The sequence below is a fragment of the Sphingopyxis sp. genome (assembly GCF_034380315.1).
Lineage (GTDB): Bacteria > Pseudomonadota > Alphaproteobacteria > Sphingomonadales > Sphingomonadaceae > Sphingopyxis.
The window spans coordinates 1-57,671 of record NZ_JAXMPB010000002.1 but is presented as its reverse complement, the minus strand read 5'-3'; the positions used below and the strand labels follow the sequence as shown (position 1 = coordinate 57,671).

Here is a 57,671-nt window from a genome sequence, read left to right as displayed (position 1 = left end):
GAATGGTTCGCCAGCGCTACCGACATCGCGCGGCTGATGCGCGACCTGCGCCGCCGCAACGCGCCCGCGGCGCTGGCGGCGATGGCGATCAACTCCGGGGTTGCGCCCGGCACGACCAGGAACTGGTCATGGGTCGGCTACAAGGGGGGCTCCGAAATCGGCGTTCTGTCGATGAGCTTGCTTGCGCAGCGCAAATCGGACGGCAAATGGTTCGTCGTCACGGCCAGTTGGAACAATGATCAGGCCGACGTCAGCGCCGAAACCCTCGTCGCGATGATCACGCGCCTGCTCGCGCTGACCGAAAGCTGGAAGCCATAAAGCTCATCGGCGAAAATTCTGCCGCGGGCCCCTCCTCATGATCTGATCCGCAACCGCCATATTGGCCTGCCGAAGCATGTCGGGAATCAGAAAGGCATCGACGATCCACCAAATGGACAGCACAATCCATCCAAGAAACAGGGGCAGCCATCCGAACAGGGCCAGCAACAGCTGGGCGATCCCGGTCCCCACCCGCCCGGCATAGAAACGGTGCGCGCCAAGCCCGCCTAGAAAGAACCAGAGCAAATAGGCCGCGCCTTGCGACTTTTTGTGCGCGTCATAGTAAAGCTGCGCGCGGACATCGTCTGTTACCATTGCCGCCCCCTTCTTCGGGAAAGGCTGAACCAACAAAAGAATGTCCGCAATATGAAAATCAGGCCATCAATGCGGCAACCAGCGCCTTGACCTTCGCCTGGCGCCATTGCGGCAGGGGAGCGACCAGCCAATAGCCCTGCTTTGCGGCAAATGGTTCGCCGACCTGTCGGACCCGCCCCGCCGCAAGGTCCGATTCGGCGAGCATCAGGGGAACACAGGCCCTGCCCAGCCCATTGGCGGCCGCCTCGATAGCGAGCCCGGCGTCGCCAAGGCGCAGCGCGGGTTCGTCCTTTTCGACCGGACAGCCGGGCCAGGCGATGCGCGTGTCCGCCGTTGCGGCCGGTCCGGTCACACTGACCATCAGCGCTTCCGCCAGCGGAACACCTTCATGTTCGCCGGCCCCTTCGGTCCAGAAGATCGCAAGGTCCAGATTGGCTTCGGTGAAATCGATCGCGCTATCCGCCGAAACCAGTGTGAAACGCACATCGGGCGCCTGCTGGCTATAGCGGGCGAGGCGTGGGGCCAGCCATTTGGCGGTAATGTCGCGCGGCGCCGCAATCGTCAGCGATTGCGACGATTGGCCTGCCTGCATCGCACGCACCGATTCCTCGAACTGCAAAAAGCCTTGGCGCAGGGCGTCGAGCCCGGCATCCGCCTCACCCGTCAATTCCAGTCCCTTGGGCGTGCGGCGGAACAGCACGACGCCCAACATATCCTCCAGCGCGCGAATCTGTTGCCCGACGGCGGCCGGTGTCACCGCCAGTTCGTCGGCGGCGCGCGTGAAGCTCAAATGCCGGGCCGCCGCGTCGAAAACGCGCAGCGCGTTGAGAGGCAGATGGGTCCGCTTCATGAGGCGGTCGCTGGTGCCACTAGGGGAAATTCGGGGATGGCGGCCAGCATCTGCGATCCGTCACCCATTTCCATCATGTAACTGCCCACCATGGCTCCTTCGGGTGTGGGAAGCGGGCAGCCCGAAACATAGTCGAATGCGCCGCCGGGTGCGATCAGCGGCTGTTCGCCGACGACGCCCTCGCCCTCAACTTCGCTCACCTGCCCGCGCGCGTCGGTGATCTGCCAATGCCGGCTGATCAACTGCGTCGCGACGGCGCCGTGATTTTCGATCCGGATGTGATAGGCCCAGAACCAGCGGCCCAGCGCCGGATGCGACTGTTCGGGAAGATAGCTGACCGACACCCGCACCGTGATCGGCCCGGTGGTCGCCGAGAAAGGGAAAAAGGAGTCGATCATCGAGCGGCCAGACTCGCTCAAAGCCCGACTTTGGTCAATGCCTGGTCAAGATCGGCGATCACGTCGCGGGGATCCTCCAGTCCGATATTGATCCGCAACATGCCCTCGACGACCCCCATGTCGGCACGGGCCTCGGCGCTCACCCCATAATGGGTGGTAGATGCCGGGTGACAGCACAGGCTGCGCGAATCGCCGATGTTGTTGGATATATCGACAAGTTCCAGTGCATTCAGGAAGGCCATGGCCTGTTCGCGTCCGCCGTCGAGCACGAACGAGAATATCGGCCCGCATGCCTCCATCTGGCTTTTCGCCAGATTGTGCTGGGGATGGCTGGCAAGGCCGGGGTGCAGGATGCGCGGAACCCGCCCCTCCAGGAACTGCCCTACCGCCAGCGCATTTTCGGATTGGCGCCGGGCGCGCAGATCCAGCGTCTCCAGTCCCTTCAGCACCACCCAGGCGTTGAACGGCGACAAATTGGGACCCGTATTGCGCTGAAACGGCAACAAAACGTCGTTAATGAACTTTTCGGTCCCGCAAACGGCTCCGGCCAGGACCCGCCCCTGCCCCTCCATCAGCTTGGTCGCCGAATAGGCTACGACGTCGGCGCCAAAGTCCATCGGGCGCTGTAACACACTGGTTGCAAAGGCATTATCGACGACGGTCGTGATGCCGTGTGCCTTCGCAAGCGCGCAGACATGGCGCATATCGACGATATCCATCGTCGGATTGGCGGGAGTCTCAAAGAAAAAAACCTTGGTATTCCCCCGGATCGCTACTTCCCACGCCGCATTGTCGCGCCCATCGATAACGGTGGTTTCGATGCCGAAACGCGGACACAGATGATCGACCAGCCAGCGGCATGATCCGAACGCCGCCTTCGCCGCGACGATATGATCGCCCGCCGACAATTGGCACAGCAGCGCCGTCGTCATCGCCGCCATACCGGTTGCCTGAACGCGGCACGCCTCGGCGCCTTCCATCAGCGCGATGCGTTCTTCCAGCATCGCGACGGTCGGGTTCTGCAGGCGCGAATAAGTCATGCCAGCTTCTTCGCCAGCAAAACGAGCAGCCACTTCCTCTGCGCTCTCATAGGTATAACCGGAAGTGAGAAACAGAGCCTCGGACGTTTCGCCATGCTCGCTACGCCATGTGCCGCCGCGTACAGCCTGCGTCGCTGGGAGCCACTTTCGCGTCCTGTTGCGGTCGAAACCCGTCGTCTTCTTCATCTGCCTTATCCGTTCAAAGCTGCCACAACCGCGTCGCCGAGCGCTGCCGTGCCCATATTTCCACCCAGATCGGCGCCCCGCGCACCCCCGGCGAGTATTTTCGCAACCGCCGTTTCGATCCGTACCGCGCTGACTTCATCGCCACCGGAATGGCGGAGCAGCATCGCTAGAGACAGGATCATTGCCAGCGGATTGGCGATGCCTTTGCCCGCAATGTCAGGCGCGCTGCCGTGGATCGGCTCGTAAAGCCCCCGAGCCCCCTCACTGAGCGACGCGGATGCGAGCAATCCGATGGAACCAACACACATCGACGCCTGGTCGGACAATATGTCGCCGAACAGATTGCCCGTGACGATCACGTCAAACTGCCCCGGGTTGCGCACCAGTTGCATCGCGGCATTGTCGACATACATATGGCTAAGAGCGACATCCGGGTACTCCGCAGCCACTTCGATAATTACATCGCGCCAAAGCTGCGACGTTTCGAGGACGTTCGCCTTGTCCACCGAGCAAAGTCGTCCTCGACGCCCCTGAGCCGCCCGAAACGCGACATGCGCGATGCGGCGTACTTCACCTTCGTTGTATGACATGACGTCATAACCTTCGCGTTCACCGGTCGCGCTGGCGCGCATGCCTTTTTCGCCGAAATAGACGTCGCCGTTGAGTTCACGAACGATCAACAGGTCGATTGCCCTCGCGACTTCCGGACGCAACGCCGAGCTATCCTCCAGCCCGGGAAAAAGCTTTGCGGGGCGCAGGTTAGCAAACAGGCCGAGCTCTGCGCGCAGTCCTAGGATCGCCTGTTCGGGTCGCAAGTGCCGTTCAACATTGTCAAAACGTGGATCGCCTACGGCACCGAACAGAAGGGCGTCCGCCGCCTTTGCTTTGAGCAGCGTTTCAGCGGGAAGCGGATGTCCAGTCGCTTCATAAGCCGCGCCACCTACCAGCGCCCGGTCCAGCGTGACCGGGAGAGCCAGTGCCCCGAGCACCTTTTCGGCCTCGGCCATGATTTCGGGACCAATGCCATCGCCGGCAAGCAACAGGATGTTCAAGCGTCTGCCCTTTCGTTTCTCGCCTGCCGCTTAGGCAGCGACAGCGAGTCACGCAACCGCCCTGTTGAGTCGCCCCGCCAATCTTTCCCTTACGGCCAGCAAGTCACGGTTGCGCCCGTCCAGGACATCGCGGCCCAGAAAATGGCCGGTGATTACCAAGGCGTCGAGGACATCCTCCATCGCCGGTTCGCCTTCGGCACCGCGCAGAAAGGGCGGCAGGCGTAGCAAGCGTGCCTCATAGCCAGCGGCGGCGGCGGCGCTGACCGCCCCTCCCGACCGGGGACTGACAAAGGCCAGATCGGCACGCGTCCCGGTTGCGACACATGCGTCGAGGTCGAGCCCAAAGCCGAGCTCGGCGAGCAACAGCAGCTCATAGCGCGCCAGCGCTGCCGCCCAATGCCGCGCCGCGGGCGCCACCGCGATCGCGTCGAGCACCGCCGCCAGCGCATCATAAAGCGCGGGATAAGGCTGGCCTTCGGGCAACGCCGCGGCGGTCAGGCTTGTGATCCAGTCAATCGCGGCAGCGGGCAGCGGTTCGGCGAGCAGCGGTGCCCGGCTCACCAGCAATTCGGCGCTCGCAGCCGCAAGCTGTTCCGCGGTCCGCGCCCGCAACTCGATCGCGACCAGATTGCCCGGCATCAGCACCGGGCGCTGCCGCCGCGACCGCCCGCCGCGTACATAGCCCGCAACCAGCCCCGCCTCGCGGGTCAGCACGCGCAGAATCGCGCCATGCTCGCCATGCGGCCGCACCGCGCAAACGATGGCTTCGGCGCTCAGGCTGGCCACAGCACCATCTGCGTCTGGGTAACAAGCGCCACCGCATCGCCCGCTTCGGTGCGGATATGCGTCTGCCAGACCGCCAGGCGCCTGCCGGTCTTCACCGGCGTCGCTTCGCCCACCAGCACCGACCCGACGGGTCCGGCGCTCAGAAAATTGGTCTTGCTCTCGATCGTTGTCGTGCCGCTGGCGCCCTCGGGAAGCGTCAGAAAGGCCCCCACCGCACCCAGGCAGTCGGCAAAGGCCATGATTGCGCCGCCGTGGACGATATTCCCTGCGGTGCAGATGGTGGGCCGCACGGGCAGCTTGCCCGCGACGCGCTCCTTGCCGGCCTCGTCGATCGTGACGCCCAGCGTTTTCGCCAGCGGCATGGCGGCGGCAAAGTCCATAACAGCTCCTCTCTTGTTAAGGCGCCTCGCCCGAAAAGGGCGGGCCAAATCATCACCCCCCCGGATTATAGAAATCATAGACCGCCTGTGCGACCCCGGCGCTGACCCCGGGCGCCTTTTGCAAATCCTCCAGGCTCGCGCCGCGCACCGCGCGGGCGGTGCCGAAATGCATCAGCAGCGCCTTTTTGCGCGCCGGGCCAATGCCCGGAACCTCGTCGAGCGGCGAGCTGCCCATCGCCTTCGCGCGCTTCTGCCGGTGGGCACCGATCGCAAAGCGGTGCGCCTCGTCGCGCAGCCGCTGGATATAGAAAAGCACCGCATTGTTCGGCGGCAGGGTGAATTCGCGCCCGTCGGGCAAATAGAAGGTCTCGCGCCCGGCGTTGCGGTCGGGGCCCTTCGCCACCCCAACATAGGGCAGATCGTCGATCCCCAGCTCGGCGAGCACCGCGCCGGCCGCCGACACCTGCCCCTTGCCGCCGTCGATCAGCACCAGATCGGGCCATTCGCCCTTGCTGCGCTCGGGGTCCTCCTCCAGCGCCCGCGCAAAGCGGCGCTGGAACACCTCGCGCATCATCGCGAAATCGTCTCCCGGCTGCGTTTCGGCGCGCTTGATGTTGAACTTGCGATAGGCGCCCTTGATCCAGCCCTCGGGCCCCGCGACGACCATCGCGCCCAGCGCATTGGTGCCCTGGATATGGCTGTTGTCATAAATCTCGATGCGCTGCGGCGGTTCATCAAGATCGAACAGCTCGGCCAGCTCGCGCCCCAGTTTGGCCTGGCTGCTGCTTTCGGCGAGCCGCCGGTCGAGTTCCTCCCCCGCGTTGCGCACCGCCTGCTCGATCAGCCGGCGGCGGTTGCCGCGCTGCGGCACGCTGATCTCAACCTTGCGCCCTCCGCTCTCGCCAAGCGCTTCGGCGAGCAGCGCGCTTTCTTCGGGCGCGCGATCGACCAGGATCAGCTTGGGCGGCGGCACGCCTTCGTAAAATTGCATGAGAAAACTGGCCATCACCTCCGCCTCGGGAACCCCCGCGACATGGGCGGGAAAAAAGCTGCGGTGCCCCCAATTCTGGCCGCCGCGGATGAAAAAGCCCGCGATGCACAGCTGCCCGCCCTTCGCCGCCAGCGCAAAAACGTCGGCATCGCCCAGCCCGTCGGCATGGACCGACTGGCTGCCCTGGATGAAGGTCAGCGCCTTCAACCGGTCGCGGATCACCGCCGCCAGCTCATAATCCATCGCTTCGGCGGCCCTGGTCATCGCGCCGCCGAGCCGCTTTTGCACCGCGGTCGAACGCCCTTCGAGGAAATCCTGCGCGTCGCCGACCAGCTCGGCATAATCCGCCTTGCCGATCCGCCCGACGCACGGCGCCGAACAGCGGCGGATCTGGTAAAGCAGGCATGGCCGCGACCGGTTGGCAAAGAAACTGTCGGTGCAGCTGCGCAGCAGAAAGGTTTTCTGCAGCGCGTTGAGCGTGCGGTTCACCGACCCCGCGCTTGCAAAGGGACCATAATAGCGCCCCTTGGCGCGCCGCGCGCCGCGATGCTTCTGGACCCGCGGATAATCATGGTCGCCGCGCAGCAGGATGAAGGGAAAGCTTTTGTCGTCGCGCAGCAGGACGTTGTACGGCGGGCGATAGCGTTTGATCAGCTGGGCCTCGAGCAGCAGCGCCTCGGCCTCGCTGTTCGTGGTGACGATCTCCATCGCGCGCGTCTGCGCGACCATGCGCTGCAACCGCTGCGGCAACCGCGCGACCTGGGTGTAATTGGTGACGCGGTTCTTCAGCGCGCGCGCCTTGCCGACATACAGCACGTCGCCGCGTGCATCGAGCATGCGATAAACGCCCGGACGACCGGGAAGTTTTCGTACAACGCCTCTAATTGTTTCTGCGCCACGCTCCAAATCCGGCATGTCAGCCCCATCACCCTCGCCTCGGATGACATAAGTGGCCTTCTCTTCATTGAAGCGATCGGGAGCATTGGGACGAACCATGATTTCCCATGTAGTCGAAGCGCATCCCGCCCGCCATAGTGTCCCGAGCAAGCATAATGAGGGGAATATCAATGAACCTGCAAGGGAAGTGCGCACTCGTCACAGGAGGCAGCGACGGCATCGGTCGGGAGATCGCACTGCAACTGCAGGCTTCGGGCGCCCAGGTAATCGTTACCGGTCGGTCGCAGGAAAAGCTGCGCAAGATGGCTGGGCTCGGGTTCGCAACGCTGGCCGGCGACCTTTCAACCGCAGCCGGCATTGATACCATCGTCGATGGCATCGCCGGAAAGCCGCTAGCACTGCTCGTGAACAACGCCGGGGTCAGCAGCGACTACGATCCTGAAAATCCCGAGACGCTCGACTCCGCCACCCATTGCATCCGCACCAATCTCGATGCACCCATCGCTTTGTGTACCCGACTTTTACCATTGCTGCGAGCGCAGCCACAGGCAGTGATCGTCAACGTCACATCAGGTCTTGCGATCGCGCCCCGTAGCGGAGGATCCATTTACTGCGCAACCAAGTCAGCGCTGCGCGCCTATACCCAAGCGATACGTCACCTGCTCCGCGACAGCAATGTGCGCGTCATCGAGGCGCTACCGCCGATCGTTGACACAAACATGACGACAGCGCGACAGGGCCGGAAAATGAGCCCGCACGATTGCGCGGCGGAGATCGTTCATGGCATCCGGACCGGACGCCATGAGATAAACGTCGGCATGGTCAAGCTACTGCAATTCGTCCACAGTATCTCCCCCGCGCTGGCCCGGCGTGTCATGATCAAATTTTAGGGGCCAAGGCGCCTGTCTCTTAAACCAAAACGACGCCTTTCAGAGTCCCTTGGCTCCGCGCGCCAACTAGGCTAGCCTTCAGTTGACGTTTACGTAAATGGGAGCCTCGACATGAACGGCACGCGGGATCACGACATTATCGTTTATGGTGCCACGGGATTCACCGGCCGCCTCGTCGCCGAATATTTGGCGCATCATTACAAAGGCTGTTCTGACGCGCCCAAATGGGCGATGGCCGGCCGCAGTCTTTCCAAGCTTGCCGAGGTCCGAGATATAATCGGCGCCAACGAAGAAACGCCTTTGATCGTCGCCGACGCCAGCAACCCTTCCAGCCTCGACGCGATGGCAGCCTGCACGCGTGTCGTGCTGAGTACGGTCGGTCCTTATCAACTTTATGGCAGCGAACTGGTTGCCGCCTGCGTCCGCGCGGGCACTGCCTATGCCGATCTGTGCGGCGAACCAGGCTGGATGCGCGAAATGATCGACACGCATCACGAGGCAGCAGAGGCATCGGGCGCGCGTATCACTTTTAGCTGTGGCTTTGATTCGATCCCGTTCGATCTTGGCGTGTTGTTTTTGCAAGCCGAAGCAGTCAAGCGCCACGGGAAGCCTGCGCCCCGGGTGAAAGGCCGAGTCCGAAAAATGCAGGGTGGAGCGTCCGGCGGAACCATCGCCAGCCTGACCGAAACGCTGAAGGCAGTAGCAAAACGGCCGTCGCTTGCCTTGCTTCTAAAGTCGAGCTTCGCGCTGACCCCGGGATTTGAGGGACCTTCGCAACCGATCGGGCTCGTTCCCGAATATGACAGCGCGACCGGCACTTGGACAGCGCCCTTCATCATGGCGCCGATCAACACGAAGAACGTCCACCGCACCAATTACCTGCTCGACCACCCATGGGGCGCCGATCTGGTCTATGACGAAATGGTGATGACGACCATCGGCGACGCTGGAAAGGCGATGGCCGAAGCGATGACAAAGGCCAATCCTTTCGGCGAGTCCAAGCTGAAGCCTGGTGAAGGGCCAAGCCGAGAAGAGCGTGAGAACGGCTATTACGACCTTCTCTTCATAGGCGAGTATCCCGGCGGCGCGACCATTCGCGCCTGCGTCCAGGGCGATCGCGACCCCGGCTATGGCTCGACCTCAAAAATGCTCGCAGAAACCGGCATGGCGATGCTCGACAACAACGGAAATGGTGGTGTCTGGACGCCGGGCGCGCTGCTCGGCGAAAAGCTGATCGATCGCCTGACCGAGCATGCAGGTTTGACTTTCCGGATTGAGGGCTGAAACGCGCATGACGACCTCCCCAAGCGCGCTCGACGCGTTGCTTTCAACGATTAGTTTACGTGATGGCTCCGCTACCGCACATATCGACGAAGGCTGGATGCAGGGCCGCACCGCCTATGGCGGCATCAGTTCGGCGGTGGCGCTCGCTGCAACAATGGCGCTGCACCCCACCGAGACACCGCTACGCTACGCCCAGATCAGCTTTGTGGGGCCGGTCAGTGGCGATTGCACTGTGACCACGCGTGAATTACGCAGGTCAAAATCAAGCCTGTTTATCGATGCCGGGGTAACAAGCCACCAAGGGTTCGGAACAGCGGCCCTTTTCGCTTTTTCAGCGGACCGTCAAAGTCACCTCGATCACGACCGCCTGGCCATGCCCGATGCTCCCGATCCGGACATGCTGCAACCAGTGCCTGAACATCGGGCGCGCCCTCCCTTCACGCGTCATTTCGACATGCGGCCTACCACGGCCCCCCGGTTCGGCTGGAAAGAGGAAACCGGCGAGTATCTGACATGGGTGCGCTTTGTCGAGGAACCTGCCTGCCATCCCATGGTAGCCTTGTTGGCAATGGGCGACGCTCTACCACCCGCTGCCTTGGCGCTGTGCCACGAATTTGGCCCGATCAGCTCGATGAACTGGACAGTCAACATGCTTACCGGAGCACCGCAAACCGATAATGGCTGGTGGCTGCTGTCGGCAAAAACAGGCTATGCGCGCGGTGGCTTTTCGGTTCAGGACATGATGCTGTGGAACCGTGCCGGCGAACCTGTACTCAGCGGCAGCCAAGGGATCGCAATCTACGCTTAGCTTTCTATGGATACCGGTAGTACAATTACCGCATCGAGCCCCCCGCCCGCACGATTGGAAAGGGTCAGCAACCCGCCCTCCCCTACGGCAATGTCCCGCGCAATCGACAGACCCAGCCCTGCACCACCCGTAGCGCGATTGCGCGATTGTTCGCCACGCGCAAAGGGCTCAATCAGCGTGGCTAACTGCTCCTCAGTCATGCCGGGGCCTTCATCGGAAACGACGATGCGGACTCTACCTTCCGCCGTGACGACGGATAGCCGCGCCCGCACGCCATACGCCAGCGCATTTTCGATCAGATTGCGCAAGGCTCGACGCAACAGCATCGCGCGGGCTCGCACCGTGACATCGGCGACCTCAGCCATCGACACGTCCTTGCCCCGTTCGCGATAGTCCGCGGCCAACTCGCTTATGATCGCGGGAAGTTCCAACTGCTCTTGCCTGTCAGCACCGGCACCGGCACGAGCGAGCGCCAATATGTCAGTCAGCATCGCCGTCATTTCCTCAATCGACGCGATCATCTTGTCACGCAGTCGCTCGTCATCAACTTGTTCGACGCGGACACGAAGACTGGCGAGCGGGGTTCGAAGATCGTGCCCAACAGCGCCCAGCATACGATCCTTGTCCGACAGCATTGTCGCGATCCGCGCCCGATAGGCGTTGAAAGCACCGATAAGATCGCGGACGTCCGATGGTCCGGCCTCAGGAAGCGGCTCAGTATCCCGCAGAGCCGGATTTGCTCGCGCCGCACGCGTCAGATCACGCAGCGGGGCGGCCGCCCGCCACGCAATCAGCATAATCGGCACCAAGAGCAACAGATAAAGGGAGAGAGTCTGCCAGAACAAAAATCCCTGCAGTCTGAATCCTTCCATGCCGAGGCGACTGCGCACCGCGTAAAACTGCCCATCGACCCGTGCAATCACGACCACTGTGCGTCCGGGAAGCCGCGTTCGACCAATGCGCGGCGGCTGTGGCAAGGCCCAGGCGGACACTTGTTGGGCGGGAATGTCGGCTTCCGCCAGCAAGCTTCGGACATACTTCGCCAACGATGGCAAGGCGACCACGCCATCAGGCAACGGGGGCGGCAGCGGCCCGACCTTGACCCTTGGGTTCTGGCGCATTCTGTGCGACCCGTCAGGCGTTTCGAGCAGTTCGCGCTGGCGTCGATCCATGGCGTCAATGATCCGTGCAACCGCCATGCCTCCGCCATGCGCGAGCAACTGTTGTTTCTGACCGCGGACCAGCAAGGCAAAGTTGATGGCCTGCGCGACGAACAGCATCACCGCGACGGCGAAAACCAGCTGCCCAACGAGACTGCGCGGCCACAAACGAAACCTCATACCGGAGCCCCCAAGCGTCGGACCTCGCAGGCAAGGGTATAACCGCCACCCCATACGGTCTTCACGATCTGCGGGTGAGCTGGGTCATCCTCTATCTTCTTGCGCAGACGGCTGACCAGATTGTCGATCGCTCGATCGAATATGTCGGCTTCACGCCCGCGGACGAGATCGAGCAATCGATCACGGCTCATCACCTGTCGCGGGTGACGGAGCAGCGCATGAAGCAAATGATACTCGCCCGATGACAGAGCGACTTCCTGACCAGTTTCATCGACCAATATGCGCTCAATCTCCCGAAGGACCCAACGACCAAAAGCATAGCTAGTCCCGCCAGGATCGAGCGCTCGACCATTCGCCTGGGTTCGACGGAGAACAGTTCGGATGCGCGCAACCAGCTCGCGTGGATTGAAGGGTTTGACGATATAATCGTCGGCTCCGATCTCCAGCCCAACAATCCGTTCCGTATCCTCCGCCCGTGCGGTCAGCAGGATCACGGGAATAGGCCCGGACTCGCGCAAATGCCGGGTCAGCGACAGCCCATCCTCCCCCGGCATCATGATATCACTGACGACCAGGTCTACCCCCTGTGCGCGCAGTATCGAACGCGCCTCCGCGGCATCGGCAGCAGCAGACACAGCAAAACCTTGCGCCTCCAGATACTCCAACAGCGGTTCACGAATGGATGGTTCATCATCGACCAGCAATATCCGCGCAGCGCAATGATCGGTCATCAGTCATCCCTCTGAAACAGGTTCGCCCACCGATCACCGGACCGGTGGGCGATAGCTGGCAGGGGGCAACGGCAAAGGCAATGCCAGGGAGGGGGGTATACCAAAGCCTCGCCGCAGCCCGCCTGCCAATCAGTTTGTTCGCGGCGGCGCCATACGTTTGTCCCGCATTGATTGTCGCGCAGCAGCACGTTCTTCGGCCGTGACCTGGCCATCCTTGTTGGTGTCCATCCGATCGAAACGCGCAATCGCGGCCGCTTGAAACTCAGCCGGGCTGATTGCCTTGTCGCCGTCGGTATCGGCCATCGTCATCATCCGACTGCCCATGTCGCGGCGCTCGTTACCCTTGCCGTGATGGCCGCGCATGACATGGCGCTTACCGCCATCCATGTCGCGATCCATCGCCCGTGTAGCGCCTCGCTTCGCACTGCGGTCGGCGGCATGCTGATCCCATTCGGCCTTGCTGATATTCCCGTCTTTGTTGGCATCAAGCCGTTCGAACATCTTGGCGTGCATCGCTTCCCGTTTCGCGGCGCGGTCGGCAGCATCAAGCTTTCCGTCTCCATTGACGTCCATCTTCGCAAACATCCGTGATGCATGCACCTGAACCTCGGCTCGCGTGACCACGCCGTTGCCATCTGCATCCCCGTGATCGCGCTCACTGCCAGGTGCTGCGAGCACTGGCGGGGGGAGGAGTAGGGTTAGGAGGAGGATATTTTTGTACACTTTAACGCTCCTGTCCGGTCGACCGTCGGAAATCCGGCCTCTGTGACCCCCTTTTTGTATGGTATTTGTCCCACGCCATTGCCGTTTTACCGGAAAATTGTCGCAAAATGTCGCGAAAAACGCGGTTCGTTCATAGCCGGGCAAGCCGATCAGGCCGCCCGATCAGCCGGCGCGCGCGCGTCTGGCGTAGGGACGCAGCGCGGCGGCGAGCGCGGCGAGCCGGAGCGGTTTTGCGACATGCGCCTGCATCCCCGCCGCATGGCAGCGTTCGGCATCCTCCTCGAACGCCCCCGCCGTCACCGCGATGATCGGCAGCCGCTCCGCCGAAAGGCCGAGCGCGCGGATCGCCCGCGCCGCGTCGAAGCCGTCGCACCCCGGCATCTGGATATCCATGAGAATGAGGTCGAAGGGCGCCCCGTCACCGGCCGCCCGCCGCACCATGTCGATCGCCTCCTGCCCATCACGGGCGAGCTGGTAAGCATGGCCGAGCCGGTCGAGCATTCCCGCAACGATGATCTGGTTGGTCCGATTATCCTCGGCCACCAGAATATGAAGCCCCTGCCCCGTCGGCGCTGGCGCCGGCGCCGGCACCGGATCGGTTCCGGCAACATCGCCTTCGCCGCCGTCCGCAAAATCGGCGGGCAGGTCGAGCTCGATGCGCGTTCCCCCGGTATCCGCCGGTCCATCGGCGAGCGACAGGGTGCCCCCCATCGCCTCTGCAAGCCGCCGCGAAATCGGAAGGCCAAGCCCCGTTCCCCCGAATTTCGAGGTGATATCCTGTCCGGCCTGGACGAATTCCTCGAACACATGTTCGCGATAATCCTTCGCAATGCCGATGCCCGTATCGGTCACGGCAATAAGCAGCCGGTCGCCCGCCCGCTCCGCCGACAGCTCGACACGCCCCCTGTCGGTGAACTTCACCGCATTGCCGATCAGGTTGGAGAGGATCTGGTTGATCCGTAGCCGGTCGCCGATGAAGCGGCGCGGGACATCGGGAGCGATGGTCAGGACCATCGCGAGCTGTTTCTGCGCCGCCCGCGCGGTCATGAGCTGCATCGCATTTTTCAGGCTGGCGTGCAGGTCGAATTCCTCGCGCACGATATGCAGCTGTCCCGCCTCTATCTTCGCGAGGTCGAGAACATCGTTGAGCAGCGCGATCATCGCTTCGCCCGAGTCGCGGATGAGCGCGGCATAATCGCGCCCGGTCGCGTCGAGGTCGCGTTGCAGCAGCAATTCGGTGAGGCCGATCACGCCGTTCATCGGGGTACGGATTTCGTGGCTGATATTGGCAAGAAACGCGCTTTTCGCCTGGTCCGCCGCCTCCGCCCGCCGCCGGGCCTCGACCAGTTCGATTTCCAGTTGCTTGCGCGAGCTGATGTCACGAAGCGCGGCGATGATCTCTTGCGGCGCGCCATCGGCATCGCGCAGCAACCGGCAGCTTGCCTCGAGCCAGATATATCCCCGCGCCTCGTCGGCGGGCAGCGAACGATAGGATATCGAAAAATCGTCGCGGTCGCCGCGCGCCAGTTCGTCAAAGGCGGCACGCACCGCGTCGACATCATCGGGATGGACGCGGTTCAGCACGCTATGCCCGACGACATGTTCGGGCCGGAAACCCAGCACGGCGCGAATCGACGGCGTGACGTACAGGCAATTGCTGTCGAGCCCGACGCGAAACACCATGTCGTTGATATTGCTGGCGAGCTGGCTGAGGTCGCGGGTGGTGCGTTCGAGTGCCGCCTCGGTATGCTTGCGATGCGTGATATCGGCGATGGCGGCGATATAGCCGACGAGCCGCGCCTCCGTATCGAATTCGCCGGTGATGACGACGTTGATCCACCGCATCTGCTGCGATGCGTCCCGGATCGCCAGTTCGCGCTCGACCATGGCGCCCGGAACGCCAAGATCGCGGTCGATGGCATCGCGCAGCGCATCGACCCCGCCCGGCATCAGGTCGCGCCACGAACGCCCGACCAGCCGATCCTGCGGTGTCAGCAGGATCAGTTCGAGCAGCTGATTGGCATAGTTGATCAGCCCGTCGGGCCCGGTACGCATGATGCCGATCGGCGCGGTATCGCACAATTCGCGAAACTTTTGTTCGCTATGGCGGAGCCCCTGGAGATAGAGTTGCCGTTCGGTGACGTCGCGAATGCTGCCCGCAGTGCCGCCGAATTTTCCGTCGGGCGAACGCAGCGCGCGGACGTTCACCTCGATATCGCGCACTTGCCCGTCGCGGCGGACGAAACGCTGTTCGAGGACGAGTTCCTTGACCCTTCCGCTGACCAGATCGGGATAGAGCGCCACCGACTGGTCGAGCGATTCCGGGGTCAACATGCGCGTGGTTTCCCAGCCCAGCGATTCTTCGGGCGTGTACCCCGTCACGCCTTCCCAGGCGGGGTTCAGAAAGGTCCAGCGCCCGGTGGCATCGGTTCGAAAAACCACCTCGCGCATGTTGCGCAAAATGCGGTCGGTAAACCGCAGGTTGGTCGCCAGTTCCTGTTCGAGCGCGCGGCGAATTTCGAGCGTCGCCGCAACCGGCAGCAGGCTGGCATATCCACACAGGAACAGCAGTTGCAGGAAGAACAGCCGGTGCAGCGGATCGGTTTCGATCAATATGACCGGACCATGCCCCTGCGCCGTCGCGATACCCCCGACGACCTGCGCGACGAACAGCACCTCCGCGGTTCCGCGAACCCCCAGCCGGATCGCGGCCATGACCAGCATCGGGGCGATCGCGAACAGCAACGCATGGCCGTCGGTGAAAAAGACGACGAGGCAGATGAGCAAATTGGCGGCGTGGATGATCAGGCGTTCGCGATTGTTCGGCCCGGCCGGGGATGACGGGGCATCGATCAGAAAGTGAAAGGCGATCGGGGCGGTCAGGACGATCCCCAGCGCCTGTGGCAGAACCAGATGCGCGACAAGTTCGGCGCTGTCCCGTCCCACCGCGACGTCGTGGAACGGCGATTGATAGGCGACCCCCAGCCAGGTTTCAGCGACATGCATCGCGATACCGAGCACGGGTACGACGAGGAAGGCGACCAGCGCGAGCGACAAGATCGCCCGCACCCGTGTCAGGTCGAGCCCGTCGGGGCTGATCCGCCGCAACAGAAAGGCGGCGGCGGCCGCTTCGGCAAGAATTTCGGCCGACGTCCATGCCGCCGCCGACGGCGCGCTGCCCGCCGCCAACAGCGCCAGGGCCTGGGCAATGAAGGCGCAAGCCGCGAACCGCACGCGCCAGTGGCGTTCCAGCACATATAGCGCCGCGATGATCAGCCCTGGCGCAAACTGGATCACGGGCAGGATTGCACGCTGGCGAACCAGCCAGGCCTCGAGCGCCGCGGCCACCGCCAGCACGACGAGCAACATCCCCGCCCGGGTCGTCATCGGGTCGAAACGCGGTGCGGCAGGGGGCGCCCGCGGCGTCATGATTCCGCGGCCGTCATCCACCGTTCGCGTTTACGATACAGCGTCGAGGGGCTGACCCCCAGCGCCCGCGCGGCAGCGGGTATGCTGCCCCTGGCCGTGGCAATCGCCCCTTCGACCGCGAGGCGTTCTATCTCGTCGAGCGTCAGCCCCTTCAATGCCCGCGCAAGGTCGGGCGCGAGCGATGCCGACGGTACCCCGCCCGGTCCCGACGGAATGGGCGGGATAGCTGGCGCCGCCGCCGCTGCGCCGAGCGGCGCGCCCTGCGACGCCGGAGGAAAGGCGCTGACGGGCAAATCCGGCCCTTCGTGCAGCACGGTAGCGCGCCGCAATATATTCTGGAGTTCGCGGACATTTCCCGGCCAGTGATAGGCAAGCAACGCCGCCTGGTGCCCGGCATCGAGCGGATGGAAGGTCTTTCTCTCTTCGCGCGCGAAACGCTGGAGAAAGGCTTCGGCCAGTTCGGGGATATCGCCGTCGCGTTCGCGCAGCGGCGGCAGATGGATCGGCACCACCGCCAGCCGATAGTAAAGATCCTCGCGAAACCGGCCCTCCGCCGCCTCGCGCGCCGGATCGCGATTGGTTGCGCAAACGATGCGGACATCAACCTCTTCGACGCGGTTCGACCCGACCCGCTGGACCGTCCCGGTTTGCAGGAAGCGCAGCAGCTTGACCTGAAGCGGCAGCGCCATTTCGCAGATTTCATCGAGGAACAAAGTGCCCTTGTGCGCCGCCTGCGCGGCGCCAATGCGATCGTTAACGGCACCGGTGAACGAGCCCTTGAGGTGCCCGAACAATTCGGATTCGAGCAGGTTTTCGGGGATGGCGCCGCAGTTGATCGCGACGAAGGGGCCGTTGGCACGGCCGCTTTCGCGGTGGATCGCCTCTGCGCAAACCTCCTTGCCCGTGCCGCTTTCGCCAGTGACGAAGACCGTTGCCCGGCTGCTCGCCACGCATTGCAACTGGCGATAGATTTCGCGCATCTGGGGCGAACGCCCAATGAACGTGCCGGGATTCCGGCCCGCTTCGCCGCGGGGTTGCGGTGCCGCCGTCCGCGCCGCCGCATCAGGCACACGGCCAAGTTCAACCGCGCTGGCGACGACCGATACCAGCCGCGTGCTCGCGATCGGTTTGACCAGAAAGTCGAAAGCGCCGAGCCGCATCGCCTCTATCGCGCGGGCGAGCGAGGCATCGGCCGTCGCGACGATCACCGGAAAATTGCGGAGCAGTTCGGGATGATCGCGCAGCAATTGCAGCCCGTCGGCATCGGGAAGTTGCAGGTCGAGCAGCATCGCCCCGAAATCGGCATCCTCGGCGACCGCGTTCAGCGCGGCCCGCGCGGTATCGGCCACGACCGGCTGATAGCCCGCCTTTTCGAGCTGGGCCGCATAGGCAATGGCCAGCGACGACAAGTCTTCGACGATCAATATGCGTGTGCGGGGCATGATAAAACCACTTCTCCATTGACCCTATCCCGCCAAACGCAGGAACCGTGCCAACTCCTCCAGTGGTCCAGCCCAGAGGTTTCCTTGTCACCCTTTGCATTTTGCTACGACAATTCTTAGCAAATCGCAAATATCCAGCGTTGCATTGTGCAAAAATGGATGAAATTTCCGGGCTTACTGCTTGCCCGATACAGCATTAGCGGGCAAGTTCGTCCGATAATTTGCGAATTGGCACAATCATTGCCGTGTGTGGTGGCGAAACCGGAGTTTGCCATGAAGATCACACCAAGCATAGCGCTGATGACCGGAACCTGTCTGATCGCGGGATGCGCGACCATGCCGACGCCGCGCAACCTGCCTGCCGCGCAATATCAGGCCGAACAGCAATTGTCGGGCGCGGTCCCCGCGCCGTGCGCCCTGCCCCCGGTTCCCGCCCCCCTGTCGGCCCTCGCCCGCGTGGAGGCCGGAACGCTGGCCGAGGCGCCCGACCTGCTGGGGCCCGGCGACCGGCTCCGGCTGGCGGTGAGCGGCGACAAGAACATCCTGTCCGGCAGCTATGTGGTCGGCGCCAACGGGCGGCTGACGATCGACGGCGTTGCGGACATCGCCGCCGCCGGGCGCCCGCTTCGCCGTGTCGAGCGCGACCTGCGCAGCGCGCTGCTGGCCAATGGGTTGATCCGCGACATCGCCGCCAATGTCCAGCTCAGCGCCGTCGAGGCTGCGGGGGTGCAGGTGTCGGTTTCGGGCGCGGTGTTCGAACCGGGGCTGGTGCGCGCGGGCGAGCGCTCCGCCGACGCGCGCGCGACCACGGTCGATCATCCGGCGGCGGGCGATTTCAACGCGGGGCGCGCGCTGTCCTCTGCCCTGCGCGCGGCGGGCGGCATCCGCCCCGACGCCGCAGCGGGCAGCATCTATCTGATCCGCGGCGACCATTATGCGGTGATCGACGTCACCGCGGCCTTTAGCGGCGGGGTGCCCGCCGATCCGCAACTCGCCGCGGGCGACCGCATCATCGTGCCCAGCGCGGGCTGTTTCCAGCCGCAGTTCGTCCGCCCGAGCAGCGTCACGGCGCCGGGGGTGCGGGTCTATCTGTCCAATCTGTCGCGCCCGGCGGCGAGCAACGCGGCCTCCGCCATCGGGCGCGATTCGACGAGCTTTCCCTATGGCGCCCGGATGCTGGAGGGGCTGGTGTCGGCCAATTGCGTGGGCGGATCGGCGCTGAACGCGGCGCGGCGCGCGGTGCTGATCTCGCGCAATCCGACCAACGGCCATTCGGTCGTCATCGCCCGCCATGTCGAGGAACTGGTCCGGGACGCCAGCCGTGACGGCATGAACCCCTTTCTGATGCCCGGCGACGCCATCGCCTGTTACGACAGCAGCGCCATGACGCTGGTCGACGCGGTCGGGGTGGTCGGCAGCCTGCTCGGCCCCGCCGCGCTCGCCCATGGATTGACGAAAAATTGAACGCGATGCGCGACATCGTCGCCGAGCGGCGCCTCGTCCGCTTCTGGGGCGTCGTGCGGCGCGGGATGCCCCCGGTCGGGCGGTACAAACGCTATGCCGTCAGCATCGCGCCGGTGCTGGGCGCGATCTGGCTGTCGACCGCCGCCTATCTGTTGCTCGTGCCCAAAAGCTATAGCAGCGAGTTCGCGCTGATCCTACCCGGATCGGGGGTCGGCAGCACGCTGAACGTCGAATCGATCGGCCAGGCGCAATCGTCGGCGAGCTCGGCCTTTTCCAGCCCGACGCTCAGCCCCACCGAAAATTACAAGCAGCTGCTGACCGCCGACGTCACGCTGCGCGCCGCCGCGGCGATCGCGCGCGAGGATGGCGACCGCTTTCCCAGTCCGGCGGTCAAGCTGGTCGACCAGACGAACCTGATCCGCGTCACCATCTCCGCCGGCGATGCGGGCCAGGCGAAACGGCGCGCCGAGGCGGTGCGAACCGCCTTTCTGCGCCAGCTCGACACGCTGCGCGCCGACGAGGCGGACATGCGCGAACGGTCGGACCTGCGCCATCTGCAGCAATTGTCGGACAAGGTGCGCGCGGCGCAGCGGCGGCTGATCGCTTTCCAGGCAAGCCACGGGCTGGCGACGCTCGACCAGTTCAACAACCGTATCGCGGCGGTCGACACGCTGAAGGACAAGGAACGCGAACTGCGCCTGCAACGGCGCCAGGCGGCGGGAAGCGCGGGGCGGCTGGCAGCCAGCCTGCACAGTTCACCGGGGGGCGCCGATATCGCGATGCGGCTGCGCGGCGATCCGGTCTTTCAGCAGCTTGCCGAGCGATATGCGGCGAGCAACGCGCAGGCGAGCGAGCTGGCGGGAACGCTGGGGCCGCAACATGCGACGATGGCGCAGGCCGAGGCCGAACGGACCGAACTGCGCGCGGCGCTGGTCCGGCGTGGGCGCGAGCTGACCGGCCTTGGCGAAAAGGCGATCCTGTCGCGCGTCGATATCCAGCTGGCCGACGGGCGGTCGAACCTGATGCAGGCGATGTCGGTCCAGGACGCCGAGGCCGCCGGAACCGACCGCGCGCTCGCCGAAATCCGCGGCGACCTGGCCCGCGCACAGGCGCAGTCGCCGCGTCTGATCGAGGAGGCGTCGGAGCTGGCCGACCTGCAGCGCGACCACCGCGTCGCCGAGGCGGTCTTTTCATCGGCGCTGGCGCGGGTCGACACCAACAAGCAGGACCCGTTCGCATCCTATCCGCTGGTCCAGACGCTGGCCGCGCCGTCGCTGCCCAAGGCGCCGTCGAGCCCGTCGCTGACGATCGCGATCCTGGGCGCGATCGCCGCATCCATCCTTACCCTATTGGCCTTTGGACTGCTATGGCTGCGGCAGCCGATCCTCGACAAACTGCTGCCGAAAGGCTGATCGCCGGAGCGATCGGCGCGACCTGGCTGCTGTGGCTGGTCGGGGGGCTGTATATCGCCGGGCCGCTGCTCGGCTGGACCCTCGCCTTCATGGTCGCCCGATCCTATTATCTGAGCCCCATTCTGCCGCCCGGGGAACGCCCCGCCCCGCCCTCCCTCGCGATCTGGGCCTGGCTGATCGGCATGGCGGCGATGCTGCCGATCCTGTTGATCGGCCACATCAATTTCGGCCTTGGCGCGGCACAGACGCTGAAGTCGGCGGTCGGCTGGGCCAAGGGCTGGGCGCTGCTCGCGCTGTTCCCGCTCGCCGGATTTGCCCTGCCGATCCGGCTGGAGGTGCTGGCCCGCGCGATATGCCGCCTTGGCCGCCAGACATTGTTCCTGCTGCCGCTGTTCCTGGTCGCCCCCCTGCTCCACCTGCCGCAGCATCTGTGGGTATCGCCGCTGCACGTTCTGGGCGGATCGGGCGACGAATATTTCACGGTGACGCTTTATACGATCGAGCCCGGCGCAGGGACAGCGCGCTGGCAGTTTTTCGCGCCATGGTCGCCCGCAGCCGGAATGGTGGCGGTGATCCATTTCCTGATCGCGCGCGAGGAGCGCCATGCCGGATGGCGCTGGACCGGCTATGCCGCGGCGCTGTCGGTCGCGCTGTTGTCACAGTCGCGGCTGGCGCTGGTGGCGCTGGCGATCACCATCCCGCTGGTCATCGCCGCTGGCCGGATCAAGCGCCCCGCGACCTGGTTCGCCGCCGTTCCGGCGGTGCTGGTCGCAGGCTGGTTCGCGCCGCAGATCGGCGCGCTGATCGAGCGGCTGACGAGCGATTTCGCCGGAGCACGCGCCGATTCCTCGCGGGTCCGCGCGGCGCTGGGCCGGATCGCGGTCGAGCGATGGCAGAACGAAGCCTATTGGTTCGGACACGGCATCGTGGAACGCGGCCCGCACCTGGTCGAATATATGCCGATCGGGAGCCATCACAGCTGGTACGGCCTGTTGTTCGTCAAAGGCCTGCTGGGCGTCATCGCGCTGGCGGTTCCGATGGTCTGGATGCTGATCGCCTGCCTGATCGCCGCGACCCGCAGCGCGATCGGCCGCCTTGGCCTGGCGATGGCGCTGACCTATTGGCTGTACAGTTTCGGCGAAAATCTGGAAGTCCTGACCTATATCGGCTGGCCCGCGCTGTTGGTCGTCGGAATGGCGCTGAAGCCCGCGGCTTTTGCGCAAAGAAATGACCGCCCGTAATCAACGAGCGGCCATTCCCTCCCCCACACAAACCCGTCAAACGGTCCATCAGCGGGCCGGACCCGCGATGGGGCGGAAACTGCCGGTGTGCCCCCAACCACGGGCACACCGGCAGCCCCCCTCACGCGGCGCTTGCGAGCACCGCGCCCAGGCCAGTCGCGGGGACGGAGTCCGCGCCCGGCCGATCCAAAAGTTTCTGCATGATCGCGCGCACGTCGGCGGCAAGGTCCGCGCGTTCGAGCGCGAGCGTCAAGGTCGCTTCGACGAAGCCGGCCTTGCTGCCGCAATCGAAACGGCGCCCGGCGAAGGTGACGGCATGAAAGGGCTGGTCGCCGACCATGCGCGCCATCGCGTCGGTCAATTGTATCTCTCCGCCCGCGCCCTTTTCCTGGGTTTCGAGCGTCCGCATCACTTCGGGTTGCAGGATGTAGCGCCCGGAGATGATCAGGTTCGACGGCGCATCCTCACGCCGCGGCTTTTCGACCAGACCCTTCACCTCGGTCAGCGCCCCGTCGCGCCAGCCCGGCGCTATGACGCCATAGCTCGACACCTCTTCCTCCGGCACTTCGAGGACCGAGACGAGATTTCCGCCCAGCATGTCATAGGCATCGACCATCTGGCGGAGGCAGCCGGGCGCCCCGATCATCAGCTCGTCGGGCAGCAGGACGGCAAAGGGTTCGTCGCCGACAACCGCCCGCGCGCACCAGATCGCATGTCCCAGCCCCAGTGGCACCTGTTGGCGCACGGTGAGCAGATTGCCGGGCTGGATCCGCGTCGGTTCGAGGATTTCGAGCGCCTTTGCGCGATCCTTCATCGTCGCTTCCAACTCGAATGCCGTGTCGAAATGTTCGACGATCGCAGTCTTGCCGCGACCGGTGATGAAGATCAGTTCTTCGATCCCTGCCTCGCGCGCCTCGTCCACCGCATATTGGATCAGCGGTCGGTCGATGATCGGCAGCATTTCCTTTGGCACCGCCTTGGTCGCGGGCAGAAAGCGGGTGCCGAGACCGGCAACAGGAAAAACCGCCTTGCGAACGCGCTTGCGGGCCGGGCCGGGTGTGGCGGACGGTATCTTGAAGTGCATGGACATGATGTCATTCCCCTGGTTGGCAATCAGCGATGGGTGAGTTGGGGTGTTGCCGCGACGGCGCGGGCCGCCGCGCGGCGACAGGGCGCGGTCAAGCGCGACAGCAAGCGCGCCCATTCGCGTTGACGGATCGGTCCCGCAACGGCGGTGGCCCGCCGCGCTTCGCGCGCCATGACGGCAAGACGCAGCGGGTCGAGCGACGCAAAGGCGCGTTCCACGGCGCCCAGCGATGCGAAATCGACCACCATGCCGGCGGAACCGACCTGTTCGGGCAGACCATCGACCGGCGCGACCAATATGGGGCGTCCCGCCTGCCGCGCCTCGGTCGCGACCTGGCCGAACGCCTCCCACCGCGACGGGACCGCGACAATGTCGCATTGGGCAAGAAATGCGGGAACGTCGTCGATGCGTCCGACAAAGCGGATACCGGGCACCGACGCGGCGAGTGCGCGCAATTCGCTTTCCTGCGGCCCGAAGCCACCGATCAGCAGTTCGGTGCCCGGCATCGCACCGTCACGCCACGCCCGGATAAGGCGATCGAACCCCTTTGCTTCGTGGAACCGGCCATAGGCGCCGACGCGAAGCGGGGCCGCGCGCTGGAAATCGGGCAGCGCGAGATCGTCGATCCCGCGATTCTCGGCGAACGGATAAATCACCTCTATCCGGCGCGGATCGAGCCTTGCCGCCTGTTCAAGCCAACGGGCCTGTGCCTGCGACACGCAGACGATTTGATCGACCATGCGGCACGACAGCCCCAGCATCAGGCGGAAGCGTCGCCGTGCGGGAACCTTTGCCGCTTCCCACGCGCGGGTATAGCTGTGTTCGACATGGATGATGCGCGCCTGGGGGTTGCGCAAACCGAGGCTGACGAGGAAGGCCAGCCGCCTCCAGCTGGGCGGAAAATGGGTGACGATGATGTCGGCGTCGAGCCGCGGCGCGACGATCGCATCGGGCCGGATGGCGACGACCGAAGGATGAACCACCGCACGCACCGCCGCCGAGTCGAAGATGCCGAGCCCGCGCGACACGCCGCCGAGGGCGAAGTCGTCGAGCAGATTGACGAGCCGGGGCCGGGTCATGCCACCAGCCTCCCCCCCGCCGCCGCGCCCGACAGGCGAGCGAAACGCGCGGGGCCAAGGAGCCGGGCGGCGATGGCCGCCGCAGCCGTTGCCAGCGATTTCAAGGGTTCTTCAACCAGCGGGCGCTTGCTGGACGCCAGGCTTTCGCGCAGCAGCGTCATGGCCATGCCGGCGTCGCCGAGCTGAACCGCGCGGCGCGCGAGGTAGCGCAGTTGATAGGCGCGGGCGCGGTCGAAATGCTCCTCCGCGAAATCGGGGGCATAGGCATCGAGCCGCTGGACGACGCCCAGCCAGGAATCGAACTGGCGGACGATCTGGGCCGACAGGCCGCCGCCGCCGACACGATATTCGGTGAGCGCGGGTGCAATGCCAGCAAAGCGGACATCACCGACCAGCGCGAGGCGCAGCCACAATTCAATATCTTCCGATTGGCGGAGCGATTCATCGAAGTAGCAGGTGCGCATCGCCTCTGTCGGGTGACGGAAGGCCACGGTTTCGAGCGCGCTGCGCCGCAGCACCGGCGCCGATCCATTGCCCACCGGATTGCGGCGAAAAATATCGCCGGGGGTGATGCCGTCGAGCTTTGGCCGCTGTTTCAGCCGCAGCGGCTTGCCGTCCTGGTCGATAAAGCGCGACGCCGAAAAGCTGACCCCGACGTCGGGGTTGTTGTCGAGATGGATGACGTGCAGCGCCAGTTTTTCGGGAAGCCAGCGGTCGTCGGAATCGAGCAGCGCGATGTAGCGCCCGCGCGCCTCGTTGATCCCGGTGTTGCGCGCCCCGGCAAGGCCGCGGTTCGGCTGGCTGATGATCCGGATGCGCGAGTCGGTGTAGGAGCGGCAGATATCGATGCTGCGGTCCGACCCGCCGTCATCGACGATCAGCAGTTCGAAATAAGCGAAGCTTTGCGCAAGGACGGAGTCGATCGCCTCGGCCACATAGGCCTCGACATTATAGACGGGCATGATCACGGAAACGGTCGGTTGCATGGTTTTCACTCCCTTGTCGTTCGGGCCGGTGAGTCAGGCGAAAAGGCGAAGGCGCAGCGGCGCCGGGATCAGCGGTGCGGCGAGCGCCGCGATGAGGGTGGACAGGCCGCGGCGCCCCTCGCGCATGAAACTGAGCGCATCGAGCCGCAGCCCCGCGAAGACATAGAGCAGCGCCTCTGCCGGGCGGCCACCGCCGCGCAGGGCGCGCCGGGCGAGATAGCGGCAATAGAGCGCCTCCATCTCCGGCAACTCGTCGGCCGCCAGATGACGCCGGGCGACCTTGCGCCAGCCCGCGTACATGCGCCGCAGGTTCATCGACAGGCCGTTCCGGCTGAAGCGATAGCCGGTGAGGATCGCGTCGATCCCCTCGATCCGGGCGCCGCGCGCGATCAGATGCGCGACCAGTTCCTGATCCTCCGCATAGGAAAGATGCGCGTCGAAACCGCCGCCGAAAAGAAACCAGTCGCGGCGCAGCACCAGATTGGACGCGGTGCAGATCGGGTTTTCGCCCAGCACATCCTGCAATTGCGGCGTGCGGCGGCAGAGGCGCGACACCGTCTTCGCTTCGGTCAGCGACCGCGCCTCTTCGGGCAGGAAGGCGATGCGCGCATAGCTTCCCGCCGCGGCCGGGTCGCTCTTGTGAAAGGCGATGTGGCGCGCCAGCTTGTCGCGATCCCAGATATCGTCGGCGTCGATGAAGGCGATCAGCGGCGCCTTGCCAAGATCGGCGCCCAGATTGCGCGCCGCCGACACCCCCGAATTGCCGTGGGTGATGACATGGATGCGATCGTCGGCCGCCGCATGGGCGAGCAGCCGCGACAGGCTGTCGTCGGTCGATCCGTCGTCGATCGCGATCAGTTCGAAATCGGCCGCGCTTTGCGCAAGGATCGAGGCGATGGTGGCATCGAGCGTGGCCGCGGCGTTGAAGACGGGCATCACGACCGTTACGTGGGGCTTGGTCATGCGATTTGCTCCTTCAGCAGGGTTGGATTTTCGCGCGTGAACAGGACGGGCCAGAGGATGCGGCCCGCATAGAAAGCCGATGCGAGGGCCTGGCCCGCGACCAGCCCGACGACCGCCGCCTGCAACGAGCCGAAGCTCGCACCGATGGCGAGGCCGCCAAGCGCGGCGGCGCAGGCCCCCATGCTGGCAATCGCATCGGTCCCGACCCGGCCATGGGCGCGCAGCCAGGTGGCGGTAAGCATCGATGCGGCGAGCGGCAGCCCGGCGAGGCAGAGGGTGGCGATCAGCGGCGCGGCAAATGCCCAATGCGCGCCAAAGACGAGCGGCACATAGAGGGGGGCAAGCAGGGCCTGGGCACCGACCAACGGTACAAAGACCAGCGCCGCGCCAGCCCCGATGCGGCGCATGGCGGCGCGGCGCTCGTCCCCTTCCGATGCGGCGCAAAGCGTCGGGAAGGCGATGGTGCAATAGGCACCGACCAGCGAGGTGACGATGCCGAGGCCGGCGTTGAAGGCGAAATAATAAGTGCCCAGCGCCGTCGTGCCCATCGTCGCCGCAACGATCAGATTGTCGCCATAGGTGCGGACCGCGGCGAACCCGTCGGCCAGCAGATAGCGGGAGGCGTTGCGCAGGATCGCCGCGAACGGCAGGCAGCCCGCGGCGGGATCAAAGCGCCACGGCGCGGCGCGGCGGGCCATGGCGAGCCACAGCGGCGCGGTCAGCAATTTGGGGAGCACGATCGACCAGGGGCTGGGCCAGGCGAGCAGCAGCGCGGCGGTCAGCAACTGATCGGCGATCACCTGGCTCGCGTTGATCGATGCGACGCGCCCGGCGCGGCGGTCGCGCAGGATCAGGAAATAGGAGACATGACCCATCGCCATGAACGGCCAGACGAAGGCCAGCGCCGCGAGCATCAGCGCCGCGGTGCGATGGCCAAATAGTGCGCCCAGCGCGGCAGCGACCAGAAGCTGGAGCAGCATCAGCGCGCCGCTCCACGCGACATAGAATTGCCGCACGCCGTTGCAGGTACGCGCCAGATCTTCGGGTGCGGCGCGGATGATCTCCTGGCCCGTTCCGGTGCGTTCGAGCACGCGGACCAGTTCGAACAGGGTCAGCGCCAGCGCGGCCTGTCCGACAATTTCGGGGGCGAGCTGGCGCGCGATGACCACGGTCGTCGCCAGGCGGACGAGGCGGCTCACCATCTCTGCGCTTCCCATGGCGCCGAACCCGCGAGCGAGCGGCCCCAGAGGGAACGCCCGCCCGCGAGCCGGGAGGCGCGCCGCGATGGACAGGAAAGGCGAGGACAGTCGGGTCATGCCCTTCCCGTTCCAAAAAGCGTGCCAAGCCGGAGGAACACGCATTTTTGCCGATTTTTCGCGATGTTGCGCCGCCGTCCAGGGCGCTGTTTCGCGAAATGCGATGCAAAATGCGAAAAATGACCGGCGCGCGTTTCATGCTGCGAAACCCGGGCCGCGGCGCATGGGCTCCGCGACAGGGGCTCCGCGACAGGGGCTCCGCGACAGGGGCTCCGCGACAGGGGCGCGGCGGCCGGGCTGGTGACAGAAGCTGTCGGGTGGTGCGGCGTCCGGTGGATGCCAAACGGGGGCTCACCCTGCCCCAGCGTCCCGCTCCCGCGCGGCGATGATTGACGATGCGGCGGCCCGATAGCGAGCCGCGCGCGGGGGCGTCGCCTTTTGCAATTCATATTGCAAAATTAACCGCCTTTCCTTTGCCTTTCGCAAGGCCGCCGCGCGCGCACTTTCAATGCAATGCACTGAATTAAAGCCATTTTCTGGATTGGCACGGCGTTTGCCGAGTGAAGATCATTGTAAGGAGATCTATCATGCTCAAACGATTTGCCATCGACACCCTTATCGATCCCACCTCGGTTTCGACCTGGACGCGGAGCTGGTCGGCGCGGCGCGATACGCTGGCGACGGCACCGACGAGCCGGCTGTTCGGGCTCGATCTGGTGTGCGCGACCCGCGCCCATGCGGCCGAAGAAATCGTTGCCATGGCCGCCGCGGGCGAGCGCGCGACGATCCAGTTCGTCAACGCCCATTGCGTGAATAGGGCGCGGCGCGACGCCGCCTATCGGCGCACGCTGGCGCGCAGCGACCTGTTGCTGCCCGACGGCAGCGGCATCGCGATCGCCGCGCGGCTGGCGGGCGTGCCGCTGGGCGACAATCTGAACGGCACCGACCTGTTCCCCGACATCTGCCGCAACGCGGCGCAGCGCGGCCAGTCGATTTTCCTGCTGGGCGGACGTCCCGGCATCGCCGCGCGCGCCGCGCAGACGATGCGCACGCGCCAGCCCGGCCTGCACATCGCGGGCACCTATCACGGTTTCTGGCGCGCCGATGAGGAGGAAATGCTGATCGACGAGATCAACGCATCGGGCGCGACCATCGTGATGGTCGGCCTTGGCGTGCCGTTGCAGGAAAAATGGATCGACCGCGTCCGGCCCTGCCTTGCCGCGCCGATCGTCATGGGAGTCGGCGGCCTGTTCGATTATTATTCGGGCGCGATCCCGCGTGCCCCCGCCGCGCTGCGCGCGATCGGATGCGAATGGGCCTGGCGGCTGTTGCAAGAACCCCGGCGCATGGCGGGCCGCTATCTGCTCGGCAATCCGCTGTTCCTGCTCGGCGCCGTCGGCGAAGCGTGGAAAACGCGCGCGATGGCGCAGCGTTTGTCCGCCGGTGGAAAGCGATTGTTCGACGCCGCCGCAAGCATCGCCGCGCTGTTGATCGCCCTGCCGCTGTTCCTGGCGGTCGCGGCAGCGATCAAGCTGGAGGATGGCGGCCCGGTCTTTTTCCGCCAGACGCGGATCGGCGCGCGCGGCCGTCCGTTCCGGATGTGGAAATTCCGGTCGATGGTCATCGACGCCGAGGCGCGGCTTGCCGCGATCCGTGCCCAGTCCGAACGCGACGGCACCTGTTTCAAGATGAAGCGCGATCCGCGCATTACCCGCGTCGGCGCACTGCTGCGCCGCCTGTCGCTCGACGAACTGCCGCAATTGTTCAACATCGCGGCGGGCGACATGTCGGTCGTCGGCCCGCGCCCTGCGCTGCCCGGCGAAGTACTGCGCTATGCCCCCGAACAGCGCGAGCGGCTGGCGGGCCTGCCTGGCCTTACCTGCACCTGGCAGGTCAGCGGCCGCGCCGACATCCCCTTTGAACAGCAGGCCCTGCTCGACATCGCCTATCTGCGCGGACGGTCCTTCCTTCAGGATCTGGCGCTGATCTTTCGCACTATCCCGGCGGTGCTGACCGCGCGGGGCGCCTATTGACGGCGTCTATCGAGCAGGGCCGGCGATCCGTTCGATCGCAGCGATCGTTTCCTCTACCCCCTGACCGAGCCGGACCCGTTCCGGCTCGGTTTCAAGCGTTCCAGCGGCCAGCGCGTCGATACCCGTGGCACCGAAATTTCCGCACAATCCCTTGAGCGCATGGCGCGCCCGGCTGATTCCTTCAGCATCCGCCGCCGCCCACGCCGCGCACAGGCGCCCGGCCCACAACCGCAGGTCCGCGGCAATCGCATCGCGGAGTTCCGCCGTCGTGGCGGGATCGAGCGCGTCGAACTGTTCGCGCACCAGCGCTTCGTCGATCAAGTCCATGTCGGGGATAGAAACCCAGTCCCCGCCCAAATGCAAGCAGCCGAAATTTTCCGAGCGATCGGTTTTCGGTGCGATGGAAGGAGCGGGATCAGGGGATCAGGGCATCAGCGCGATGCGTCGAGGACTTCGGCCATGACCGCGCGCAGTTCATCGGCGACGATCGGCTTGGCCGCATGGCCATTGGCCCCCGCGGCGAAGATTGGCGCCAGTTCCTCTGCCCGGGCGAAGGCGGTCAGCGCGATAATCGGGACGCGGGCGGAGCCGCCCGACAATGCGCGGATACAGCGGGTTGCCTCTGTACCGTCCATGACCGGCATCGCCATGTCCATCAGGACGAGATCGAAACCGCCCTTTGCGACCGCCTGTACCGCCTGAAGCCCATCAGGCACCAGCGTCACATCGCAGCCAAGGCGCCGCAAATGGCCCTGAACGACGATCCGGTTGGTCGCCAGATCCTCTGCAACCAGGACGCGCAGCGGCCGTCCGTCGCGCCCCGCGAGCGTGACCGTCGCAGGACCGACAACGCGCGGCGGACCGGAAATCGGCGTACAGGGAATTTCGAACCAGAAGGCCGCCCCCCGCGCGACCGGCGTAACCCCGATCCGTCCGCCCATCACGTCGATGATGCGGCGGCAGATGGCGAGGCCGAGCCCGGCCCCGCCCGGTTCGGCGCCATGCAGATGGAGTTGGCCGAAATCTTCGAACAATTCAGCCATGCGCCCTTCCGGAATGCCGATTCCGGTATCGCTCACCTCGACGCGCAACCGCGCATTGTCGATATAATCGACCGCAAAGAGAATCGAACCGGCGCGGGTATATTTCACCGCATTGCTGAGCAGATTATCGACAAGCTGGCGCAAGCGTACGGCGTCGATCGCGATCCAGCCGGGAATGCGGGGCGACAATTCGACACGCAGTTCGAGATCCTTTTGATCGGCGAGATGGCGCCAGAAGCTGCCGCGTTCCTCGAGCACGACGGCGGGCTGGCAAGGGGCGGGATCGAGTTTCAGCCGCCCCGCCTCCGCCCGTGCCAGGTCGATGATGTCGTTGAGCAGGACGCGCAGCTGTTCGCCGCTGGAACGCACCAGATCGAGCGCCCGGCGCTGGCCGGGACGCAGCCCATCCTCTTCGAGCAAATCGAGAAGGCCGATGATGCCGTTGAGCGGCGTGCGGATATCGTGGCTCATCATCGCCAGAAAGCGCGATTTGGCGGCATTGGCGCTCTCGGCATTTTCCCGCGCGACCGACAATTGGGCGTTGAGCTGTTCCAGTTCCTTCAATCGGCGCTGTTCGCGGCGCTGCGATGCTTCGGCATCGGCGCGCGCGGCCATTTGCCGCGTCACGTCCTGGACCGTGACGAACAGCAGCGAGGCGCGGCAACGTGCGTCATATTCAAGCTGCGCCATCACGCTCAACCACACGATGTCCGGCCCGCCATCGCCGCTGCGGCAGCGAATCTTGATCCGCAGATCGGGGCTTTGACACGCATCCACGCGCTGATCGGCGGCGCAGGTCCGGCACGACAGGCTGGCAAACAACCGGTCACGGATCCAGCGCAGCAATTTGGAGCGGTCGGCCGCGACGACGCGCCGCACGAGGGGACGAAAACTGTGGATGTCGCGATCGGCATCGAGCCCGCACAGCAGGCGAAGATTGGGCGACAATTCCATGCGATGGCCGCGAATGTCCCAGATCATCGTGCCGAAGCCGGCAACGCGCTGGGCGTCGAGAAGCTGGCGTGTCCGGCGTTCGAGACTGGCACTGAGATCCTGCTTGCGGGCTTCCAGTTCGGCATTGGCGGCGGCGAGAATGCGGCTCTTCTGTTCGAGCAGATTTTCGGCCGCGGCGCGGGCAGCTTCCGACCGGGCGAGGCGGCGTTCGAGAAGCGCGAGCCGCGCCGCGGGAGTCGTGGGCTCGACGCTGCGGGGGCCCCCTTTCGTGCCAGACGCGCCAGGCTTTTCCATGGCGCTCGTCAGCCGTCCGCCGGCAGCGGCCGCAGGACGAAGCGCGCGGCATGGGGCCCCTGGGCCGTTTCGTCGCGCACGACTTCCAGCGCGGCATCGAAATGATGGATATAGCCGCGGATCAGGCCATGGGCGACATCGGCGAACGGACGATGCGAGGCATAGCTGACGACCAGTTCCTGCCCGTCGACGACGGCGACGACACTGGGGGTGCGGGCGTCGGGATAGAGTTTTTTCACCTCGCGGTGGTGGTTGGCATCGACGTCGCGCAGAAAGGAAATCGCATCGGTGTAGCCATCGAACATTTCGGGATAAAGCGCGACGAAGCGGGCCGACAGCCAATAGCCATAGCTGTGCGCAAGGTCGGGCACCGGTTTTTGCGTGAGTTCGGACAGGGCGCCGATCAGCGCCAGCGCCTCCTCATGCGGATAGCTGCCGACATTGGTATAGACCCCGTCGCTGGCGACGGCGGCCCCGACGATCATCGCGTCGGCGACGGCGGGGGAGAACGCCTCCTCCACCCATCGGACGAGTTCGCTGAAAATCACACCCTTCATGGCACGGTCCTTTGCTGCCGGTCACGAAGCAAGGGGCGTGCCAAGGGTCCGCTTTGCGGCGATGCTTCGAAAATGGCACCAAAGAGGCGTGAAAGAGGCGCCGGTTTTTGCATTTTGCGACGTGACGCTTCCCATTTTGCAACGCCAGGGTTGCAATCTGCGGTCGCGCCGCGCGCGAGGCGGGATTCAGCCCTGCCCCAGCGTCTCCCGCCGCGGCCCCAGATAGCCGAACAGATAGGCCGCGACCTTGCGCATCTGAATTTCCTCGGCGCCTTCGGTGATGCGATAGCGGCGGTGGTGGCGATAAATATGTTCAAAGGGCTTGTGGCGCGAATAGCCGATGCCGCCATGCACCTGCATCGCGCGGTCGGCCGCCTCGCAGCACAGGCGGTTCGCCCAATAATTGCACATGCTGACCTTATCCGACAGGCGATGCTCGACCTCGCGGTGCGGCATATTGTCCATGTCCCAGGCGGTCTTGCGGATCAGAAGGCGCAGCATTTCGGCCTGGGTCGCGAGTTCGACGAGCGGGAACTGGATCGCCTGATTCCGGGCGAGCGCCGCGCCAAAGGGTTTGCGGGTCCGGGCATAGCGGACGCTTTCCTCGATGCAATAAACCGCCGCGCCCAGCGAGGACGCCGCCTGGCGGATGCGGTTCTGGTGGACAAAGCTTTGCGCGATCGACAGGCCGCCCCCTTCGGGGCCGAGGCGAGCGCTGTCGGGGACCCACACGTCGGTAAAGCTGACCCGCGGATGATCGGTCGGCATGTTGAAGGTCCACAGATACTCCTCAATCACCAGGCCGGGCGACGGATTGGGAACCAGCAGGCAGGTGATCCCCTTCGCCTCTCCATCCGCGCCAGCGGTGCGGCAAAAGGTCGCGCAGTGTGTCGCAACATGCATCCCCGTCGTCCACATCTTGGCGCCATTGATGCGCCATCCGTCGATGCCGTCGCGCGCCTCACGCGCCGCGCGCGTTTCCATATGGGTCGCGTCGCTGCCATGGTCGGGTTCGGTCAGGCCGAAGGCGGTGCGGCGGCGGCCTTCAAAGCCGCCGAGGATGAACTCCTGTTTCTGCGCCTCGCTGGTCCCGAACTGTTCGAACATTTCGACAAAGGGGAAATTGCCGACGATGCTGTGTTCATTCTGCAGATCATTGTGCAGCCCCAGTCCCTTGGCCGCAAAATGTTCGCGGATCACCGCCATCCAGAGGTTGCTGCCATCCTGGCCGCCATATTTCTTCGGCGCCGAAAAACGCCAGTGCCCCGCCGCATCGGCGCGCCGCGTCGCCTCGCGCAGCAACTGTTCCCAATCGCGGCGGGGCAGCCCCTGATTGTTCCAGTCGGTGCGCGCATGTTCGCGGCGATGGTCGAAGAAGCGGATATTGTCGTCGGCGTCCTCGAGCGGCTTGATCTCCGCCGCAATGAAGGCGTCAAGCTCATCGAGATAGGCCTGCAACGCGGCGGGCAGCGCAAAATCCATCTTGTCCCTCCCTTTTTCTAGACGCCCCACGCCGCGCGGGCGGCGGCCAGCGCGGTATATTTGGGGCTGTCGACCGCGCATTTGTCGAGCACCGCACGGCGCAGCCGCGCGAGCACGCCGGGATCGCCCAGGCGGACTTCGCCGGCCAGCGCCGCTTCTGCCAGCGCCTTGTCCTCAGCCCGCACGCCGGCGCCGAGATCGCGGATGACGATGCCCAGCGCATTCATCGCGACCGCGACCTCAAACTTGCCATGCCCCTCGGCCCCCGGCTTGATCGCCGTGCCCAGCCAGTCGCGCACCGCCTGCACCATCTCGCGGTTCGTCGGTTCGCCATAGGCAAGCGCGGCTTCGGGCGGCGGCGGCGGTAGCGGGCGCGCGCGCTCGGCCTCCGGCACCTCTGTTTCGAGGAGCAGGAGCAGGTCGAGTTCCTGCTCGGCGGTCCGCCGCCCGACCACGACCCGCTCGACCGCCGTGTCGGCGCCGCTCCGCCAGGCCTGCCCCATCTGGAGGCAGCCAAGCGCCCACCAGAGCGTCCGGTAGATCAGCCAGAAACGGAAGCGGGCGGGATCGACCACCGCGCCGCCCGCCGCCTGATAGGCGGCGAAATACTCGTCGAGACTTCCAATCCCGAACGCCGGACGGTCGAGCGCGCCGAAACGCCAGGCGGTCATGCAGCCAAAGGCCAGATCCTCATGCGCATCGCCGAGATGCGCCAATTCCCAGTCGAGCACCGCGGCAAGGCCGTCCGCATCGACCATGATATTGCCCATCCGGTAATCGCCATGCACCAGCACCGGATCGGCCGCGGCGGGGCGATGCTCCTCGCACCATTGGATCGCCAGCGCGATCACCGGCCGGCCGCCGCCATAGGACAGGAAACGCGCCTTCAGTTCGGCGAGCGCCGCCGCGGTGTCCATCAGCGGGATCGCCGCCGGAATCGCGCACCGCGGAATCGCATGTATGTGCGCCAGCTCGCGCGCCAGATCGGCGAGCAGCGACGGCGGCGGCGCCGCCACGATGCGCGCCGGGCGGACCTCTGCCGCAACGCGCCGCATGACATAGCCGGTGCCCAGCCCGTCGGCTTCCTCCAGCACGCCCACCACCTGCGGCGCCTTCACCCCCGCGGCGGCGGCGGCCATCACCAGCGCCGCTTCGTCGGCATGACCAAAGGGGCGCCCCGCCATATAGTCCGCCGACGGTGCTCGCCGCAGCACATAGGGCTGGCCAGCCCAGTCGAACGCCCAGCTTTCCATATTGGCGCCGCCCGACAGGCGTTCCAGCGCCGAGAGCCCTTCCGCGCACGCGCCCGGCTCCGTCCCCCGCCCCGCGATGCGTGCCATGAGGGCGGGCAGCAGGGACGCGATGTCGGTCATCGCCTATCGATGCCCCACCCGATCGGCGAACAGCGCTTTCAGGTCCTTTTTCAGTATCTTGCCATTGGCATTGCGCGGCAGCGTGTCGGCGGCGAAGCGGATCGCCACTGGAACCTTGAAGGCCGCGAGGCGGTCGCGCACCCATTGCTGCAACTCTGCCTCGCTGGCGTGGCTTCCGGGCGCGAGATGAACGACGGCGGCGGGTTCCTCCCCCAGCGTGCGATGCTCGATCCCGATGACCGCGCAGTCGGTGACGGCGGGATGCGCGTAAAGGGCGTTTTCGACCTCGGACGAATAGATATTCTCGCCGCCGCGCAGCACCATGTCCTTGGCCCGGTCGACGATATAGACGAAGCCTTCCTCGTCCAGCCGGGCGAGGTCGCCGGTTCGAACCCAGCCTTCGACAAAGGTTTCGGCCGTCGCCTCGGGCTTGTTCCAATAGCCCTTCACGATCATGGGGCCGCGCGCCCACAATTCACCCACCGTGCCGACCGGCAAAACCGTGCGGCCGTCGTCGGCGCGGATTTCGAGATCGGCGACCGCGACCGGCGGGCCCGCGCTGGTCGGGCGGTTCAGATAATCTTCGGACGAGTGACTCGTCACCGTCGCCATGGTTTCGGTCATGCCCCACCCATTGCCGGGCAGCGCGCCGAATTCCTGATATATACGTTTCACTAGTTCCGGCGCCGAGGGCGCGCCGCCATAGGCAATCGCCTCCAGCGACGAGAGATCGTATTGCGCGCGGTCGGGATGCTCGATCAACTGCCAGGCGATTGTCGGGACGCCGCCGGTCATATGGACCTTTTCGCGTTCGATGATCTCCATCGCCCGCACCGCGTCCCATTTGCGCATGAAGATGCTGGTGTGCCCGGCGGCGAGGCTTCCCATCAGGCTGGCCGAACAGGCGGTCACGTGAAACAACGGAATGACGGTGAGAGCGGTGCGGGGGACAGGATCGGGAATCGCCTCTCCCCGCCGCAGAAAGCTGCGCGCCGCTGAAAAGCCGCTCGACAATATGTTGGTCGTCAGGTTGCGGTGCGACCCCAGCGCCCCCTTGGGATGGCCGGTCGTCCCGCTGGTGTAGAAGATCGTCGCGGCATCGTCGCTGGCGAGGGCAACCGCCGGGCGCGCCATGTCGGGCAAGCCGGCCCAGTCGCCCGGCGCGCCGATCAGCTGGTCCAGCATCGCCGCACCATCGACGGGCGCCGCCGCGCGTGTGACGATCAACCGTTCGACCCCCGTAAGGTCGGGAAGCAGATCACGGACCCGGTCGTAACGCTCGCCATCGACGATCAGCATCCGCGCACCGGAATCGCGGATCGCATAACCCAGCTCCGCCCCGGTCCACCAGGCGTTCAGCGGCACCGCGATCCCGCCGATCGTCGTGATGGCCAGGAATATCACCGGCCATTCGGGAAGGTTGCGCATCGCAAAGGCGACCCGGTCGCCCTTTTTGATCCCCTGGTCGTGCAACGCGCGGGCGAGCGCCGCGACGGCGCGCCAGTTCGCCTCGAAACTCACCCGCTCATCGTCCAATATGGTGAACAGCCGATCGCCGTGCAGACGCGACAGGTCGAGCAAGGCGCCAAGGTCGCGCGGCGCATTTTTCCACGTCCGCGTCGGAATGCCGTCGATCGCGACCGTCTCCATCTCGAAACGCATCCCCGGCGCGGTCAACGCAGCGGTCGCATCGGCCAGCGTCATCCTTGGCCACGCCGCGTCCGGTACCGGAAGGGCTTGATCGTTCGGAACGGTCGCCATGGGCACTCTCCACCAGTCTTGCTGTCCGCCACGCTAGGATCGAGCCGCGGGTTCGACAAGCATTCAGTTGACGTTTCCGTCAACGGAATGTTGATCCTGCTGCATCGCGACGATCCGAAACACCAGTTTCCAATTCTGATTCAGATCGATGGATCGGCCAAGGTTCCAACTTTCCCGGACAAGGGCGGACACAAAAAGTCACGAAACGCATCGGGGGCAGGCCAGAAATGAGCGCCTTGACCGGCACGCGGCCCAGAAAGGACCGCTACAATTTGCGCGATTGTTGCGCCCCCCGCCCGGTTGCTATCCCTAGGGCGAGAGAAAGTGGCAGGGGGAGATCAGCATGACGGGACCGCAGGCGCTGTGGCGTTGGACCGCGATATTCGCGGTTCTGACCGCCATCATCATGGCCGGCTTTGGCCAGATCGACGGCATGAAGGCATGTGGCGGCGGCGACCCGATCTTCGCCTTTGAAATGGTTCGGTCCCCGGCCGATGTCGCGGCGCTGTTCCCCGAACCGTGTCGGGCGTCGCACGCCGCCGCGCAGCGCACCGGCCTGTGGGTCGATATCGCCCTGTTCATCTGGGTCTATTCCGCCTTTCTGATCTTCGGATTGCTGGCGCTGCGCCGCGAAGCAGGTCAGGGCGCCAACCGGATCGTGCGCCTTGCCATGCTGTGCGCCGCCATCGCAGCGGCAGCGGACCAGTTCGAGAATCTCCAGCTTTTGCGTTTGCTGGATACACTGCCCGGCGATCAATCGACGATCGACGCGCTGTTCGCCGCCCCGCGCGTCAAATTCGCCTTGCTCGGCGTCGTTACCATGGTCGCCGGCCTGCTCCATTTCCGGCAGCCGGGATGGCGCAAGATCGTGGGCGCGGCGGCGCTGGCGGGCGGCCTGCTGGCCGCGATCGGCGTCGTCGCCGCGCATCACTGGGTCCTGCCGGGCCTTTTCCTGGGCTGGTCGCCCCTGCTCGTCGCGGCGCTGATCCTGTCCTTTCGCCGCGCACCCGGCGCCCCTTTACCGGCATGACCCGTAGCCGGGCGGCCGCACCAGCCCCCTTCCCCGTTTGAGGTGCCGCCGGACCGACCGGCCATCGATGATAAGCGCAGCAAAGAGCGCGCGCCGGGGCCCAACCACCTCGAACGGATAAAAAAGACGCGCCATATCCTCCATCTGGAGGATGAACCGGACGAACGGTTCGGCTTTGATTGCCAGCGCTGACGGTGATCCGCAACCCACGGTCGTCAGCCGGCGGTGCTTCTGTCCCATCGGGACCGGTGCACCGCCGCCAGAAATTCATTCGGCCCATGCGCAAGCTTCGGTTTCCGCGCGAGGAAGGCGGCATCCCGCCACCCAACCCTTGCGGCGCCGAAATATTCAGGAGGAAGCCCGATCGTTGGCGGGCGTTTTGAACGAACCGTGGCTGACACGACAACATCATGGCTGAAGGCAATTTTCGGGCACGCCAAGGGTCTTGCGCTGCGGCGCCCCATGGCGTGGCCGTTCGCCGTCGCCGCGCTGATCGTTTCGGGCCCGATGACGGCGGCGGGGGCGACCGAACCGGCGCCCGATCCGTTCGCGCTGTTTCACGCCGCCCTGTCGGCCGAGCAGCGGGGCGAAATACCCGTTGCCATCGATGGCTTTGTTCGGGCCTGCGCTCAAGGCCTGGCGCCGTCCTGTACGATGGCCGGGCTCGCCAAGCGCGAGCGGGCGGTCGATACGGCGGCGCTGATGGACGCGGCGCACGACCTTGCCGCCGGATGTCTTGCAGGCAGCGATTTTGCCTGCGCGGCAATGGGCCGCACGCTGGGCACGGTATCCACGCGGCCCAAATCGACCGAGGGTTTTGCAGCGATCGCCCTGTTGCAAATGGGCGAGGAATGCCGCGCGGCCCCGAAGGGCAGCGCATGTCACGACGCCGCCGCCCTGATGCGGGCAGAGGAACGTGGCGGCGCCGACATTGCCGCGGTCCAGCGCTATGCGGCGAGGGCCTGTGCGCGTGAAGCTCGTCCGGGTTGTTTGCCGGTGGCGATGCCATCCGCGGACGAGTGGGATAGCGCCGAACGCGCCGCGGTGCACTGCCTTGCCGCGCGCGCCGATGGCTGCCTTTTGTTGCTGGAGATCTTGCTGAAGGACCAGGACCAGCGGCAGATACACGGCGCAGCGAGCGCGCTTCGCGAGGCCTGCGCCGCACAGATCGGCATCGCCTGCGCCAATCTGGGGCTTTTCCACGCGAACGGCCCGCCAGCCGCAAGGGATGATGCCGCAGCGCGCCGTTTCATGCGCGCCGGCTGTGACGGCGCGGTCGCTCAGGCCTGTTTCGCCTTTGCCGTCATGCACAGGAAGGGCATCGGCGGCCCGGTCGATCCGGCGCGTTCGGTCGCGCTTGTCGGCCATGCCTGTGACCTGGGCTGGGCCAAGGCGTGCGAAACGCTGGCGACGATCATCGAAGACGGACTGGCGCCGCCGCGCGCCGACCAAAGCCCCGGCTGGCTGCGCGAGCGCGCCTGCCGGTTTGGCAGCGACGAAGCCTGCCGCGCAGGCGCCCCAACCTCCCCTCCACCGGTTTGAAAGGCGGGTCGATCAAATACATGAAGATTCGGGAAAATCTTGCAAGCATGGCGGCCGCGATGGTCGTGGTGGCGGCCCTTGCACCGGCGACGGCGGCGCAAGCGCAATCGAACGAGGAAAAGCTGCGTTCGATGGCGCAATTCTATGGCGTCGCGACCTATGCGCTGGGCGCCAACGAGCGATGCGACCTGCTCGACGCGGGCGAGTATCGGGCCTTGATGGCGCTGCGCGATACGCTCAGCGGTGATCTGTCGCGGGCGACGACGAAAGAGGTCTTCGCCTCGCTTGACCACGCCGCCCGGGCACAAGCCGAATGGAAAGCCTGTCTGTCGCCGCGGGCGCATCGTCAGTCATGGACGCACATCGAGAACGCCCGGCTGATCGCCCATGCGATACAGGCTGCACCCGCGACGATGAGCGGCGATCCGGGCGAATGCCAAATCGGAATGATCGACAAGCTTTCGCGTTCCGACTGGACGATCGTCGCCGACATCGCCGCGCGCCGTCACGCCGGACCAAATCGCGCGTCGTTCGACGCGATGCAGAAAATGTTCGCTGGCCTGGTCGACACGGAATGCGCGCGCGCGGGCAAGGAATCCCGGCTTATGCAGGCCGGTTTCGACCTTTTGTGGCACGCGGAGGATAATGCGCGGGCCGACGGCGGCGATGGTACGGGCAAAAGCCCCGGTTCGACGCTGGCCGGAAAATATCGCCCCATCATCATCGCCAGCGAAATGGGGCCATGGCGGCTCCGGCGCGGCGGCTTTACCGGTTCGCTTGGCCGCGACGGGATCAACACCTATCGCCTTGTCGAACGCGGCGACGCCGATACGGCCTTTATCACCCTGACCAACCCCGGGCTTTTCCGCGATCCGAACGGCCGCCTTCTGTTCAGCCAGAAAGGCCGCTGGACGATCCGGTTGAAAGGCAATGCACCGGGGGTTCAGTTGCGCCTGGGCGATGGCACCATCATCCCCTTTTCGAAACGGAGCGGCAGTGGATCGCCAGGTCTTGGCTCGTCGCTGTTCGACATGCCCAAGGCAGCGCTGGCGCCCCTTAGCGGCAAGGCCGACGCCACCGACGTCCAGGTCGCGTGGCAAGATGACGCTGGCAAATGGGCGCTTTTCCAAGGCGTCGGACGAAATCCAAAACCGGTGACATTCACGCTGGGCCAGCTTCGCGAGGCAATCGCCTGGTCCACGGTTCCGCGCCCCGAATGAAGGCCGACACGGACATGAGAACCGCAAACCCGCCACTGCCCGCGCCCATCGCAACAGGGAGAAGAATGATGACCAAGCGTTCGAGCCGCCGCCTGCCCGCCCTGATTTTCGCGATGACGATGATCGCGGCGGCACCGGCCCATTCGCAAACGGGCGGCCTGGAAGAGCTGGTCGAGGGGCCGGCGGTTTCGCCCGACGCGCTCGCGGCATCCGAAGCGCGGGCGAAAGCCTGGTTCGCAAACGCCGATGTCCAGGCGCTCAAGGCGCGTGCCGATGCTGGCCATGCGGATGCGCAGGTCGCGTTCGCCGACAAGATCCGCGACGATCTGCTGGACGAAGCCTGGTCGCGCGAAAAGATCCAGCAGCAGATGCTGAAATATTACGGGCTGGCGATGGCGCAGAACAATGGGCTGGCCTTTGCAAGGTTGGGGGAAATCGCCGAATTGCCCAATCTCAGCTGGAAAATGAAGCGATCGCGCAATCGCAGCGAGGCAATCGCCCATTATGAAAAGGGCGCGGCCCTGGGCAATCGCGAGGCGATCGCAGGCTTGCTGCGGATCGCGATCGATCCCAGCTACTGCAGCGTGTGCGAGGACAAGGGCGAGCTGAAATTCGATTACAAGAAACTCGTGGCGGCGGGACTGGGCGATCAGGACCGCGGTGCGCAATCGCTGGCCTATCGCAAGGAAAAGTCCGAAGTGCTTGCCAGGGCCATCGCCTATGCCACGCCCGTTCGATTGCGGCCGGGCGATGCCGCGGCGCATCTGTTGGCGGCAAAATATCTGACCGGGGTGCAATATCCCTGGCGGGCCGGGGTCGGAATCAGCCAGCCGCAATCGTCCGGCTGGCAGGCATTGGCCGGCGACTTTCTGTTGCCGCGCGACACGTCAAAGGCGATCAAGATACTGACCGAATTGTCGATGCGCGGCGACAATCTCGCGAGCCGCAAGCTCGCCTCGCTCTATTTCACCGGCAAGAATGACGATGGCGGCGCGCTGCTGCGCGATCTCGACAAATATATCTTCTACATGGACCGCGCGGTGAAAAATGGCAGCGTGCTGGCCGCCAACGACCTTGGCTTTGAACTGCTGTCGGGTCGAACCCTGCCCGCCGACCATGCGCGCGGTTTCGAATATATCGCCAAGGCCGCGCTCCAGGGATATGGCCCGGCCGAGCTGTCCGCTGGCTATGCCCTGCGCGACGGGCGCGGCGTGGCCAAGAATGAAGCGCAGGCGCTGGAGATGTTCAAGCGCGCCGCCGACCATGGCGAGATCGACGGGGCCGTGCAGGCGGCGGCCATGTACCGCGCCGGGCGCGGAACGACCAGCGGCCGGGTCGAAGTGCCCAATGCCTATGCCTATGAAAAGAAAGCCGAAGCGATGCGAAAGCTGACGCCCGCAATGGCAGATTTGGTCCGCCGCGCGAATCGCGACAAGTTTGAATAGACGGCGCTTGTCGCGGCGCCCAAGCGGGCCCTTGTTCGTCGCCCCTTTTTTGTCGTCCCCTTCGTATCGCGCACCTGATGGGCTTCGCCCTCGATCGCGGGAGCCAATTGACAGCCCGCTTTGTCCGTCGCCAGCGCCAATGTTCGATCCTATCCATCCACGGCGGCGCACGCGCCGTCGTGAACTCCCCGAAGCGATCAGGGCGGTAGGCGAGATTTCTCGATCGCACGTTGCAGAACATCGATGACGGCCGGATTGTCGCATTGGGTGACGTTGAAGCGCATGAAGCCGGCCGCCGCCTGAGATGCGCTGAACACATTGCCGGGCGCCAGGACGATATTATCCGCGAGGGCCGCGCGCGCCACGTCGGCGGAATCGCACCCTTTGGGAAGGCGGCACCAGAGATAGAATCCGCCGCGCGGCATCAGCCACGGCTCGATCCCTACCGGCTGCAGCTTCGCCGCCGTTTCGCGGCGCATTCGCCCGAGACGTCGGCGCATATCCTCCATATGCTTGCGATAGCCGCCGCTTGCCAGAACATTGGCGATCACTTCGGCGGCGACCGGACTGGGGCCACCAAAGCTCGTCGCGACCTGCAGATCGAGAAGGTCCGAAATCCAGTCCGGGCGTGCCGCGATATAGCCACAGCGCACCGACGCCGACAAAGTTTTCGAAAAGCTGCCGATCCGAATGACGTGATTGAGCCCGTCGAGCGCCGCCAGCCGAACCGAAGCGTCGGGTTCGAAATCGGCGAATATGTCATCTTCCACGATGATGAGACCATGAGCGGCTGCCACGTTCAAAAGACGATGGGCAACCGGCGCCGCGAGGGTCGCCCCCGTCGGGTTGTGCAGCGCCGAATTGGTGAGATAAAGCCGCGGGCGTTCCGCCGCGACGATGGCCTCGAACGCCGCGATATCCGGTCCCGACGGCGTATATGGCACGCCGGCGACCTTCACTTGATGAGCCCGCAACAAGGCCCGAAAATTGAAATAGCAGGGATCGTCGACCAGCACGGTATCGCCGGGACGAAGGAGGAAGCGGCAGACGAGGTCGACCGCTTGCGTTCCCGATGCCGTCAGTATGAGCTGGTCGGGCGATAGCGCAATCCCGTCTTCGGCAAATCGACCCATCAGGATGCGGCGCAGCGTGACCGATCCGCGCGCGCTGCCATAGTCCGACAGCATGGCATCGTCGGCCCGCGCGATCGATCGCAAAGCCCGGCGCAGAGCCTGTTGCGGCATCCAGTCGGGCGGCAGCCAGCCACAGCCGGGCTTGAGCGCGGCGGGATCGGCGTCAAGCGATTGGTGCGACACCCAGAACGGATCGACCGCGCGCTCGGTCGGGGCCAGCTTTTCCGCCAGCGCAAAAGGCGAAAGCGCCGCCGCGGTGACATAGAAGCCCGATCCTTGCCTTGCCCTTACCAGCCCTTCGGCCGCGAGCCGGTCATAGGCTTCGACGACCGTGGACGGCGAAACGCCCATCGTCGCAGCGAAGGCGCGAATGGACGGCAGACGATCGCCGGGGCCAAGCGCGCGACTGGCGACCTTGATCCGGATCGCCTTCATGACATCGATGGTCCGCGTTCCCCTGCGGCCGATGGGCTGGCCCGTGATGCTCAAGTGTATGACCTCCTTTACCAATACAGTTTGGCATGATTGTATTGATTTGTACCTGATTGAGCGAGCCGAAATCGTCCATCCCGCGCCGGGAAAGCGAGATGTGATGGACAAGGAAAGATCATCGGCGAACGGATGGGGCAGCGGGATGCTCGGCGTCATTATTTTCAGCGGCTCGCTGCCCGCGACGCGCGTGGCGGTGGCCGACTTCTCTCCGCTTTTTCTGACCTCTGCGCGTGCCGTAATCGCCGCGTTTCTGGGAGGATTGCTGCTCATGGCCCTTCGCCAGGCACGCCCCGAGCGGAGCGACATGCTGCCGCTGGCCATCGTCGCCATCGGGGTCGTGGTCGGTTTCCCGCTGCTGTCCGCGCTCGCACTTCGGCACGTCACGTCGGCGCATTCGATTGTGTTCATCGGCCTTTTGCCGCTTGCAACCGCCATGTTCGGCGTGCTGCGCGGCGGGGAACGGCCCAAGCCGCTGTTCTGGCTGTTCTCGTGCATGGGAAGCGGAACGGTCGCGGCCTTCGCAATGTCGGGCGGCGGGTCGGGGTCGCAGACGGGCGATCTTTTGATGATCGCCGCCATCCTGCTTTGCGGGCTCGGCTATGCGGAAGGGGCGAAGCTCTCGCGCCGCCTTGGCGGGTGGCAGGTCATATCATGGGCGCTGCTGTTGTCGGCCCCGATAATGCTGCTGACGACGACGATGACGCTCCCGACATCATGGGGCGATATCGGCCCGCCCGCCTGGATCGGCCTCGCCTATGTCTCCATATTCTCGATGCTGGTCGGTTTCGTCTTCTGGTATCGCGGCCTCGCACTTGGGGGGATCGCGGGCGTCGGACAATTACAGTTGCTTCAACCCTTCTTCGGCCTGGCGCTGGCGGGCTGGCTGCTGGGCGAACCGGTCGCGTGGACGATGATCGCGGCCACCGGCCTGATCATCATCTTCGTGACCTTTGCGAAACGATGGGCGTGATGCGGACCGCCTTTTTCGGGAAACGCGGCCATGCCGCCGTCCCGCCCCCGGCGATTCACTCCGCCGCGGACAGGCAGCGCCCCTCCCAATCCTTCAACAGTCCGCCCAGCACCTCGAGCGGCATCGAGCCGGAGAGCACGGCGTCGTGCCAGGCTTTCAGGTCGAAACGGGAGCCCAGGACCCGACGCGACTGCGCGAGGAGACGTTTGAACTCGCTGTGGCCAACCTTGTATCCGCACGCCTGACCCGGCAGGACGCAATAACGATCGACTTCGCCCTGCGCGGAAACGAGGGGCATTCCGACGGTCGAAACCATATAGTCGACCGCCTGCTGGCGTCCCCAGCCCATCGCATGGATTCCCGTGTCGGCGACGATCCGGGCCGCACGCAACAGCAGCGCCTGTTGCAACCCGATGCGCCCGAACGGATCGTCGTCGTACAGGCCCGCCTCCTCCGCCAGTTCCTCCGCATAGAGCGCCCAGCCTTCCGAATAGGCGGCGAAATAGAAATGCTGGTTGATGGCGGGCACGCCCTGTGTCCGCTGCGTCACCGCAGAATTCCACAGATGGCCGGGAATGGCTTCATGAAAGGCAAGCGTGGGAAGCGCGTATCGGGGCCAGGCCGCAGTGTCGCGCAGATTGATGTAAAAGGCGCCAGGGCGCCGGTTATCGGCGCTGCCCGGAACAGCATAAGCGGCGACCGAGCCCAGTTCATTGGCCTTGGGCACGCGCAGAATTTCGATCGGGGCGGCTGGCACATCGTTGAAATAGTTCGGCATCCTTGCCCGGACATCGGCCAACAATCGTTCCAGATCGGCGATGATCCGGGCGCGGCCGATATCGTCGTTGGGATAGACCTGCGCCGGATGCGTGTTGAGCGCCACCAATCGCTCGGCAACGCTGCCCCGCGTCATCCCCTGCGCGCGCAGCAGGACATCGATCTTTGCCCCGAGTTCGGCGACCTCGGCCACCCCGACCCGATGGACATCCTCGACCGATGCCGCCGTCGTCACGTGCATTCGAAGCGCGGCGGCATAGAATTCGCCTCCGCCCGGCCGTCGCCCCAGCGAAGCCTGGTCGGTCGCGCGGGCCCTGAGTTGCAAGAGCAAGGCATGCTGGCGGTCGAGCGCGGCAGCCAGCGGCCCCTCCACAATGCGCGTCGCCCGCCGCTCCCAGTCGCCCGCCAGATTGTGTTCGGCCGTGCGGCGCACAAGCGAGGCGACGAGATCGGATTGACGCCCCCGCTGCGCGCGCAGCCGACCGGCCTGCGCGATGGTGAGGTCGAGGATGAAGTCCGGCGCAATCATCCCGCGATCCGCGTCGGCGGCCGCCATATCGCACTCGACGGCGACAAGGCGGGCGAAATCGGCCAGCCGTTCCAAATAGGCATCGGCATCGGCAGCGGTTTCGATCCCATGCTGTTGCGCCAGGATGAGTGGGACGTTCTGATAGCTGCCGCTGATCTGGTTGATCACATAAGGGGTCGGCCAATTGTCGATCGTGCCGAAACCTGCGGATCCCAGATCCGCCGCTCGTTCGGCCGCCCAGATCACCGTGTCGAGGTGATAGGGGTCCGCGCCGCCGAGGCTGCTGCGATCAAAACCTCGCAATCGGGGAAGCGCATCGATCAGCGCCTGTTGCGCGCCCAGACGATTATCGGGGCCAGAGGCTTTCCACCGGGCCTTGAGGGCCTGACGTTCCCCGACATCGAGCCCCAGCGCCGTGGCGATGGCAGGATCGAAATCCATCATGCGGCCAAACACATCGTCGAGCAGGGATATCAGCCGCTTCCCACCGCCCGGTTCTTCCGGGGCTATCGCGAAAGCCGGTCGAACCGTGCAACAGGCCGCAACGGCGGCGGCAGATGTCAAGAAATGGCGGCGGCTTTCCATGGAGAATCCCCTGACGCATTGGCAAATGATCGGAGCTTGCCTCACTTCAGGACGTTTCACGTTGAACGAATCCGCCATCCTGTTCCGAAAAATGGCATCGATTTGTCCTGGCGCGTGGGAAGCCATCGGCCGCCCCGGCAGCGACAGTCATCGCCTTTATCCAGCGACCGCCCCGTCCGCGGCATAATAGGCCCCGGGGGTTGCCCCGGTCGCCTTGCGAAACATGGCGATAAAATTGCTGGGGGATGAAAAGCCCAGATCATAGGCGATCGTCGTGACCGCTTGTCCGGCAGCCAGGCACTCGACCGCCTTGTGCAACCGCACCTGGGCCCGATACTGGGAAAAGGTCGTATGCGCGTCGGACCGGAACTCGCGCGCCAGCGTTCGGGGCGACACGCCAAGCTCGCTCGCCCAATCGCCGAGCGTTCTACCGTCCGATGGATTATCGTACAGCGCGGCCTGAATGGCGATCAGTCGCGTGGACCGCAGGGTGGGCAGGTGGAGCGGTGCCGGCGTTCGTACCGCGATCTCGTCGACGATCACCCTTTCGATATTGGCGATATGCCGATCGGACCGCGTCCCCGGCGCGGCCAAGGCCAGCAAGGCCGCGCGCAGAAGGTCGGACACGACGACGATCCCGGCTTCCTGCGGCACGCGATCCAGAACCGCTCCGCCGCAATAGGCGCTGTACATTTCGAGACCGAATGGCGTTTCGACATCGTGCCGCATATCGGCAGGAAGCCAGCAGCCCCGATGCGGCGGGACGATCCACGTCCCCCGTTCCAGATGGATCGTCAGAACCCCGTGCGCGGGATAGATAAGCTGCGCCCGCGCGCAGCCGTGCCAGCCGCTTCGATATCCGGGCGGATAGACGGTGCGGCAAATGTCGATTCCCATGGCTGTTCGCTTTGCCGTCCAGAAAAATCCGATGTCCGTTCCGAACCATTTTTTGGCACGATATCCTCTATCGGACAATCCGGCCTGGCTGGATGATCTGCGGAATTCGTGAAAAGCCGCACAGGATAATGACAGTGACAATCGCACAAACCGGCCCGGCCGCAATCCGCCCGCATGTCCGTTACAAGAATGATCTGGTCGCCGCGATCATGGATCGCACCCCGGCTTCCGTCCTCGATATCGGATGCGGCGAAGGACAGTTGATCGACACTTTGCAAAAGCGCGGCATCGCCCGGTGCACCGGGATCGAGGTCGATCCCGAAACCGTCCGATCGGCGACCGGCGCGGGGCTCGACGTCCGGCTCGGCCGCGCGGAACAACTCCCGTTCGAAGACAAGGCGTTCGATGTCGTGGTCCTCGATTATGTCGCCCATCACCTGGAGTTTCTGGGCTGTGCGCTGTCGGAGGCCGCCAGGGTCGCGAAGCAGGCGGTTCTCATCCTCGATCCCTGGTTCGACACCGCATTGCCGTCACAGCAGGTCGCGCGCGATTTCGACAATTGGTTCAAGCATCTCGACCGCCGACTGGGCATGGTCCACTTTCCGGTGATCGACACCGCGACATTGGCGACGGCGTTCGCGGGACCGGAGCGATGGCAAATCGATGTGGGCTATCGCCTTGTCCACCAGGGCATATCGATCGACGTCATGGAAGGACGGGCGCGGGGCCGATTGGCCGAGGCCGGATGCACCGACAATCTGGCGCACGAACTGGCTCCGCTGCTCGACCGTGCCCGCCTGCACGGCGTCACGGAGGATGGTGCGGTGCTGTTCTGCGCCGACCGTTCCCGCTGATCACGCCGGAAGCCGATCCGCATGGCCCGCCCATGGAGCCGAGATTTGTCCGCGCTCTAGCCGCTGGTGGTCATGGCGGCCGCCTCGTCCACAAGCCAATCCGCGACTTTCCGGACCGCCGCGTTGGTCTCGCCCTTTCTGATCAGCAGATGATGGCGAAAGCCCGGGATCGCGGGACCGAATGGCTGAACGAGTTGTCCGGCCGCCAGCTCATCCCGGACCAGTGCGAGGCTGGCCAGCGCCACCCCCTGCCCGGCAACGGCCGCCTGGATGGCATGGCTTTCATCCGAGAAACGAAGCTCGGGCGGGTCCGCCGGCGGCGCCGATCCGGCCGCGGCGAACCAGCGCGACCATGTCGGATTGTCGGGGTGACGCCGGCGCCATTCGAAATCGATCAGCGGCCGATGGGCCAGATCCTCCGCGCTCCCGATCCCCAACAGGGGGTTGAACACGGGTGCGAAACGATCCGCGAACAAGGGCAGGACCGCAAAGTCCGGATAGGGGCCCTCTCCGTAGCGGATCGCGATATCCATCCCCGCGGAATCGATGTTGACCACTTCGTCGGAAGCCTGGAGCTGGAGATCGATATCGGGCTGTAGCTGCCGAAATCGGCCGACGCGCGGCACGAGCCAGCGCGCGGTGAAGGCAACCGTTGCGGAAATGGAAACCTGCGTCCGCGCCCGTCGGCGCTGCAATCGGCCGATCACCTCGGCGAAGGCGTCGAAGCCATCCCTCAGCACCGGATAGAGCTGTGCCCCGGCGTCGGTCAGGGCCACCCGGCGCACGTGACGCTCGAAAAGCGCAAGACCGACATGTTCCTCCAGCGCGCGAATCTGGTGACTGATCGCGGTCGGCGTCACCGAAAGCTCGTCCGCCGCACGCTTGAAGCTTCCGTGGCGCGCCGCCGCTTCGAAAGCTCGCAATGCCGACAGAGATGGAAGGCGCCGCGCCATAGATGAATCCAAATAACCTATCGAGTGAAAATTCGACGTTTGTCGCCATTCAATAATCGTAACATAAGCAGATTACCAACCCCGCAAAAGTGAAATCATTTCACCACAGGCGGTTCATGAATGGAGTAACAAGATGAATCTGGAACGCGTCATCACCACGCCCGACACCTATGCCCCCTTCCTGCTGTCGCAAGGCATCAAGTTCGGCAATCTGCTCTTCATCTCCGGACAGGCGGGTTCAGGCGAAGACGGCAAGATCGTGGACGGCGGCTTCCGCGCCCAGGGCGAGCAGGCCTTCGCCAATCTGCGCCGGGCGCTCGAAGCGGGCGGATCCAGTCTCGACGATGTTATCAAGGTCACGATCTTCGTTACCGACATGGGCAATTTCAAGGATGTCGTCGAACTGCGCCGCGCTCATTTTTCCGCGCCCTATCCCGCCGACACCATCGCCGAGGTGAAAGCGCTCTATAATCCGGACGTCATGATCGAGATCGAAGCCATTGCCGCGGTCCGCGATGCGGGAGCCGCGTGACATGACCGCCGCAGCAACAGTCGCGACAAGCGCGGCCACGGACCGCCTGTTCGACCCGATGAAAATCGGCTTGCTGGGACTGAAGAACCGGCTGGCCGTCGCCCCCATGACCCGCGTCAGCGCGACCGAGACGGGCCATGCCACGGCCCGGATGGGTGATTATTACAACAGTTTCGCCGAAGGCGGTTTCGGGCTCATCATTACCGAGGGGCTTTACACCGACCAGAGCTTTTCGCAGGGCTATCTGTTCCAGCCCGGCGTCGCGGACGCGGCGCAGCGAGATGGCTGGGCGCCGATCGTCGAGCGCGTTCATGCCAGCGGCGCGCACATGATCGCGCAGCTTATGCATGCGGGCGCGCTGTCCCAGGGCAATCGATTCCGCGCCGATACACGCGGCCCGTCGGCGGTCCGCCCGTCCGGCGAGCAAATGGCCTTTTACCGCGGATCGGGGTCATATCGGATGCCGTCGGAAATGTCGCGAAGCGAGATTGACGAAGCAATCGCCGGCTTCGCCGCCGCGGCGGTCCGGGCGCGCGAGGCCGGCTTTGACGGCGTCGAGATACATGGCGCCAATGGCTATTTGCTGGACCAGTTTTTGACCGAAGGCGTCAATCGGCGCACCGACGCCTATGGCGGGGCGGTAGCCGAGCGGCTGCGCATCACGCTCGAGACCGCCGAAGCGGTTCGCGCGGCGGTCGGCCAGGACTTCATCGTCGGGGTGCGCAGCTCGCAGGGCAAGGTCAATGACTTCCTCTACAAATGGCGAGGAGCGGATGAGGCCGCCGAGATTTACGGCCTGCTGGGACAGGCCCCGATCGATTATATCCACACGACCGAGTTCGAGGCGTGGCAGCCAGCCTTTGAAAGCGGCGCCAGCCTCGCCAGCCTGGCCAAGCGCCACAGCGGCTTGCCGGTCCTCGCGAACGGATCGCTTCACGATCCCATGCGGGCCGCGCAGTTGATCCTCGACCACGGGGTGGATGCGGTTACACTCGGCCGCGGCGCCCTGACGCACGCCGACTGGCCGCGGCGTACCGCGAGCGGCACCGGGATCGCCGAGTTCGACCGCCGCATCCTGTCGCCGCTGGCCGACCTGGACAATGCCGACCGCATTCGCGCGGAGGGCTGAACGGGCATCGGCGCTTTCATCCCATGGGATGAGGGCGCCGCGCCTTTTGGGAACAAAATTGCCCTTGGTCCGGTCGGCAAAGGCATTTTTGCGTGCCACTCCCTGCGACGTTTGACAGCGGGCGCGTGCCCCTTCCCTTTCCTTAGGCCGCGATCATGCAGGCGGCGCCGAGCAATGCGCCAGCACGACACGCCACCCCCGCGCATCCCGGTGCCAGACGCGCGAATAGGCGAAGCGCCCGGAGAAGGCCGCCCCATTGTAAAGGCCCCTTAGATCGGCGGTCAGGCAGACTGTGGCGCTGTCGCCCCGCACGCGGATGACGGGTGGCGCCATGGCATCGATTGTCTCGATCCGAAGCAGGCCCGATCGATGGACTGCAAGGTCTTGATCCTTCGACAGACGATTCCCCGCGTGATCGGTAAAGCACAGCGTGTCGTCGAGCAGATCGTCGAGCGCCGCAACGTCGCTGGTCAGCATGGCGGTACGCAGCCTGGCTTCGGCGTCGACGATTGCATCATGGTCGTGCACTATGAAAACTCCCAAGTCCGGTGGCGAAAGATCGGCTGCTCCACGGTCGGGGCCATGCCCCGCGCATGTCAAGACCGGGCCCGATGGGTGCGCGCAGATGTTGATGAAAGGATCGGCCCACCGGTATAAATCCCGCGTCTGCAACAGGTTAGGTTCGGGAAGGTTGGCCCGCCCCCCGCTTGGCGGGTCTTTCCGTCACCGAGATGGCTTCCATGGCGGTTATGCGGGCTATTTTGCCGATCCTGACGGGCATCTCTGGGAAATCGCCTTTGCCGATCCTGACGGGCATCTCTGGGAAATCGCCTGGAATCCCCAGATGCTGCCGGTGGACTGACCCGCCGCGGATGCGGGCCTGATGGTCGTGACCGGATCAAGAGCGCGATCGGGCGCCGCGCTCAGGGCAATGCCGATGGGTTAAGGATCGGGCGCGCGCCGTATCGACGCGCCCCACCCTCTGACCGGATCGCGCGCCGGGCGCGTGTCCCGAAGCTCATTCGACTGGCGGCAGTTTTGCAGGTAATTCCATGCCGGGTTCCCATCCGCTCTTGTCGAGGATCGCCCGTACATCGCTGAGTTCGATGATATCCCGAAGCGCCTGCCGTTTGTCCCTGGCGTTCAGATAATAGGATTTGCAGATTCTGTAGCCCACCCAATAGCCGAGATCGCCGGGCGTCTCCTTGGTTCCAAACCCGTTGTACACCCATTTCGAGCCCATCGCGGTCGCATCGATGTCGCGCAGGAACTGGGCCTCTATCTCCTTCTCCCGCCCCTTTGTCACGTCCGCGAAATGTTGGTACGCGACCGAACCCGACGTCAGTTCGGCGACGAATTCAGCGCCGCCTTCCATCAGTGCGGCAAGCAAGACCGACGCATCGTCGTTCACTTCCTCAGCCCGGGGTTGCTGCACATGGGCATATTCATGGGCAATCACGTGCACGAACCGGTCCTCTACATTCGGATTGGGCACCGTCCAGGCGCACAAGGCCTCGACACCGATGTAAGCCCCCGAGGGATTTCCGACACCCACCGGCTTTCCATGCCCGATTACGAGATGGAGAGGCGCCATGCGCGCGTCCGCGTAGGAACGGCGCAGTTCGGCAAGAGCCTTTTGCAAGCGCACGCGCACTGGCGGGATCGCTGCCGCGCATTCGCGCGCATTGACGTAGAGCGCGGGATCCGACCGCAATCTGCGGGCGATACTTTCTGCGGAGACACGGCGCAGCTTTGCAAATTCAGCCAGCCCGCGGGTGCCCGGATCGAAATATTCGCGCTGCAGCGTCGCCGCGTCGGGCGCTCCGCCATGCGCATCATAAACCGAAAAAAATCGTTCGATATCTTGCGTTTCCACGTTGGGTTCCTGGCCGGCCACCGGCGCGGCCCATGCCAAGGCGGCAGCCGTCGCAACCATCAATCTGCTCAAGCCCATTTCCTTTCAACCGAAACGGCAGCACGCATCGGACGGCGCCCTTGCCCTATTTCCCTTGCCCCATTTTCGCGCGCAAGACCGCCTATCGTCACCCAAGGGGCGGGGCCGCCAGCGCGCAGCCCCGGCAAACCGAAGAATATGGCGACAAGCGCGCCCGGTCGCCTGGCCCCTTTCACAGCCGCAACATGACAGGCCGCAAACCCGAGCGCAATATGAACATCCTGATTTCAGGCGATGATTTCAGGGCGCAATGGAGCCGATCGATCGCCAGCCACTCTGCCGCTCCGCGCCGTTCAGCCAAGCGTGGAGGATGATCCCGACCGGCGTGGCAATCGTGAGGGCTGGGGCTGGTTCAGCACGCTGCGCATCGCGATGCTTGAATGGATACGCTCGACGCCGGGCAAGCGCGACAGGATATTCTTGTGAATTTCCTCGTAGGTGGCAGCGCTCGACGCCGACGCACGGAGCAGATAGTCGGCGTCACCGGTCATCAGATAGCATTCCTCAATCTCCGGATGCTGGCGCACCGCCTCTTCGAACCGGTTGAGATAGGCCTCTGTCTGCCGTTCCAGCGTAATTCGCACGATGGCGATGACGCCCGCCTCCTCCGGCGCGGCTATGATCGCGGTATAGCCCCGAATGATGCCGCGCGCCTCGAGATTGCCGACCCGTCGCAGACAGGCCGATGGCGACAGGCCCACTTCGGCCGCAAGTTCGCTGTTCGGAATTCGCCCATTGAGGCGCAGCAGGCGGACGATGTTACGGTCGATCGAATCCATGATGCAATATCATTCCAATTGGGCAGACGATCATTGCAATAGGGAGTGAATTTCCGCGTTTCAATTCATTCATCGCACAAATATTCGAATGATGTTCGGCTATGGATATCCCATCCACCTGGGGGAAACAGCCATATGCATGATCGCAGAATAATCCATGAAAGCGGGCGTCTTCGGATCGACCTTGGCGCGATCGTGCAAAATTACCGCATGGTGGCCATGCGCAGCGCCCCCGCCACGGTCGGTGCGGTCGTCAAGGCCGACGCCTATGGCCTTGGCGCCGTACAGGTCGCCAGAACGCTGCGCGAAGCGGGATGCCGGCTGTTCTTCGTCGCGCATCTCGACGAAGCACTGCACCTGCGTACCGCCCTGTCCGCCGACGATCGCATCATCATCCTGAACGGCCTGCCTCCGGGAACCGAAGCGCTGTGCGCGGCTTCTCGGTTCGTTCCGGTCCTCAACTCGCTCGATCAGGCCCGCCGCTGGCGCGATGCCGCCGACGCGGCGGGGCGCAGCCTGCCCGCCGTGCTTCAGGTCGACAGCGGCATGTCCCGGCTGGGGCTGGCGCCCGAAGACCTCGCGGTGCTTGCCGGCGACGAACTGTTCGACGCAGCGGTCGATCTGGCCATGCTGATGAGCCACCTTGCCTGCGCCGACACCCCGGACCATCCCGCCAACCGCGATCAGCTCGCCCGCTTCGAGGCCGCTGCCTCGCTGTTCCCCGATGTCTCGCGCACGCTCGCCAATTCGGGCGGCGCCTTTCTGTCGCCCGCCTTTCATGGCGACATCGTGCGCGCAGGGATCGCACTGTATGGCGGCGCCCCCCATGATGGCGCGCCGAACCCGATGCAGCCCGTCGTCGGCCTCGACGCGCGGGTGATCCAGCTTCGCACCGTGCCCGCCGGATGCGGCATAGGCTATGGCCACGACCATCGCTGCACACAGGACAGCCGCATCGCGACCATCGGGGTGGGCTATGCCGACGGCCTGCCGCGCACGCTGGGCAATCGCGGCGCGGCGTGGCTGGGCGACGTCCGCCTGCCGATCGTCGGCCGGGTATCGATGGACAGTATCACGCTGGACGTCACCGCGCTGCCGCCGGGGCGCCTGCAACCCGGCGACTGGGTCGAGTTGATCGGCCCGCGCCAGCCCGTCGACGCCCTTGCACGCGATGCGGGGACGATATCCTATGAGATACTGACCAGCCTCGGCACCCGTTATCACCGAAGCTATCGGGCCGCAGACGCCGGGCACCAGGCGAGGGCGGCATGAAGGTCGTCGTCCTGGGCAGCGGCGTCATCGGCGTCACATCGGCCTGGTATCTTGCGCAGGCCGGGCATGAGGTCGTCGTCCTCGACCGCCAACCCGGCCCCGCGCTGGAAACCAGCTTTGCCAATGCCGGCGAAATCTCGCCCGGCTATGCCTCGCCCTGGGCGGCGCCCGGCATCCCGCAAAAGGCGATCCGCTGGTTGCTGATGCACCATGCCCCCCTGATCCTGCGCCCGCAGGTCGATAGGGAGATGCTCGGCTGGCTGGTCGCGATGCTGCGCAACTGCACCAGCGCACGCTATGCGATCAACAAGGCACGGATGGTCAGGCTTGCCGAATATAGCCGCGACCGGCTGATCGCGCTGCGCGCCGACACCGGCATTTCCTATGACGAGCGGATGCTGGGGACATTGCAGCTGTTCCGCACCCAAAAGCAACTCGACGGCACCGCCAAGGATATTGCGGTGCTGCGCGCGGGCGGTGTCCCCTTTGAGCTGCTCGACCGTGACGCCTGCGTCGCCGTCGAGCCAGGCCTTGCGGGCGCACGCGACAAGATCATGGGGGGCTTGCGCCTGCCCGGCGACGAGACCGGGGACTGTTTCAAGTTCACGGAAGCACTCGCGGCGATGGCCGCCGAACGGAGCGTTACCTTTCGCTATGGCGAGACGATCCGCGCATTCGCGGTGGAAAACGGACGGATCGCCGCCGTCGACACCGACGCGGGCCGGATCACCGCCGACCGCTATGTCGTCGCGCTCGGCAGCCATTCGGCCGCGATGCTCCGTCCGCTCGGCCTCAAGCTGCCGGTTTATCCCGTGAAGGGCTATTCGATCACCGTACCGATCGTCGACGCAGTCCGCGCGCCCGAATCCACGCTGATGGATGAAAGCTACAAGATCGCGATCACCCGCCTTGGCGACCGCATCCGGGTTGGCGGGATGGCCGAGATTTCGGGCTATAACAACGCGCTGCCCGAACGGCGCCGCGCGACGCTGGCCCATTCGCTGACCGACCTGTTCGACGGCGCGGGCGATGTCGCCGCCGCAAGCTATTGGTCGGGGCTGCGCCCGATGACGCCGGACGGAACCCCGGTCATCGGCGCCACCCCCTATGACAATCTGTTCCTCAACACCGGGCACGGCACGCTGGGCTGGACGATGGCATGCGGGTCGGGCCAGCTGATCGCGGACCTGGTGAGCGGCGCGACCCCCGATATCGAAGCTGACGATCTTTCCATCACCCGTTACGGCGGACGCTGATCCGTCAATATTTCATCGCAAGAAAGGAAATGACATGACCATTACCCGTATCGACGCCGGAGCGCGCATGAGCCAGGCCGTCATCCACGGCGACACCGTCTATCTCGCCGGGCAGGTCGGCGCCCCCGGGGAAAGCGTGACCAAGCAGACCCAGGCGATCCTCGAGCAGATCGAACAGCTGCTTGCCAAGGCCGGTTCCGAAAAGGCAAAGATCCTGTCGGCCACGATCTGGCTCGCCGACATGGCCGACTTTGCGGAAATGAACGCGGTCTGGGACAATTGGGTCGGCGGACGCGATGCCCCCGCCCGCGCAACCGGCGAAGCCAAGCTCGCTACCCCGGATTATAAGGTCGAAATCATCGTCATCGCGGCGCGCTGATCGAAAAACTGATATCAGGCAGCGGCGTTCGCGCCGCTGCCGCTTATCTTGCACGCGGACGCGCGCCCTCTTTTTTGCATTCCGCAAGTTTACGGCGGCCCATTTTCGAAAATGCTTCAGCTCGCGCCGAGTTTGGCGCGCGCCCTGCGTTTCCCTATTCTTAATCGTCCAAGATTATGATCGACGCCTGAAGGGACGCGCGCCGATGTATCAATTGTTCTCGCTTGTCTTGGTCGATTGGCTTTTGCCCAATCCTGAGAAAGACACGCCTGTCCGGTGGCTGGCGCGAATAGCGCTACTCGTCCTGGTCGCACTGACATTCACGTCCTTTCGCTGAAACATATGAAGGCATTCGTGAAGCGCTTGGAGATGGTGCGCCGGACCTGGTGTCAGTTTCCGGCTTGGCGTGCCCCGATCGGAGCAGGCCAAGTTTCTGGTCCGGAAAGAGATTCCGCCGGAGTTAAAAAGCCAAGAGCCGAGTGAGGACGGCTAACGTTGCAGTCCTTCCTCCATGCCTCGATCAGGCGTCTTAGGAACCCTTTAGATATACCCATATATCCCCCACCGGCGGGGAGCGATCTATGTCCCTAAATCCTGACTAATTGCCCCGGTCCGGAAAATCCCACATTTCCGAGACTTTCAGAGAACCCTGCCAACGTCGGATTACAGGGGTCTGTCCCCGTCATATGCTTCGGTCATGATGGACCTAATCCCGTGCCTGGAAGCCCACAATAGCTTATCAGCGTGGGCGCAGTTCTTTAGCGCTATGCTGGCGTTGGTCGTCACATTGGGCTTGTAACGGTTTTGCGCCGGTCACCTATTTTACTATGCGACCTTGGCTTCGAACGCGAGGGGGCTGATGCTGCCCGGATATGAATGACGCCAACGGCTATTGTAGAACCCGTCGATGTAATGGAAGATGGCAGCCTCAGCCTGACGCCTTGTTGGCCAACTCTCCGATGGACATATTGAACTGATCTGCCCCCTTCTGAGTGGTCCAAAATTGATGATATTTTGGACGACGAAGGAGATATAGAATGCCGAGCAAAAAGCATCGCCCGGAAGAGATTATCGGCAAGCTACGTGAGGCGGAGGTTG

At 64.8% G+C, this 57,671-nt stretch carries 51 protein-coding genes (1 of these 51 running past the window's edge); 20 read left to right on the top strand and 31 right to left on the bottom strand.

Annotation, left to right across the window (positions count from 1 at the left end):
- Positions 1–318, top strand: the end of a protein-coding gene (locus tag U0S50_RS03315) for a serine hydrolase (protein ID WP_322307348.1). The gene continues 1,002 nt to the left of window position 1, outside the view; 318 of the gene's 1,320 nt are visible here — the last part of the coding sequence; its start codon lies beyond the left edge, outside the window; it ends in the stop codon at positions 316–318.
- Positions 319–321: 3 nt separating this feature from the next.
- On the opposite strand, the gene U0S50_RS03310 is transcribed toward U0S50_RS03315, so the two are convergent.
- The 8 genes from U0S50_RS03310 to uvrC are packed head-to-tail and all read right to left on the bottom strand — an operon-like array spanning position 322 to position 7,312.
- Positions 322–633, bottom strand: a complete 312-nt coding sequence (locus U0S50_RS03310) for a TM2 domain-containing protein (protein ID WP_322307347.1) — start codon at positions 631–633, stop codon at positions 322–324.
- Positions 634–691: 58 nt separating this feature from the next.
- Complete coding sequence (locus U0S50_RS03305) at positions 692–1,483, bottom strand: LysR family transcriptional regulator (RefSeq protein WP_322307346.1); 792 nt, start codon at positions 1,481–1,483, stop codon at positions 692–694.
- The gene (apaG, locus tag U0S50_RS03300; RefSeq protein ID WP_322307345.1) at positions 1,480–1,881 is read right to left on the bottom strand and encodes a Co2+/Mg2+ efflux protein ApaG; all 402 of its coding nucleotides are present in this window, start codon (positions 1,879–1,881) and stop codon (positions 1,480–1,482) included. Before apaG ends, U0S50_RS03305 begins: the two co-directional genes overlap by 4 nt.
- 17 nt (positions 1,882–1,898) lie before the next feature.
- Positions 1,899–3,107, bottom strand: coding sequence for a trans-sulfuration enzyme family protein (locus U0S50_RS03295; RefSeq protein ID WP_322307344.1), 1,209 nt, complete (start codon positions 3,105–3,107; stop codon positions 1,899–1,901).
- A 5-nt stretch (positions 3,108–3,112) separates the two neighbouring features.
- Entirely contained in the window at positions 3,113–4,159 is a 1,047-nt protein-coding gene (leuB, locus tag U0S50_RS03290) for a 3-isopropylmalate dehydrogenase (protein WP_322307343.1), read from the bottom strand.
- A gap of 48 nt (positions 4,160–4,207) precedes the next feature.
- Entirely contained in the window at positions 4,208–4,945 is a 738-nt protein-coding gene (gene recO, locus U0S50_RS03285; RefSeq protein ID WP_322307342.1) for a DNA repair protein RecO, read from the bottom strand.
- The gene (locus tag U0S50_RS03280; protein WP_322307341.1) at positions 4,933–5,325 is read right to left on the bottom strand and encodes a PaaI family thioesterase; all 393 of its coding nucleotides are present in this window, start codon (positions 5,323–5,325) and stop codon (positions 4,933–4,935) included. Before U0S50_RS03280 ends, recO begins: the two co-directional genes overlap by 13 nt.
- A 52-nt stretch (positions 5,326–5,377) precedes the next feature.
- Positions 5,378–7,312, bottom strand: coding sequence for an excinuclease ABC subunit UvrC (gene uvrC, locus U0S50_RS03275; RefSeq protein ID WP_322307340.1), 1,935 nt, complete (start codon positions 7,310–7,312; stop codon positions 5,378–5,380).
- A 71-nt stretch (positions 7,313–7,383) separates the two neighbouring features.
- Between uvrC and U0S50_RS03270 the strand changes: the two genes are divergently transcribed.
- The 3 genes from U0S50_RS03270 to U0S50_RS03260 all read left to right on the top strand — a co-directional run bounded on the left by U0S50_RS03270 (position 7,384) and on the right by U0S50_RS03260 (position 10,195).
- Positions 7,384–8,103: an SDR family oxidoreductase gene (locus U0S50_RS03270; RefSeq protein ID WP_322307339.1), complete on the top strand. Its 720-nt coding sequence runs from the start codon at positions 7,384–7,386 to the stop codon at positions 8,101–8,103.
- 111 nt (positions 8,104–8,214) lie between these two features.
- Positions 8,215–9,387 carry a saccharopine dehydrogenase family protein gene (locus U0S50_RS03265; RefSeq protein WP_322307338.1) on the top strand — a complete coding sequence of 391 codons (1,173 nt, stop codon included), beginning with the start codon at positions 8,215–8,217 and terminating at the stop codon, positions 9,385–9,387.
- 7 nt (positions 9,388–9,394) lie between these two features.
- Positions 9,395–10,195, top strand: a complete 801-nt coding sequence (locus tag U0S50_RS03260; RefSeq protein WP_322307337.1) for a thioesterase family protein — start codon at positions 9,395–9,397, stop codon at positions 10,193–10,195.
- Here the strand turns inward: U0S50_RS03260 and U0S50_RS03255 are convergent.
- The 5 genes from U0S50_RS03255 to U0S50_RS03235 form a co-directional block, all read right to left on the bottom strand.
- Positions 10,192–11,535 carry an ATP-binding protein gene (locus U0S50_RS03255; RefSeq protein ID WP_322307336.1) on the bottom strand — a complete coding sequence of 448 codons (1,344 nt, stop codon included), beginning with the start codon at positions 11,533–11,535 and terminating at the stop codon, positions 10,192–10,194. The genes U0S50_RS03260 and U0S50_RS03255 overlap by 4 nt on opposite strands.
- Positions 11,532–12,266 carry a response regulator gene (locus U0S50_RS03250; protein WP_322307335.1) on the bottom strand — a complete coding sequence of 245 codons (735 nt, stop codon included), beginning with the start codon at positions 12,264–12,266 and terminating at the stop codon, positions 11,532–11,534. The genes U0S50_RS03255 and U0S50_RS03250 overlap by 4 nt, the downstream gene beginning before the upstream one ends.
- Before the next feature lie 129 nt (positions 12,267–12,395).
- Positions 12,396–12,989, bottom strand: a complete 594-nt coding sequence (locus tag U0S50_RS03245; RefSeq protein ID WP_322307334.1) for a hypothetical protein — start codon at positions 12,987–12,989, stop codon at positions 12,396–12,398.
- Positions 12,990–13,151: 162 nt separating this feature from the next.
- On the bottom strand, positions 13,152–16,418 hold the full coding sequence (locus U0S50_RS03240) for a PAS domain S-box protein (RefSeq protein ID WP_322307333.1): 3,267 nt from the start codon (positions 16,416–16,418) through the stop codon (positions 13,152–13,154).
- Positions 16,415–17,860 carry a sigma-54 dependent transcriptional regulator gene (locus U0S50_RS03235; protein ID WP_322307332.1) on the bottom strand — a complete coding sequence of 482 codons (1,446 nt, stop codon included), beginning with the start codon at positions 17,858–17,860 and terminating at the stop codon, positions 16,415–16,417. The genes U0S50_RS03240 and U0S50_RS03235 overlap by 4 nt, the downstream gene beginning before the upstream one ends.
- Before the next feature lie 273 nt (positions 17,861–18,133).
- On the opposite strand from U0S50_RS03235, the gene U0S50_RS03230 reads away from it, so the two are divergent.
- From U0S50_RS03230 to U0S50_RS03220, 3 genes are read left to right on the top strand one after another with little or no spacing between them, the layout of a single operon-like run.
- Positions 18,134–19,324: a polysaccharide biosynthesis/export family protein gene (locus U0S50_RS03230; RefSeq protein WP_322307331.1), complete on the top strand. Its 1,191-nt coding sequence runs from the start codon at positions 18,134–18,136 to the stop codon at positions 19,322–19,324.
- A gap of 5 nt (positions 19,325–19,329) precedes the next feature.
- Complete coding sequence (locus U0S50_RS03225; RefSeq protein WP_322307832.1) at positions 19,330–20,736, top strand: hypothetical protein; 1,407 nt, start codon at positions 19,330–19,332, stop codon at positions 20,734–20,736.
- On the top strand, positions 20,691–21,977 hold the full coding sequence (locus U0S50_RS03220; protein WP_322307330.1) for an O-antigen ligase domain-containing protein: 1,287 nt from the start codon (positions 20,691–20,693) through the stop codon (positions 21,975–21,977). The genes U0S50_RS03225 and U0S50_RS03220 overlap by 46 nt, the downstream gene beginning before the upstream one ends.
- A 121-nt stretch (positions 21,978–22,098) precedes the next feature.
- On the opposite strand, the gene galU is transcribed toward U0S50_RS03220, so the two are convergent.
- Genes galU through U0S50_RS03195 form a run of 5 tightly spaced genes read right to left on the bottom strand, consistent with a single transcriptional unit; the run spans position 22,099 to position 27,408 of the window.
- Entirely contained in the window at positions 22,099–23,067 is a 969-nt protein-coding gene (gene galU, locus U0S50_RS03215) for a UTP--glucose-1-phosphate uridylyltransferase GalU (RefSeq protein WP_322307329.1), read from the bottom strand.
- Positions 23,068–23,090: 23 nt separating this feature from the next.
- On the bottom strand, positions 23,091–24,143 hold the full coding sequence (locus U0S50_RS03210) for a glycosyltransferase family 4 protein (RefSeq protein WP_322307328.1): 1,053 nt from the start codon (positions 24,141–24,143) through the stop codon (positions 23,091–23,093).
- Entirely contained in the window at positions 24,140–25,129 is a 990-nt protein-coding gene (locus U0S50_RS03205) for a glycosyltransferase family 2 protein (protein WP_322307327.1), read from the bottom strand. The genes U0S50_RS03210 and U0S50_RS03205 overlap by 4 nt, the downstream gene beginning before the upstream one ends.
- Before the next feature lie 33 nt (positions 25,130–25,162).
- On the bottom strand, positions 25,163–26,092 hold the full coding sequence (locus tag U0S50_RS03200) for a glycosyltransferase family A protein (RefSeq protein ID WP_322307326.1): 930 nt from the start codon (positions 26,090–26,092) through the stop codon (positions 25,163–25,165).
- The gene (locus U0S50_RS03195) at positions 26,089–27,408 is read right to left on the bottom strand and encodes an oligosaccharide flippase family protein (protein WP_322307325.1); all 1,320 of its coding nucleotides are present in this window, start codon (positions 27,406–27,408) and stop codon (positions 26,089–26,091) included. The genes U0S50_RS03200 and U0S50_RS03195 overlap by 4 nt, the downstream gene beginning before the upstream one ends.
- 527 nt (positions 27,409–27,935) lie before the next feature.
- On the opposite strand from U0S50_RS03195, the gene U0S50_RS03190 reads away from it, so the two are divergent.
- Positions 27,936–29,381 (top strand): WecB/TagA/CpsF family glycosyltransferase, encoded by a 1,446-nt coding sequence (locus U0S50_RS03190; RefSeq protein WP_322307324.1) that lies wholly within the window; start codon positions 27,936–27,938, stop codon positions 29,379–29,381.
- Between the two features lie 6 nt (positions 29,382–29,387).
- Here the strand turns inward: U0S50_RS03190 and U0S50_RS03185 are convergent, their stop codons facing one another.
- The 6 genes from U0S50_RS03185 to U0S50_RS03160 all read right to left on the bottom strand — a co-directional run bounded on the left by U0S50_RS03185 (position 29,388) and on the right by U0S50_RS03160 (position 36,845).
- Entirely contained in the window at positions 29,388–29,708 is a 321-nt protein-coding gene (locus U0S50_RS03185; protein WP_322307323.1) for an Hpt domain-containing protein, read from the bottom strand.
- A 104-nt stretch (positions 29,709–29,812) separates the two neighbouring features.
- Positions 29,813–31,672 carry an ATP-binding protein gene (locus tag U0S50_RS03180; protein ID WP_322307322.1) on the bottom strand — a complete coding sequence of 620 codons (1,860 nt, stop codon included), beginning with the start codon at positions 31,670–31,672 and terminating at the stop codon, positions 29,813–29,815.
- An 8-nt stretch (positions 31,673–31,680) separates the two neighbouring features.
- On the bottom strand, positions 31,681–32,229 hold the full coding sequence (locus tag U0S50_RS03175) for a heme NO-binding domain-containing protein (RefSeq protein ID WP_322307321.1): 549 nt from the start codon (positions 32,227–32,229) through the stop codon (positions 31,681–31,683).
- A 186-nt stretch (positions 32,230–32,415) separates the two neighbouring features.
- Positions 32,416–33,711, bottom strand: coding sequence for an acyl-CoA dehydrogenase (locus U0S50_RS03170; protein ID WP_322307320.1), 1,296 nt, complete (start codon positions 33,709–33,711; stop codon positions 32,416–32,418).
- 17 nt (positions 33,712–33,728) lie between these two features.
- Complete coding sequence (locus U0S50_RS03165; RefSeq protein WP_322307319.1) at positions 33,729–35,084, bottom strand: phosphotransferase; 1,356 nt, start codon at positions 35,082–35,084, stop codon at positions 33,729–33,731.
- A gap of 3 nt (positions 35,085–35,087) precedes the next feature.
- Positions 35,088–36,845 (bottom strand): class I adenylate-forming enzyme family protein, encoded by a 1,758-nt coding sequence (locus tag U0S50_RS03160; protein ID WP_322307318.1) that lies wholly within the window; start codon positions 36,843–36,845, stop codon positions 35,088–35,090.
- 343 nt (positions 36,846–37,188) lie between these two features.
- Here U0S50_RS03160 and U0S50_RS03155 point away from each other — a divergent pair, with 343 nt between their 5' ends.
- From U0S50_RS03155 to U0S50_RS03140, 4 genes are all read left to right on the top strand, one after another.
- Positions 37,189–37,875 (top strand): hypothetical protein, encoded by a 687-nt coding sequence (locus U0S50_RS03155; protein WP_322307317.1) that lies wholly within the window; start codon positions 37,189–37,191, stop codon positions 37,873–37,875.
- 390 nt (positions 37,876–38,265) lie between these two features.
- On the top strand, positions 38,266–39,417 hold the full coding sequence (locus U0S50_RS03150) for a hypothetical protein (protein ID WP_322307316.1): 1,152 nt from the start codon (positions 38,266–38,268) through the stop codon (positions 39,415–39,417).
- Between the two features lie 20 nt (positions 39,418–39,437).
- Complete coding sequence (locus U0S50_RS03145; protein ID WP_322307315.1) at positions 39,438–40,637, top strand: hypothetical protein; 1,200 nt, start codon at positions 39,438–39,440, stop codon at positions 40,635–40,637.
- Between the two features lie 65 nt (positions 40,638–40,702).
- Positions 40,703–42,082, top strand: a complete 1,380-nt coding sequence (locus U0S50_RS03140) for a tetratricopeptide repeat protein (RefSeq protein WP_322307314.1) — start codon at positions 40,703–40,705, stop codon at positions 42,080–42,082.
- A 197-nt stretch (positions 42,083–42,279) separates the two neighbouring features.
- On the opposite strand, the gene U0S50_RS03135 is transcribed toward U0S50_RS03140, so the two are convergent.
- Entirely contained in the window at positions 42,280–43,704 is a 1,425-nt protein-coding gene (locus tag U0S50_RS03135) for a PLP-dependent aminotransferase family protein (RefSeq protein ID WP_322307313.1), read from the bottom strand.
- 103 nt (positions 43,705–43,807) lie between these two features.
- On the opposite strand from U0S50_RS03135, the gene U0S50_RS03130 reads away from it, so the two are divergent.
- A complete protein-coding gene (locus U0S50_RS03130; RefSeq protein ID WP_322307312.1) occupies positions 43,808–44,677 on the top strand; it encodes a DMT family transporter in 870 nt (289 codons plus the stop codon).
- Between the two features lie 55 nt (positions 44,678–44,732).
- Here U0S50_RS03130 and U0S50_RS03125 read toward each other — a convergent pair whose 3' ends face one another.
- On the bottom strand, positions 44,733–46,568 hold the full coding sequence (locus tag U0S50_RS03125; RefSeq protein ID WP_322307311.1) for a DUF885 domain-containing protein: 1,836 nt from the start codon (positions 46,566–46,568) through the stop codon (positions 44,733–44,735).
- A 156-nt stretch (positions 46,569–46,724) separates the two neighbouring features.
- Positions 46,725–47,465 (bottom strand): helix-turn-helix transcriptional regulator, encoded by a 741-nt coding sequence (locus U0S50_RS03120; RefSeq protein ID WP_322307310.1) that lies wholly within the window; start codon positions 47,463–47,465, stop codon positions 46,725–46,727.
- A 134-nt stretch (positions 47,466–47,599) separates the two neighbouring features.
- On the opposite strand from U0S50_RS03120, the gene U0S50_RS03115 reads away from it, so the two are divergent.
- Complete coding sequence (locus U0S50_RS03115) at positions 47,600–48,319, top strand: class I SAM-dependent methyltransferase (RefSeq protein ID WP_322307309.1); 720 nt, start codon at positions 47,600–47,602, stop codon at positions 48,317–48,319.
- A 56-nt stretch (positions 48,320–48,375) separates the two neighbouring features.
- Here the strand turns inward: U0S50_RS03115 and U0S50_RS03110 are convergent, their stop codons facing one another.
- Positions 48,376–49,272 carry a LysR substrate-binding domain-containing protein gene (locus U0S50_RS03110; RefSeq protein WP_322307308.1) on the bottom strand — a complete coding sequence of 299 codons (897 nt, stop codon included), beginning with the start codon at positions 49,270–49,272 and terminating at the stop codon, positions 48,376–48,378.
- A 133-nt stretch (positions 49,273–49,405) separates the two neighbouring features.
- On the opposite strand from U0S50_RS03110, the gene U0S50_RS03105 reads away from it, so the two are divergent.
- Both U0S50_RS03105 and U0S50_RS03100 read left to right on the top strand, forming a co-directional pair.
- Positions 49,406–49,804 (top strand): RidA family protein, encoded by a 399-nt coding sequence (locus U0S50_RS03105; RefSeq protein WP_322307307.1) that lies wholly within the window; start codon positions 49,406–49,408, stop codon positions 49,802–49,804.
- A gap of 1 nt (position 49,805) precedes the next feature.
- Positions 49,806–50,933: an NADH:flavin oxidoreductase gene (locus U0S50_RS03100; protein WP_322307306.1), complete on the top strand. Its 1,128-nt coding sequence runs from the start codon at positions 49,806–49,808 to the stop codon at positions 50,931–50,933.
- Between the two features lie 153 nt (positions 50,934–51,086).
- On the opposite strand, the gene U0S50_RS03095 is transcribed toward U0S50_RS03100, so the two are convergent.
- The gene (locus tag U0S50_RS03095; protein WP_322307305.1) at positions 51,087–51,461 is read right to left on the bottom strand and encodes a nuclear transport factor 2 family protein; all 375 of its coding nucleotides are present in this window, start codon (positions 51,459–51,461) and stop codon (positions 51,087–51,089) included.
- 163 nt (positions 51,462–51,624) lie between these two features.
- On the opposite strand from U0S50_RS03095, the gene U0S50_RS03090 reads away from it, so the two are divergent.
- Entirely contained in the window at positions 51,625–51,795 is a 171-nt protein-coding gene (locus U0S50_RS03090; RefSeq protein ID WP_322307304.1) for a hypothetical protein, read from the top strand.
- Positions 51,796–51,951: 156 nt separating this feature from the next.
- Here the strand turns inward: U0S50_RS03090 and U0S50_RS03085 are convergent, their stop codons facing one another.
- Together U0S50_RS03085 and U0S50_RS03080 are read right to left on the bottom strand one after the other, a co-directional pair.
- Positions 51,952–52,881 (bottom strand): DUF2268 domain-containing putative Zn-dependent protease, encoded by a 930-nt coding sequence (locus U0S50_RS03085; protein WP_322307303.1) that lies wholly within the window; start codon positions 52,879–52,881, stop codon positions 51,952–51,954.
- A gap of 299 nt (positions 52,882–53,180) precedes the next feature.
- Positions 53,181–53,666, bottom strand: a complete 486-nt coding sequence (locus U0S50_RS03080; RefSeq protein WP_322307302.1) for an Lrp/AsnC family transcriptional regulator — start codon at positions 53,664–53,666, stop codon at positions 53,181–53,183.
- A 135-nt stretch (positions 53,667–53,801) separates the two neighbouring features.
- Here U0S50_RS03080 and alr point away from each other — a divergent pair, with 135 nt between their 5' ends.
- The 3 genes from alr to U0S50_RS03065 are packed head-to-tail and all read left to right on the top strand — an operon-like array spanning position 53,802 to position 56,573.
- On the top strand, positions 53,802–54,938 hold the full coding sequence (gene alr, locus U0S50_RS03075) for an alanine racemase (RefSeq protein WP_322307301.1): 1,137 nt from the start codon (positions 53,802–53,804) through the stop codon (positions 54,936–54,938).
- Positions 54,935–56,194 carry a D-amino acid dehydrogenase gene (locus tag U0S50_RS03070; RefSeq protein WP_322307300.1) on the top strand — a complete coding sequence of 420 codons (1,260 nt, stop codon included), beginning with the start codon at positions 54,935–54,937 and terminating at the stop codon, positions 56,192–56,194. Before alr ends, U0S50_RS03070 begins: the two co-directional genes overlap by 4 nt.
- Before the next feature lie 34 nt (positions 56,195–56,228).
- Positions 56,229–56,573, top strand: a complete 345-nt coding sequence (locus U0S50_RS03065; protein ID WP_322307299.1) for a RidA family protein — start codon at positions 56,229–56,231, stop codon at positions 56,571–56,573.
- Positions 56,574–57,671 lie beyond the last annotated feature (1,098 nt).

Coding starts and splice junctions, on each gene's coding strand:
- U0S50_RS03310 (WP_322307347.1), bottom strand. CDS start 633: ATGGTAACAGACGATGTCCGCGCGCAGCTTTACTATGACGCGCACAAA.
- U0S50_RS03305 (WP_322307346.1), bottom strand. CDS start 1,483: ATGAAGCGGACCCATCTGCCTCTCAACGCGCTGCGCGTTTTCGACGCG.
- apaG (WP_322307345.1), bottom strand. CDS start 1,881: ATGATCGACTCCTTTTTCCCTTTCTCGGCGACCACCGGGCCGATCACG.
- U0S50_RS03295 (WP_322307344.1), bottom strand. CDS start 3,107: ATGAAGAAGACGACGGGTTTCGACCGCAACAGGACGCGAAAGTGGCTC.
- U0S50_RS03280 (WP_322307341.1), bottom strand. CDS start 5,325: ATGGACTTTGCCGCCGCCATGCCGCTGGCGAAAACGCTGGGCGTCACG.
- uvrC (WP_322307340.1), bottom strand. CDS start 7,312: ATGGTTCGTCCCAATGCTCCCGATCGCTTCAATGAAGAGAAGGCCACT.
- U0S50_RS03270 (WP_322307339.1), top strand. CDS start 7,384: ATGAACCTGCAAGGGAAGTGCGCACTCGTCACAGGAGGCAGCGACGGC.
- U0S50_RS03265 (WP_322307338.1), top strand. CDS start 8,215: ATGAACGGCACGCGGGATCACGACATTATCGTTTATGGTGCCACGGGA.
- U0S50_RS03260 (WP_322307337.1), top strand. CDS start 9,395: ATGACGACCTCCCCAAGCGCGCTCGACGCGTTGCTTTCAACGATTAGT.
- U0S50_RS03255 (WP_322307336.1), bottom strand. CDS start 11,535: ATGAGGTTTCGTTTGTGGCCGCGCAGTCTCGTTGGGCAGCTGGTTTTC.
- U0S50_RS03250 (WP_322307335.1), bottom strand. CDS start 12,266: ATGACCGATCATTGCGCTGCGCGGATATTGCTGGTCGATGATGAACCA.
- U0S50_RS03240 (WP_322307333.1), bottom strand. CDS start 16,418: ATGACGCCGCGGGCGCCCCCTGCCGCACCGCGTTTCGACCCGATGACG.
- U0S50_RS03235 (WP_322307332.1), bottom strand. CDS start 17,860: ATGCCCCGCACACGCATATTGATCGTCGAAGACTTGTCGTCGCTGGCC.
- U0S50_RS03230 (WP_322307331.1), top strand. CDS start 18,134: ATGAAGATCACACCAAGCATAGCGCTGATGACCGGAACCTGTCTGATC.
- U0S50_RS03225 (WP_322307832.1), top strand. CDS start 19,330: ATGCGCGACATCGTCGCCGAGCGGCGCCTCGTCCGCTTCTGGGGCGTC.
- U0S50_RS03220 (WP_322307330.1), top strand. CDS start 20,691: ATGGCTGCGGCAGCCGATCCTCGACAAACTGCTGCCGAAAGGCTGATC.
- galU (WP_322307329.1), bottom strand. CDS start 23,067: ATGTCCATGCACTTCAAGATACCGTCCGCCACACCCGGCCCGGCCCGC.
- U0S50_RS03210 (WP_322307328.1), bottom strand. CDS start 24,143: ATGACCCGGCCCCGGCTCGTCAATCTGCTCGACGACTTCGCCCTCGGC.
- U0S50_RS03205 (WP_322307327.1), bottom strand. CDS start 25,129: ATGCAACCGACCGTTTCCGTGATCATGCCCGTCTATAATGTCGAGGCC.
- U0S50_RS03200 (WP_322307326.1), bottom strand. CDS start 26,092: ATGACCAAGCCCCACGTAACGGTCGTGATGCCCGTCTTCAACGCCGCG.
- U0S50_RS03195 (WP_322307325.1), bottom strand. CDS start 27,408: ATGACCCGACTGTCCTCGCCTTTCCTGTCCATCGCGGCGCGCCTCCCG.
- U0S50_RS03190 (WP_322307324.1), top strand. CDS start 27,936: ATGCTCAAACGATTTGCCATCGACACCCTTATCGATCCCACCTCGGTT.
- U0S50_RS03185 (WP_322307323.1), bottom strand. CDS start 29,708: ATGGACTTGATCGACGAAGCGCTGGTGCGCGAACAGTTCGACGCGCTC.
- U0S50_RS03180 (WP_322307322.1), bottom strand. CDS start 31,672: ATGGAAAAGCCTGGCGCGTCTGGCACGAAAGGGGGCCCCCGCAGCGTC.
- U0S50_RS03175 (WP_322307321.1), bottom strand. CDS start 32,229: ATGAAGGGTGTGATTTTCAGCGAACTCGTCCGATGGGTGGAGGAGGCG.
- U0S50_RS03170 (WP_322307320.1), bottom strand. CDS start 33,711: ATGGATTTTGCGCTGCCCGCCGCGTTGCAGGCCTATCTCGATGAGCTT.
- U0S50_RS03165 (WP_322307319.1), bottom strand. CDS start 35,084: ATGACCGACATCGCGTCCCTGCTGCCCGCCCTCATGGCACGCATCGCG.
- U0S50_RS03160 (WP_322307318.1), bottom strand. CDS start 36,845: ATGGCGACCGTTCCGAACGATCAAGCCCTTCCGGTACCGGACGCGGCG.
- U0S50_RS03155 (WP_322307317.1), top strand. CDS start 37,189: ATGACGGGACCGCAGGCGCTGTGGCGTTGGACCGCGATATTCGCGGTT.
- U0S50_RS03145 (WP_322307315.1), top strand. CDS start 39,438: ATGAAGATTCGGGAAAATCTTGCAAGCATGGCGGCCGCGATGGTCGTG.
- U0S50_RS03140 (WP_322307314.1), top strand. CDS start 40,703: ATGATGACCAAGCGTTCGAGCCGCCGCCTGCCCGCCCTGATTTTCGCG.
- U0S50_RS03130 (WP_322307312.1), top strand. CDS start 43,808: ATGGACAAGGAAAGATCATCGGCGAACGGATGGGGCAGCGGGATGCTC.
- U0S50_RS03125 (WP_322307311.1), bottom strand. CDS start 46,568: ATGGAAAGCCGCCGCCATTTCTTGACATCTGCCGCCGCCGTTGCGGCC.
- U0S50_RS03120 (WP_322307310.1), bottom strand. CDS start 47,465: ATGGGAATCGACATTTGCCGCACCGTCTATCCGCCCGGATATCGAAGC.
- U0S50_RS03110 (WP_322307308.1), bottom strand. CDS start 49,272: ATGGCGCGGCGCCTTCCATCTCTGTCGGCATTGCGAGCTTTCGAAGCG.
- U0S50_RS03105 (WP_322307307.1), top strand. CDS start 49,406: ATGAATCTGGAACGCGTCATCACCACGCCCGACACCTATGCCCCCTTC.
- U0S50_RS03100 (WP_322307306.1), top strand. CDS start 49,806: ATGACCGCCGCAGCAACAGTCGCGACAAGCGCGGCCACGGACCGCCTG.
- U0S50_RS03080 (WP_322307302.1), bottom strand. CDS start 53,666: ATGGATTCGATCGACCGTAACATCGTCCGCCTGCTGCGCCTCAATGGG.
- alr (WP_322307301.1), top strand. CDS start 53,802: ATGCATGATCGCAGAATAATCCATGAAAGCGGGCGTCTTCGGATCGAC.
- U0S50_RS03070 (WP_322307300.1), top strand. CDS start 54,935: ATGAAGGTCGTCGTCCTGGGCAGCGGCGTCATCGGCGTCACATCGGCC.
- U0S50_RS03065 (WP_322307299.1), top strand. CDS start 56,229: ATGACCATTACCCGTATCGACGCCGGAGCGCGCATGAGCCAGGCCGTC.